The organism is Spirosoma luteum DSM 19990, assembly GCF_000374065.1.
GTDB classification, from domain to species: domain Bacteria; phylum Bacteroidota; class Bacteroidia; order Cytophagales; family Spirosomataceae; genus Spirosoma; species Spirosoma luteum.
This window is the reverse complement of sequence record NZ_KB893279.1, coordinates 173,015-230,685: the sequence shown is the minus strand read 5'-3', so window position 1 is coordinate 230,685 and position 57,671 is coordinate 173,015. Positions and strand designations below refer to the sequence as shown.

General features: G+C 50.5%; 51 protein-coding genes, 2 tRNA genes and 1 pseudogene (1 of these 54 cut by a window edge). 27 read left to right on the top strand and 27 right to left on the bottom strand.

The window, feature by feature from the left end; genetic code table 11:
• The 7 genes from B156_RS0122395 to B156_RS0122360 form a co-directional block, all read right to left on the bottom strand.
• Positions 1–797: the 5' portion of an efflux RND transporter periplasmic adaptor subunit gene (locus tag B156_RS0122395; protein WP_018622034.1), read on the bottom strand. It extends 343 nt beyond the left edge of the window; the window shows 797 of its 1,140 coding nt (coding positions 1–797); it begins with the start codon at positions 795–797; the stop codon falls past the left edge of the window.
• Positions 781–4,092, bottom strand: coding sequence for an efflux RND transporter permease subunit (locus tag B156_RS0122390; RefSeq protein WP_018622033.1), 3,312 nt, complete (start codon positions 4,090–4,092; stop codon positions 781–783). The genes B156_RS0122395 and B156_RS0122390 overlap by 17 nt, the downstream gene beginning before the upstream one ends.
• A 232-nt stretch (positions 4,093–4,324) precedes the next feature.
• On the bottom strand, positions 4,325–5,404 hold the full coding sequence (gene fbaA, locus B156_RS0122385) for a class II fructose-bisphosphate aldolase (RefSeq protein ID WP_018622032.1): 1,080 nt from the start codon (positions 5,402–5,404) through the stop codon (positions 4,325–4,327).
• Positions 5,405–5,544: 140 nt separating this feature from the next.
• Positions 5,545–6,537, bottom strand: coding sequence for a glycoside hydrolase family 43 protein (locus B156_RS0122380; protein WP_018622031.1), 993 nt, complete (start codon positions 6,535–6,537; stop codon positions 5,545–5,547).
• Positions 6,538–6,705: 168 nt separating this feature from the next.
• Entirely contained in the window at positions 6,706–7,539 is an 834-nt protein-coding gene (locus B156_RS0122370; RefSeq protein WP_018622029.1) for a ceramidase domain-containing protein, read from the bottom strand.
• Between the two features lie 145 nt (positions 7,540–7,684).
• Positions 7,685–8,542 (bottom strand): KPN_02809 family neutral zinc metallopeptidase, encoded by an 858-nt coding sequence (ypfJ, locus tag B156_RS0122365; RefSeq protein WP_018622028.1) that lies wholly within the window; start codon positions 8,540–8,542, stop codon positions 7,685–7,687.
• Positions 8,543–8,693: 151 nt separating this feature from the next.
• Positions 8,694–9,764: an NADH:flavin oxidoreductase/NADH oxidase gene (locus tag B156_RS0122360; RefSeq protein WP_026260989.1), complete on the bottom strand. Its 1,071-nt coding sequence runs from the start codon at positions 9,762–9,764 to the stop codon at positions 8,694–8,696.
• 83 nt (positions 9,765–9,847) lie between these two features.
• Between B156_RS0122360 and B156_RS0122355 the strand changes: the two genes are divergently transcribed.
• Positions 9,848–10,105, top strand: a complete 258-nt coding sequence (locus B156_RS0122355; RefSeq protein WP_018622026.1) for a DUF6582 domain-containing protein — start codon at positions 9,848–9,850, stop codon at positions 10,103–10,105.
• Between the two features lie 275 nt (positions 10,106–10,380).
• On the opposite strand, the gene B156_RS0122350 is transcribed toward B156_RS0122355, so the two are convergent.
• Positions 10,381–11,412 carry an SDR family NAD(P)-dependent oxidoreductase gene (locus B156_RS0122350; RefSeq protein ID WP_018622025.1) on the bottom strand — a complete coding sequence of 344 codons (1,032 nt, stop codon included), beginning with the start codon at positions 11,410–11,412 and terminating at the stop codon, positions 10,381–10,383.
• Positions 11,413–11,570: 158 nt separating this feature from the next.
• Between B156_RS0122350 and B156_RS0122345 the strand changes: the two genes are divergently transcribed.
• Positions 11,571–12,350, top strand: coding sequence for a cupin domain-containing protein (locus tag B156_RS0122345; RefSeq protein WP_018622024.1), 780 nt, complete (start codon positions 11,571–11,573; stop codon positions 12,348–12,350).
• A gap of 167 nt (positions 12,351–12,517) precedes the next feature.
• Positions 12,518–13,564 carry a fatty acid desaturase gene (locus B156_RS0122340; RefSeq protein WP_018622023.1) on the top strand — a complete coding sequence of 349 codons (1,047 nt, stop codon included), beginning with the start codon at positions 12,518–12,520 and terminating at the stop codon, positions 13,562–13,564.
• Positions 13,565–13,903: 339 nt separating this feature from the next.
• On the opposite strand, the gene B156_RS0122335 is transcribed toward B156_RS0122340, so the two are convergent.
• From B156_RS0122335 to B156_RS0122295, 8 genes are all read right to left on the bottom strand, one after another.
• Positions 13,904–14,122, bottom strand: a complete 219-nt coding sequence (locus B156_RS0122335) for a hypothetical protein (protein ID WP_018622022.1) — start codon at positions 14,120–14,122, stop codon at positions 13,904–13,906.
• Positions 14,119–14,436, bottom strand: coding sequence for a DUF7718 family protein (locus B156_RS0122330; RefSeq protein WP_018622021.1), 318 nt, complete (start codon positions 14,434–14,436; stop codon positions 14,119–14,121). Before B156_RS0122330 ends, B156_RS0122335 begins: the two co-directional genes overlap by 4 nt.
• 702 nt (positions 14,437–15,138) lie before the next feature.
• Complete coding sequence (locus B156_RS0122315) at positions 15,139–16,086, bottom strand: hypothetical protein (protein WP_018622018.1); 948 nt, start codon at positions 16,084–16,086, stop codon at positions 15,139–15,141.
• 77 nt (positions 16,087–16,163) lie between these two features.
• On the bottom strand, positions 16,164–16,304 hold the full coding sequence (locus B156_RS32665; RefSeq protein ID WP_084757837.1) for a tyrosine-type recombinase/integrase: 141 nt from the start codon (positions 16,302–16,304) through the stop codon (positions 16,164–16,166).
• A 351-nt stretch (positions 16,305–16,655) separates the two neighbouring features.
• Positions 16,656–16,740: transfer RNA gene (locus B156_RS0122310), tRNA-Leu, on the bottom strand.
• 59 nt (positions 16,741–16,799) lie between these two features.
• Positions 16,800–16,875: transfer RNA gene (locus B156_RS0122305), tRNA-Gly, on the bottom strand.
• A gap of 143 nt (positions 16,876–17,018) precedes the next feature.
• Positions 17,019–18,761, bottom strand: a complete 1,743-nt coding sequence (locus B156_RS0122300; RefSeq protein WP_018622017.1) for a hypothetical protein — start codon at positions 18,759–18,761, stop codon at positions 17,019–17,021.
• Between the two features lie 74 nt (positions 18,762–18,835).
• The gene (locus B156_RS0122295; protein WP_026260987.1) at positions 18,836–20,089 is read right to left on the bottom strand and encodes a hypothetical protein; all 1,254 of its coding nucleotides are present in this window, start codon (positions 20,087–20,089) and stop codon (positions 18,836–18,838) included.
• Between the two features lie 192 nt (positions 20,090–20,281).
• On the opposite strand from B156_RS0122295, the gene B156_RS0122290 reads away from it, so the two are divergent.
• From B156_RS0122290 to B156_RS0122255, 8 genes and pseudogenes are all read left to right on the top strand, one after another.
• On the top strand, positions 20,282–20,905 hold the full coding sequence (locus B156_RS0122290) for a hypothetical protein (protein ID WP_018622015.1): 624 nt from the start codon (positions 20,282–20,284) through the stop codon (positions 20,903–20,905).
• 133 nt (positions 20,906–21,038) lie between these two features.
• Complete coding sequence (locus B156_RS0122285) at positions 21,039–22,088, top strand: helix-turn-helix domain-containing protein (RefSeq protein WP_245563801.1); 1,050 nt, start codon at positions 21,039–21,041, stop codon at positions 22,086–22,088.
• Positions 22,089–22,140: 52 nt separating this feature from the next.
• The gene (locus B156_RS0122280; RefSeq protein WP_018622013.1) at positions 22,141–23,508 is read left to right on the top strand and encodes a serine hydrolase; all 1,368 of its coding nucleotides are present in this window, start codon (positions 22,141–22,143) and stop codon (positions 23,506–23,508) included.
• Positions 23,509–23,579: 71 nt separating this feature from the next.
• Positions 23,580–23,759, top strand: a pseudogene (locus B156_RS0122275) (endonuclease V); the annotation flags it as partial.
• 70 nt (positions 23,760–23,829) lie between these two features.
• Positions 23,830–24,069: a hypothetical protein gene (locus B156_RS0122270; protein WP_157627133.1), complete on the top strand. Its 240-nt coding sequence runs from the start codon at positions 23,830–23,832 to the stop codon at positions 24,067–24,069.
• Positions 24,066–24,479, top strand: a complete 414-nt coding sequence (locus B156_RS0122265) for a putative toxin-antitoxin system toxin component, PIN family (RefSeq protein ID WP_018622010.1) — start codon at positions 24,066–24,068, stop codon at positions 24,477–24,479. Before B156_RS0122270 ends, B156_RS0122265 begins: the two co-directional genes overlap by 4 nt.
• Positions 24,480–24,530: 51 nt before the next feature.
• Positions 24,531–25,238, top strand: coding sequence for a deoxyribonuclease V (gene nfi / locus B156_RS0122260; RefSeq protein WP_018622009.1), 708 nt, complete (start codon positions 24,531–24,533; stop codon positions 25,236–25,238).
• Positions 25,239–25,334: 96 nt separating this feature from the next.
• On the top strand, positions 25,335–26,990 hold the full coding sequence (locus B156_RS0122255; RefSeq protein ID WP_018622008.1) for a GMC family oxidoreductase: 1,656 nt from the start codon (positions 25,335–25,337) through the stop codon (positions 26,988–26,990).
• A 36-nt stretch (positions 26,991–27,026) separates the two neighbouring features.
• Here the strand turns inward: B156_RS0122255 and B156_RS0122250 are convergent, their stop codons facing one another.
• A complete protein-coding gene (locus tag B156_RS0122250; RefSeq protein WP_018622007.1) occupies positions 27,027–27,923 on the bottom strand; it encodes a tyrosine-type recombinase/integrase in 897 nt (298 codons plus the stop codon).
• Between the two features lie 241 nt (positions 27,924–28,164).
• Entirely contained in the window at positions 28,165–28,362 is a 198-nt protein-coding gene (gene rpsU / locus B156_RS0122240; RefSeq protein ID WP_018622005.1) for a 30S ribosomal protein S21, read from the bottom strand.
• A 58-nt stretch (positions 28,363–28,420) separates the two neighbouring features.
• Between rpsU and B156_RS0122235 the strand changes: the two genes are divergently transcribed.
• Positions 28,421–29,347 carry a Ppx/GppA phosphatase family protein gene (locus B156_RS0122235; protein ID WP_018622004.1) on the top strand — a complete coding sequence of 309 codons (927 nt, stop codon included), beginning with the start codon at positions 28,421–28,423 and terminating at the stop codon, positions 29,345–29,347.
• A 54-nt stretch (positions 29,348–29,401) separates the two neighbouring features.
• Here the strand turns inward: B156_RS0122235 and B156_RS0122230 are convergent, their stop codons facing one another.
• Positions 29,402–30,763 carry a M24 family metallopeptidase gene (locus B156_RS0122230; RefSeq protein ID WP_018622003.1) on the bottom strand — a complete coding sequence of 454 codons (1,362 nt, stop codon included), beginning with the start codon at positions 30,761–30,763 and terminating at the stop codon, positions 29,402–29,404.
• A 290-nt stretch (positions 30,764–31,053) separates the two neighbouring features.
• Between B156_RS0122230 and B156_RS0122225 the strand changes: the two genes are divergently transcribed.
• From B156_RS0122225 to B156_RS0122210, 4 genes are all read left to right on the top strand, one after another.
• Positions 31,054–33,780 carry a DUF5686 and carboxypeptidase regulatory-like domain-containing protein gene (locus tag B156_RS0122225; protein ID WP_018622002.1) on the top strand — a complete coding sequence of 909 codons (2,727 nt, stop codon included), beginning with the start codon at positions 31,054–31,056 and terminating at the stop codon, positions 33,778–33,780.
• A 295-nt stretch (positions 33,781–34,075) separates the two neighbouring features.
• Positions 34,076–34,576 carry a type II RES/Xre toxin-antitoxin system antitoxin gene (gene parS, locus B156_RS0122220; protein WP_018622001.1) on the top strand — a complete coding sequence of 167 codons (501 nt, stop codon included), beginning with the start codon at positions 34,076–34,078 and terminating at the stop codon, positions 34,574–34,576.
• 3 nt (positions 34,577–34,579) lie between these two features.
• Complete coding sequence (locus B156_RS0122215) at positions 34,580–35,053, top strand: RES family NAD+ phosphorylase (RefSeq protein ID WP_018622000.1); 474 nt, start codon at positions 34,580–34,582, stop codon at positions 35,051–35,053.
• Positions 35,054–35,097: 44 nt separating this feature from the next.
• Positions 35,098–35,589 carry an MOSC domain-containing protein gene (locus B156_RS0122210; protein ID WP_018621999.1) on the top strand — a complete coding sequence of 164 codons (492 nt, stop codon included), beginning with the start codon at positions 35,098–35,100 and terminating at the stop codon, positions 35,587–35,589.
• A gap of 9 nt (positions 35,590–35,598) precedes the next feature.
• Here B156_RS0122210 and B156_RS0122205 read toward each other — a convergent pair whose 3' ends face one another.
• The 3 genes from B156_RS0122205 to prmA form a co-directional block, all read right to left on the bottom strand.
• Complete coding sequence (locus tag B156_RS0122205) at positions 35,599–36,531, bottom strand: CPBP family intramembrane glutamic endopeptidase (RefSeq protein ID WP_018621998.1); 933 nt, start codon at positions 36,529–36,531, stop codon at positions 35,599–35,601.
• A 58-nt stretch (positions 36,532–36,589) separates the two neighbouring features.
• Positions 36,590–41,614, bottom strand: a complete 5,025-nt coding sequence (locus B156_RS0122200; protein WP_018621997.1) for a hypothetical protein — start codon at positions 41,612–41,614, stop codon at positions 36,590–36,592.
• Positions 41,615–41,709: 95 nt separating this feature from the next.
• Positions 41,710–42,537, bottom strand: coding sequence for a 50S ribosomal protein L11 methyltransferase (gene prmA / locus B156_RS0122195; protein ID WP_018621996.1), 828 nt, complete (start codon positions 42,535–42,537; stop codon positions 41,710–41,712).
• An 84-nt stretch (positions 42,538–42,621) separates the two neighbouring features.
• On the opposite strand from prmA, the gene B156_RS0122190 reads away from it, so the two are divergent.
• The 7 genes from B156_RS0122190 (at position 42,622) to B156_RS0122160 (ending at position 48,778) form a co-directional block, all read left to right on the top strand.
• On the top strand, positions 42,622–43,152 hold the full coding sequence (locus tag B156_RS0122190; RefSeq protein WP_018621995.1) for an RNA polymerase sigma factor: 531 nt from the start codon (positions 42,622–42,624) through the stop codon (positions 43,150–43,152).
• A complete protein-coding gene (locus B156_RS0122185; protein WP_018621994.1) occupies positions 43,149–43,769 on the top strand; it encodes a hypothetical protein in 621 nt (206 codons plus the stop codon). The genes B156_RS0122190 and B156_RS0122185 overlap by 4 nt, the downstream gene beginning before the upstream one ends.
• A complete protein-coding gene (locus B156_RS0122180; protein WP_018621993.1) occupies positions 43,766–44,767 on the top strand; it encodes a DUF4097 family beta strand repeat-containing protein in 1,002 nt (333 codons plus the stop codon). The genes B156_RS0122185 and B156_RS0122180 overlap by 4 nt, the downstream gene beginning before the upstream one ends.
• 12 nt (positions 44,768–44,779) lie before the next feature.
• On the top strand, positions 44,780–46,084 hold the full coding sequence (locus B156_RS0122175; protein ID WP_018621992.1) for a hypothetical protein: 1,305 nt from the start codon (positions 44,780–44,782) through the stop codon (positions 46,082–46,084).
• 6 nt (positions 46,085–46,090) lie between these two features.
• Entirely contained in the window at positions 46,091–47,272 is a 1,182-nt protein-coding gene (locus B156_RS30470) for a porin family protein (protein WP_018621991.1), read from the top strand.
• 68 nt (positions 47,273–47,340) lie between these two features.
• Complete coding sequence (locus B156_RS0122165) at positions 47,341–48,126, top strand: cysteine hydrolase family protein (RefSeq protein WP_018621990.1); 786 nt, start codon at positions 47,341–47,343, stop codon at positions 48,124–48,126.
• A 22-nt stretch (positions 48,127–48,148) separates the two neighbouring features.
• The gene (locus B156_RS0122160) at positions 48,149–48,778 is read left to right on the top strand and encodes an LON peptidase substrate-binding domain-containing protein (protein ID WP_018621989.1); all 630 of its coding nucleotides are present in this window, start codon (positions 48,149–48,151) and stop codon (positions 48,776–48,778) included.
• Between the two features lie 25 nt (positions 48,779–48,803).
• Here the strand turns inward: B156_RS0122160 and B156_RS0122155 are convergent, their stop codons facing one another.
• Positions 48,804–49,955: an AI-2E family transporter gene (locus B156_RS0122155; protein WP_018621988.1), complete on the bottom strand. Its 1,152-nt coding sequence runs from the start codon at positions 49,953–49,955 to the stop codon at positions 48,804–48,806.
• Between the two features lie 307 nt (positions 49,956–50,262).
• Between B156_RS0122155 and B156_RS0122150 the strand changes: the two genes are divergently transcribed.
• Both B156_RS0122150 and B156_RS0122145 read left to right on the top strand, forming a co-directional pair.
• A complete protein-coding gene (locus B156_RS0122150; protein ID WP_018621987.1) occupies positions 50,263–50,970 on the top strand; it encodes a response regulator transcription factor in 708 nt (235 codons plus the stop codon).
• Between the two features lie 93 nt (positions 50,971–51,063).
• Positions 51,064–52,098, top strand: a complete 1,035-nt coding sequence (locus B156_RS0122145) for a sensor histidine kinase (RefSeq protein WP_018621986.1) — start codon at positions 51,064–51,066, stop codon at positions 52,096–52,098.
• Between the two features lie 11 nt (positions 52,099–52,109).
• On the opposite strand, the gene B156_RS0122140 is transcribed toward B156_RS0122145, so the two are convergent.
• A complete protein-coding gene (locus tag B156_RS0122140; RefSeq protein ID WP_018621985.1) occupies positions 52,110–53,375 on the bottom strand; it encodes an aspartyl protease family protein in 1,266 nt (421 codons plus the stop codon).
• Between the two features lie 235 nt (positions 53,376–53,610).
• Between B156_RS0122140 and tpiA the strand changes: the two genes are divergently transcribed.
• Both tpiA and B156_RS0122130 read left to right on the top strand, forming a co-directional pair.
• Positions 53,611–54,381: a triose-phosphate isomerase gene (gene tpiA / locus B156_RS0122135; protein WP_018621984.1), complete on the top strand. Its 771-nt coding sequence runs from the start codon at positions 53,611–53,613 to the stop codon at positions 54,379–54,381.
• A 44-nt stretch (positions 54,382–54,425) separates the two neighbouring features.
• Entirely contained in the window at positions 54,426–54,938 is a 513-nt protein-coding gene (locus tag B156_RS0122130; protein WP_018621983.1) for a cupin domain-containing protein, read from the top strand.
• Here B156_RS0122130 and B156_RS0122125 read toward each other — a convergent pair.
• From B156_RS0122125 to B156_RS0122115, 3 genes are read right to left on the bottom strand one after another with little or no spacing between them, the layout of a single operon-like run.
• Complete coding sequence (locus tag B156_RS0122125; protein WP_018621982.1) at positions 54,931–55,983, bottom strand: DUF4097 family beta strand repeat-containing protein; 1,053 nt, start codon at positions 55,981–55,983, stop codon at positions 54,931–54,933. The genes B156_RS0122130 and B156_RS0122125 overlap by 8 nt on opposite strands.
• The gene (locus tag B156_RS0122120; RefSeq protein ID WP_018621981.1) at positions 55,964–56,560 is read right to left on the bottom strand and encodes a hypothetical protein; all 597 of its coding nucleotides are present in this window, start codon (positions 56,558–56,560) and stop codon (positions 55,964–55,966) included. The genes B156_RS0122125 and B156_RS0122120 overlap by 20 nt, the downstream gene beginning before the upstream one ends.
• A 58-nt stretch (positions 56,561–56,618) precedes the next feature.
• On the bottom strand, positions 56,619–57,251 hold the full coding sequence (locus B156_RS0122115) for an RNA polymerase sigma factor (RefSeq protein WP_018621980.1): 633 nt from the start codon (positions 57,249–57,251) through the stop codon (positions 56,619–56,621).
• Between the last annotated feature and the right edge of the window lie 420 nt (positions 57,252–57,671).

The following is a 57,671-nucleotide window of genomic DNA, read 5'->3' as shown; positions in this document are numbered from 1 at the left end:
TGCCCGGTGAATTTCTTATCCGGGAATGCCTTGACACTAAAACTGATGGGATCGTTCTGGTCGACGTAACCGGTGTAGGCTTCAGGAATCGAGATGACCAGCCGCAACTTTTTCTGCTCGGTCAGTACAAACAACGGAAACTCTGACCCTTTGCCCGATGGCCCGATGTACGCACCCGTACTGGCATTACGGGCGCTGATAATACCGCTGAATGGTGCCCGTATCTGCAGGTAGCGCTTCAGGTCACCTACTTCGCGATAGGCTGATTTGGCTGCTTCCAGCTGGGCATTGTCGGCGTTTCGTTTCGCCAGTGCCTGGTCTACATCGTTTTTGGATACGGCCCCGGAGAATTTACTGGCTTCCAGTATCCGCTCGTAATTAGCCTTGCTGGCAATAGAGAGTGCTTCCTGGGCTTTCAACTTCGAATCGGCGGAGGATAACTGAGAACTTAATTCGGGCGCTTCGGCCAGGGCGAGTAACTGGCCCTGCCTAACCTCTGAACCAACGTCAACGTACATGGCTTTGATAAATCCGCTTACTTTGGCGTAGATGTCCACATCCCGGAAAGCCACTAACTCGCCCGGTACCTGGAGTGAGGAAGACAGCTGCCCCCGTTTAAGCGCAAACACGTCCACCGTAGCGGGTGCCTCAACAGCCGTTTCCGTCTTGTAAACCTCCGTTTTGGAAACGTCTTTTTTGCCCTCCGTTTTCTGGCAGCTAACCAGTGAACTGGCCACGAACAGGCTACCGGAAAAGGCCAGTACAGTATAGAGTGAACGGTTAATTCGCCGATTCATACAGAGAGGGAATATAATATTTACTGTTTTTATCTTCAGGGTCAAGCGAAGCCGATTCGGTGGACGTGTTACCCTGCACCCAGGCAAAAACCAGCGGCAGAATAAACAGGGCAGCAAATGTGGAGGAAATCAACCCGCCAATAACGGCCCGGCCCAGCGGTGCCGCCTGCGAACCGCCCTCGCCCAAACCCGATGCCATCGGAATCATACCCACCACCATGGCCACACTGGTCATTAGAATGGGCCGGATACGAATGGAAGCAGCTTCCTGCGCCGATTGCAGCGCATTACCGTTCCGCATCCGGAGTTCTTCGGCGTTAGTTACCATCAGCACCGCGTTTGAGATAGACACCCCTACCGACATGATCATACCCATGTACGATTGTAAATTCAGGGTCGAACCGGTGAGCATCAGTAGGGCGAGCGAACCAACCAGTACGGCGGGAACGGTACACAAAACGACCAGCGACACTTTGAATGACTGGAAGTTGGCGGCCAGCATCAGGAAAATAACAACGATAGCAACTATCAAACCGTTTTGCAGACTTTCGAGCGTTTCGGTCAGTACGACGCTCAGCCCCTGCAAATTGACCGTCATGCCGCGTGGCAGTTCGCCCAGCGCGTTGATGGCGGCCTGCACATCGGTCGTAGCCGTGCCTAAGTCCATGTCATTCAGGTTGGCCGTTACGGAAAGGACCGGAATAGCCCCGAGGTTATCGTTTTCTCCGTAGGTCGTTCCTTTTTGCAGGGTAGCCACATCGCTCAGCACCGGGCGGTTGCTGTTAGGCAAAATTGGTATCTCGCCAATGTCATTTATACTAGCCATCTGATTTTCCGGCACCTGGACCTGAACGCTGTAGGACTGCGTTGATTTAGGGTCAATCCAGACGCTTTTGTCGGTGTAGCGCGACGAGGAAGTGGAGGCAATCAGGGAGCGGGAAATGGCCGAAATATCCGTTCCCAACTGGGCTGCCCGCGCCCGGTCGATGGTTACGTCTATGGTTGGGTAATGAGTGGCCTGCCCAATCTGCACATCCCGCAGGTACGAAATCTGGTTCAGTTTGGCAATGACCTTATTGGCGTATTCTTCGTTTTGCTTCTTGTTCTTACTCGACACTTTCACCTCGATGGGTGTCGGCGACCCCTGACTCAAAATTTTGTCGGTCAGTTCAATCGGCTCGAATGAAAGTTTCACATCGGGCAGGGCCTTTTTCATCCGTTCCCGAAACTGGTCCTTCAACCCGTCCATATCGGCGTCGTAGTCTTCAGTCAAACTAACCTGCAAAACGGCCTCCTGCGGCCCGGCCATGAACAGGTAAATGGGGCTGGTGGAGAACTGGGCGCCGTGCATACCCACCATGGCCGAGGTAATATCTACGTTTTCTTTACCGACCAGGTCATATAGCACATCGATGGTTTTCAGCATGGATGTTTCCGTTTTCTCCAGCCGGGTACCGTCGGGATTCCGGATTCGTACCTGAAACTGGCCCGCATCCCCCCTGGGCAACACATCGCGACCAATAAGGGAAATCAATAGAGCGGCCACACCCAGCGAACCAACGATGTACACCAGCACAATGGGTTTACGATACGGTAATGTCCGGCCAATGAAGCGAACGAACCGCGCCCGTATCCGCTCAAAAAAACTAACCTTCCCCGTGTTGTTAAGGTCGATACGGTGCGCCAGTTCCTGCTTTTCGTCTAGCAGCATATCGTGTTCACTCCGCCCGTTCCCGTTTTGGCTGGCCCGGCCGTTTCGTCCGAGTTTCTTTCTGAGCAGCCGTGCATACTGGCGAACCCGGCTTTTGCTGATGTGCGTATTTTCTTTCATCATCCAGTTGGCCAGCACTGGCACCAGTGTTTGTGCCATTACGTACGAGGTAATCATGGAGAATGAAATGGACAGAGCAAGCGGCAGAAACAAAGCACCAGGAATGCCCGTCATGGTGAAAGCAGGGGCAAATACGGCCAGAATACACAATAGAATCAGCAGTTTGGAGAACGCGATTTCCTTACAGGCATCCCATATGGCCAGTGCTTTGGGTTTCCCCATGTCCATATGCTGGTGGATATTCTCGATGGTTACCGTGCTTTCATCCACCAGAATGCCAATAGCCAGGGCCAGCCCGCTCAGGGTCATGATATTGATGGTCTGACCAAATAAGGACAGGAATAATACGCCGGATATGATACAGGTCGGGATGGTGATAATGACGATGAGTGCCCCGCGGGCATCGCCCAGAAACAGCAATACCATCAAGCCCGTCAGGATAGCACCAATCCCGCCTTCTACCATCAGGCTCTCCACAGAATTGATTACGTACACGGACTGGTCGAAGGTGTAGGTTAGTTTTACATCGTCGGGTAGCAACGACTGGAAGCGGGGCAGGGCAGCTTTCAGTTTCTGCACCACCTCCCAGGTTGAGGCATCGGCCGATTTGGTAATGGGCATATACACCGAGCGTTTACCGTTGACCAGTACGTACCCCTGCGTAATATCGGCCCCGTCCGTAACGGTTGCCACGTCTTTCAGCGTCAGGTTCTGTACCGTTCCGGTATACAGGGGAATGTTACCGAAGTCCTCGATATTGCGGATGGTGGTATTGGCGGGGGTAAAATAATTCAGGTCGCCTACGCGCACGTTGCCCGCCGGGGTTGCTTGGTTGTTGATACGCAGGGCGGCTACCAACTGGTCGGGGGTGAGGTTGTGCGACCGCATCAGGGCGGGGTCGGCTTTGATGACGATAGTTCTGGAGTTACCGCCAAAGGGGGCTGGTGCTACCAGACCGGGAATGGCCGTAAAGCCCGAGCGGACATATACGTTGGCCAAATCCTGTAGTTCATTGTTGGTCCGTTTGGGGCTGCTTAACACCAATTGCCCCACCGGCAGGGTAGATGCGTCGAAGCGGAGGATAAACGGCGGCTGCGAGCCGGGCGGAAACAGGGCCTGGGCACGGTTGGAGTAAGTAGCTACCTCGGCAGCCGCCTGCGCCATGTTGGTGCCTTCGTAAAAGGATAATTTGATGAGCGTTAAGCTCTGGATATTTTTGGTTTCGATACTCTTTACGCCCGATACATACAGCAGCAGATTGACGTACTGCTTGCCAAAAAACGACTCCATCTGGTTAGGCGTATAGCCACCAAAGGGTTGCGAGATATAAATAACCGGTAAGTTAAGGTTCGGAAAAATGTCAATCTTGATGGTACGAACGGCATTTATACCAAAGAAGAACAAACTGGCCACCAGTACCAGAATGGTAATGGGTTTACGTAAAGCAGCACGGATTAAATTCATGAGTAAGCCTGTATACCGGATTAAATCAGTTTCATCGCTCGTTTTACTTCATGCAGGCCTAAGTTTCTGCTAAAGTCATTCTTTTTCCCGGATAGATTATATCGTGGTGTTTTGCTTCTAAAAGTTACGCATTTATGAAGATTTCTGGTTATTCATCCGTTTGTTGGCAGCCATAAAAAAAGTGCCGGGCTCTCAAACCCGGCACTCTCGTATATAACAGACCGAAAAGCGATTATGCCAGCCGGTTGATGCAATTCAAATCTTCGAACGCAATTTTCAGGCGTTGTACCATGCTCTCTTCGCCCTTACGCAACCATACGCGGGGGTCGTAGTATTTTTTGTTTGGCGAATCAGCACCGTCAGGGCTGCCTAACTGTGTTTGCAGATACCCTTCTTTCGACTTGTAGTATTTCAGAATGCCTTCCCACATGGCCCACTGCATATCGGTATCCAAATTCATTTTTACGGCACCGTAGCGGATGGCTTCCCGAATTTCTTCACGGCTGGAACCCGAACCACCGTGGAATACAAAGTTTACGGGTAGTGGCCCCGTAGCGTACTGCTCCTGAATATACTTCTGCGAATTGTCCAGAATGATGGGCGACAGTTTCACGTTGCCCGGCTTATAGACGCCGTGTACGTTGCCAAAAGCAGCCGCAATGGTGAAGTTTGGCGATATTTTGCTTAGTTCTTCATAAGCATACGCTACTTCTGATGGTTGGGTATAGAGTTTGGAATCGTCGACGTCGGTGTTATCGACGCCATCTTCTTCGCCACCGGTTACGCCCAGTTCAATTTCCAGCGTCATGCCGATTTTGGCCATCCGCTCGAAGTAGGTGGCGCAAATTTCGATGTTCTCTTCAAGCGGCTCTTCCGACAGGTCGAGCATGTGCGATGAATACAGTGGCTTACCTGTTTGATCGAAATGTTTTTCACCAGCGTCCAGCAACCCATCAATCCAGGGTAGGAGTTTCTTGGCGCAGTGGTCGGTGTGCAGAATGACCGGAACCCCGTATAGTTCAGCTACGTGATGCACGTGCAGGGCGCCTGAAACGGAACCGGCAATGGCAGCTTGTTGCTTATCGTTAGGCAGGCTTTTGCCCGCGTAGAAAATACCGCCACCGTTGGAGAACTGAACAATGACGGGTGAGTTAACGGCTTTGGCTGTTTCGAGTACGGCATTGACCGAGTCCGTACCGACCACATTGACGGCAGGCAGGGCATAATCATTTTCGTTGGCGTGACGGAACAATTCAGTGACGCCTTCGCCGGTTACAACGCCGGGTGCAAAACGAGTGCTTACTTCGCTCATAAAATCTAGGTTTTAAACTATAATCAGAAAAACTTATATCAAAGATAGTTCAGATGGAGTGCGGGGGATTTATGCTGCAAGGTACAATTTTTGCCATGATGAATTATCATCAGGGTTTAATCAACCATTCTGGTGGCCTACTAAGGCAACGGGTGGGGTTTGACGCCCTCAACCGTTATTTTAACCGGCTTGATGGCTCCTTTCTCGTCAAAATACAGCCGGTCGATGCACGTTTCGCGGTGGTTACCATCCGTTTCGGTCAGGGGGCGACGGTGATAGATGATGTACCAATCGTCGGTATTCGGAACCTGAACAACGGAGTGATGCCCTGCACCTCTCGCCACAGCCGGGTCCTGCTGAAGAATTTTACCCACGCGCTCGAAAGGCCCAAACGGCGATGATGCAGTAGCATAGGCAACCGAATAATCAGGCCCTGTCCAGCCGCCTTCCGACCACATAAAATAATACGTCCCGTTGCGGGTGAACATGATTGGCCCCTCCACGTAGTTTTTCGGGGTTATTTCCCGGTACGTAGTGCCATCAGGGAAAGGCAGGAAGCCGGTAAAATCGTCTTTCAACCGGGCGATGTTACAATGACCCCAACCGCCATAAATCAGGTAATACTGCCCGTCTTTGTCTTTGTAAACGAACTGGTCGATGGGCTGGGCACCGTTGTGAATCTGACCAACCAGCGGCTTACCCAAGTAATCCCGGAACGGGCCGGCGGGGTTATCAGCCACGGCGACACCAATGCCGCCTACTTCTTTTTTGTCATCGTGAATGTCATTCGCACCGAAGAACAGGAAATACCGGCCATCTTTTTCGACGATAGCAGGTGCCCACATCGCCCGTTTAGCCCATTTGACGGCAGTTGAGTCGAGGATGCGGCTGTGCTTTGTCCAGTTAACCAGATCGGGTGAGGAAAAAGCATCGAAAAATACCTGCTGATTGTACGGGGCCGAATACGTAGGGTAAATCCAGTACTTGTTGCCAAAAACGGCTCCTTCGGGGTCAGCATACCAACCCGGAAATACGGGATTGCCAGACGTGGTCTTCGGCGATTGCTGAGCCGAACTGATAAATGAAAGGAGGAACAGGAAAGTAAAAACGAGCGAAAAGCGTGAGCGCAGCATAAACAATGGATAAAGTAAGGTTCAAAAATAAGCACCTTCTCGATACGAACAGTTCCCGGCTGGCCAGTACGGCTGTTTTACAAATGCCTTACTGCCTGATTTAACCTAAGTGGAGGATTATTCTTTGCCCGTATTCACGTTAAATTAGATAAGCCAATCAGCAGCGCATCAGAACCGCCGGGTAGTGCCTCCAAAGCGAAAGAAAGCATAACTACAAAAACTGCTCAGAGCCGTTAGAAAATGCCAGATGGCGTGTCCCTGAATGAACGAATGAGGGTCGCAATTCACCTTCTGCACATCCAGCGTTCGTATTTTTATGGCGGCCACGATCAAGACTAAACTCAGGACAATCAGAACCAGGGAGCGTTCTTTCCTGAATTGGACGTAGTTTATGACCATCAGCCCATTCAGCAATAGAATCAAAGCCGGTACCAGCAGGGCGCTGGATACCAGCAGTGCCAACCAGTAGAAAGCCCCGATAGCCGCTGCCAGACATACTACCCAACCGATTTTCTGTATGCCAACGAGCCTGATTTTATAAAAAACATGGTAGAGCGCAATACCCGCCAGTGTGATCATAATACCGTAGGTTCCATTCATGTCGACCCGCTGCCCCGCGTACGTCAGGGATGCGTGAAAAAACGCGCTACCGACGCTCAGATACACAAAGCAAATACCCATCAGGGCGGAAAGCTGAGGGAATTTTTCCAGCCTGTTTTGCCCGGTACTATCCCGGTTTTGATAGTCGTACCGGGCGATAAATAAAATCAGGGCACCCCAGAAGAAGTAAGCCAGGTTTGAGTAGGTGTTCATGGGTTGGTGGAAAAACCGGGTAACCCGATTGAACTCGCAGTACTCAACCGTCAGGGCCGACCGGCTTACCTGCATACCCGCCCAGAAGTCCCCTCCAATGAACATATCCATCCCAATCCAAACCAATAACATACCCAGGGTGAAGCCGGTAGCCCGAAGGAGTATTTTATAGAAACCCGGTACAGTCATACGTTAATGCGTCAGGTAAGTTGGACGAAAAAAGCCGGGCAGCACAGGTGGCTACTCTAGTGGGCAACTGGATTCAACCTGCCCGAAACGCAAAAACGGAGCCTTATCAGCTCCGTTCTACCCGTATATACTCTGAATCAGCTTGCTACAGATTAGAATCTTCGCGGCTATTGAAGGTATCTCCCTGGCTAAGGTCACCGGTTTTGAGTCCTTTCTTAAACCAGTATACCCGCTGGGCTGAGGTGCCGTGCGTAAATGCATCGGGCACTACCCGCCCCTGCGTTTCTTCCTGAATTTTATCGTCACCAATGGCATTAGCCGCCGTCAGGGCCGATTCAACGTCGCTGTCATTGAGGGCAAGACTCTGTCCCTGCGCGTGATGCGCCCAAACCCCCGCGAAGAAGTCAGCCTGGAGTTCCAGCCGAACCGATACGCGGTTGTAATCCCTCTTGCTCATCTGCTGACGTAGCTGGTCGGTTTTTTCCATAATCCCCATTTGCTTCTGCACATGGTGACCAATTTCGTGGGCTATTACATACGCCATTGCGAAGTCACCGGGAGCATTGAAGCGCCGGGCCAGTTCGTCATAAAACGATAAGTCGATGTATACTTTCTGGTCGAGGGGGCAGTAAAAAGGACCCATTGCCTGCTGGGCGGTACCACAACCCGACGACGTAGCTCCCCGGAACATCACCAGCGTTGGTTTGGGGTACTGAGAACCCTGTTCGGCAAATAGTTTGGTCCAGACATCCTCCGTGCTGGCCAGCACCCGGCTCGTAAAAAGAGCGGCATCATCGTCGGCCTGCGGACCGGCCGGAGCCTGTTGCGACGTTGCCTGGCTTGGCGCTGTCTGATTAAGAATTTCCGACGGGTCGCCACCCAGCAGCATCACGATGATGGCTACCACTACAGTGCCGATACCACCGCCAACCAACATCCCGCCACCACTGCTACCCCGGCGGTCATCGACATTGTCACTTTCACGGCCTCCTAACCAACGCATAGTATTTATCGATTAATAGATGGAATGGTTGCTTTCCGGCAGCTCATTTAACCGGATAGTAAACACCAGCTTATTCAGTAAGTGGCATAAACAATAGTACTTACTCGCTCAGTCCGGAAAATGTTTAAAATCCGACTGGCTGGTCACTCATTCATCGGGGCCTGGCCCGTTCGTACTGAACGGGCCAGGCCGTGGCGGCACCGGTTGCCTGGGCAGCATGAAGCGGGAAATAGGGGTCGCGCAGAAATTCTCTGGCCAGCAAAACGAGGTCGGCCTGCCCGCTGGACAAAATGGTGTTTGCCTGTTCGGGTGATGTAATCAAACCCACGGCAGCAGTCATAATCCCCGTTTCTTTCCTGATACGTTCGGCAAAGGGCACCTGATAGCCGGGTTTCACCGGAATTTTAGCCGTTGCCACGTTACCACCTGTTGAGCAATCTATTACATCAACGCCTTTGTCTTTCAGGATACCAGCCAGCGCCACCGAATCATCAATTGTCCAGCCGCCCTCCGTCCAGTCGGTAGCGGATATACGTACAAAGAGCGGCAGTTCCGATGGCCATACGGTTTGAACACGCGCAACAACCTCCAGCAACAACCGAACACGGTTAGCAAAAGCCCCGCCATAATCGTCCGTTCGCTGATTGCTGAGTGGCGACAGAAACTCGTGCAGCAAATAGCCATGGGCGGCATGAATTTCGACAACCTGAAAACCCGCTGTCAGGGCACGTTGTGCCGCCAGCTGGAAATCGGCAAGTACTTTTTCGATCCCTTCGGTGGTTAAGGCCATTGGTTCCGGGCCAGACCCCTGAAACGAAATAGCACTTGGCCCTACCGATTGCCAACCCCGTTCATCCGTCGGTAAAATAAGGTTACCACCCTCCCAGGGTCGGCGATGGCTGGCTTTACGACCAGCATGGGCCAGTTGGATACCCGGTACTGAGTTATTCTGCCGGATAAACCGGGTAATTCGTTGCAGGCCCTCAATATGCTCGTCTTTCCAGATGCCCAGGTCTTCGGGGGTGATACGGCCTTCGGCAGAAACAGCCGCAGCCTCGGTAAAAATCAAGCCCGCTCCGCCTACCGCCCGACTGCCTAGATGCACCAGATGCCAGTCGGTAGAAAAACCATCTTCGCTGGAATACTGGCACATGGGTGAAACAACAATACGATTTTTAAGCTGGAGAGTACGAATGGATAACGGGGAAAATAATGATGACATACGGGTAGTTCAAGGTTGTACGGCTAGTAAACATTCGGTTGCTGGTTATAGTTAACCACATCCAACAAAACAACTCAACGATCATGGCAAACGACCCTAAAATAGACCGGCGTGATGATGTCAATCCGACCGAAGGAGATCACAAATACGGCGATGTTGACTTTGCGGACCGTACCAACAAAAAGTATCCTATTGATACGCCCGAACACGTTCGTGCTGCGTGGAATTACATCAATCACAAGGATAACGCAGCGAAGTACGATGCTGATGAAGTAGCCGTAATTAAAGAACGAATCAAGAAAGCGGCCAAAAAACACGACGTAACCATCCAGGATGAATAGATGGCGATGATTCCAGGATGTGCTGTACCCCGGCCAAACAACCTGCTTTCACATGATACAATCCCGGTCATTGCCCGAATTGGGTCTATTGACCGGGATCGTGTCGTTTTGCGTATAGTTCAGTTTTACTAGATATCAACCATTGCACAGTGCGCTAAGACAGGATGCAGATGATAAAGCGTTCGTTATGCCAGCAGGAATACCATCAGGCAGACTTTATGGAGGTGATAGCCGCTAAAATTCCCCGGCGTTAGAAATTCAGTAGCCCTTATTACTCAATGGACGTTTTCGTTGTTACGTTCTGCGGCTTCGTCGGTAAGCATGGTCAGTACTGACTCCGACAGGGCAGATCTACTGTCTTTCCCCATGCGTCTCCCTTCGCCATTGCTGCCCGGCATAGGGAGCATACGCGCGACGATGGCTACTACCTCGGCCAGCAGGTTAGGAGCAACGCCCTGAATAGCAGCCCCTACTTTGGCCGGCAACGAAAGTAGCCGCTCAGCCTGTCCATGGCGACAAGCCTCTACAACCTGCCGGGCGGCATTCGCTGAACTCATCGTGAGCAGCGGAATCGAATCGCTGATTTTGAACGCGGCATATTCTTTCTCGTGCTGCCCTTTGACGAGCGCGTTACGCGGACTTCCCGTACGCATCAGGCCGGGGCAAATAGTAGTAACATAGATACCATCCTTCAGCAGTTCGGCCCGTAACCCTTCCGAATAACCCACCAGCGCAAATTTACTGGTTGAGTAAGTTGACAGGTGAGGAACGGCAACCTTACCACCGATGGACGCAATGTTGACAATACGACCCTGTTTCCGCAATCGCATCTTGGGCAGTACCGCATTGACCATGTGAAAGGCAGCCCAGAAATTTGTTTCCATCGACTCTCTGAAATCAGCTTCCGTCGCGTTTTCATAGGGAGCTACCAAAATAATACCGGCATTGTTGATAAGCACATCAATCGGCCCGAACGTTTTCTGAACGTTGGCAATGAAGTGATCAATCTGCGCTTTATCAGTCAGGTCACAGGGCTGAGTATGTACCGATACGCCATAGGCTTGCAACTCTTGACGGGCGCGGTCCAGTTCATCGGCATCACGGGCACACAGAGCCAGATTAGCCCCCTCCTGCGCCAGCAACCGGGCTATCTCAAGCCCCAGCCCCCGCGAACCACCCGTAATAACGACTGTTTTGCCCCGAAAATCAATCGTCCGTTTTTTCGCTAATTCCGATTTTAGGGTTACCCAGGCCCCCACCCCGGCCAGTCCCCACAGGATGGTCTTCGTTTGCAGTGACATACGCATCGTAGCAGTAGTTGTGATACGTTAGGATAACCGTCATTTAGCCGAAAGGTTATCGTCAGATGGGGTTGCGCTTCTGCCCATATCTGGCTACTCGTAACAACCTCTGGCAGTAACTGACTACGGCCGTTGCCTTATAGAATCACACAACTTTTGTCGTCATGCTTTCTCGTTCCATTTTCGTAATTGCCCTCTGCCTGACCGCGCATCAGCTGGTAGCCCAGCCTATTGAATCCCGAACATATGTGTGGGCTGCTACACCCGTCGTTAAAAAAGAGACTTCGGAACAGCGGGTACTGCTGGAGGGGAGCACGCGCGATTTTAGCCATCTTAAAGTTCACGCCACCACCGTTATGCCGCATCAGGCTCCGCATCCGGCTCCGCATCCGGCGCACAAACACGATGATGAGGAACTTATCATTATAAAAGAAGGCAAACTTACCGTAACTATAGCGGGCAAAACAAAAACGCTGGGCGCGGGTAGTGTTGCCCTCATGACACCGGGCGACGAACATGGCTTCACGAATGAAGGAGATACGCCCGTGACCTATTATGTGATGCGCTACCAGTCAAAAGAGCCGACCAATCTTGAACGGGGGCAAAAAGCGGGGGGCTCTTTCTGGGTCGACTGGAACGATGTGCCTTTTCAGCCGCACGATAAGGGAGGTATCCGCCGGATGTTCGACCGGCCGACGGCTATGACCAAACGGTTCGAGATGCACGTAACCACCCTTAATCAGGGATTATGGAGCCACCCACCCCACACGCATCGGGCCGCGGAATTCCTGCTTATGATCGATAAATCGTCGCAGGAAAGTATTGACGGAAAGCTGTTCTCTGCCACTGTCGGCGACCTGATTTTTCTGGAATCCAACGTTCCACACGCCCTTCAGAATACGAGTAAGGGAAGCTGCACCTATGTTGCGTTTCAGTTCGAGTAGCTTGTTCGAATAGGATAATCAGGTAAAAAAACCTATCCCCGTACAGCCAGTATACTAATGACGTATGGAGAAATACGTATGGCGTCAAGCATATCACAATTAGGTAATGTTCTTTTTATACCGTTACTTAGAAATCCACGTTTAAATACTATACGTAAATTTCCTATATGGCATTTATTGACAATGTGCTTCAAGAACCGTCTTACGGCTGGAGCAATGAGAAAGGTGAATTAATCATTCCCACGACCGGGCAGCTCTTCAAGGAAGCTTTTTCACGAATTAACATATTCGCAGACAAACGAAACTGGATCTCCGCTGTAAGCTGGATGATGGCTGTTTGCCTGGTTCCCTTTTTCATACTGGCTTTCTTCAAATACTTCACCATTCCGCTATTCCTGGTTTCCTTTCTGTATAGCATTGTGATTATGAGTACCCATGCCACCATTTGGTTTCATCGGTACAGCACGCACAAAGCCTTCACATTCAGCCATCCCATCTGGCGATTTATTACTCAGAATCTGGTGTTGAAGACGTTTCCAGAGGAGATTTACGTGGTATCGCACCATGTGCACCATTCGAAATCCGACCAGCCGGGCGACCCCTATAATGCCAGTGGTGGCCTGATGTACTGTATGCTGTCAGATGTAAATCACCAGAGTATCGCCAAGAATCTGACGGAAGAGGAATACGCCAAGGCCGCCAGTTTCATGAAACATACCGGTGTCTGGATTAACAGCTATAAACAGTATCTGACCTGGGGTTCTATTGCTTCGCCTTACTATACTATTGGCCTGTGGCTGCTGAACTGGTCGTTCTGGTTCACCATGTTTTATCTGATTGGTGGCCCCGCACTGGCCTGTGGATTGTTTACCGGGGCGCTGTTCTGGTTCGTTCTGGTCCGCTTGTTCAACTACACCGGCCACGGGAAAGGCGAAGAGAAACACGTGGATGGCGTCGACTTCGACCGTCGGAATCTGTCCATCAATCAAACAAGGCCCGGCATTTTTTCGGGTGAGTGGCACAATAACCACCACCTCTACCCTAGTAGTGCCCGTGCCGGTTTTCTTCCAATGCAGTTAGATTTTGCCTGGCTCTATATTCTTGGCCTATACAAGATGGGTATGGTATCCTCCTACCGGGATAATAAAAAAGACTTCCTGAAAAAATACGTAAATCAGCCCAAAGAAACAGCGGCCGAAAAGGTAGTCAGCTAAAACAGTCTTTTTACATGCGCAATGCCTTGCTATGTGTTGATAGCAAGGCATTGCGCATTTTGGTACCGGGAGCGGGTACAAAACAACCACATAACTATCTGTTTTTCAGTATCATAAATATAGTGAGTAACAAATAGGAAACAGATTTTACACGAGTAACAGAAAATCCCCCTCTCCCTAAATCTTGGCACCTTTCCTTTTTGCCTAGTACAACGGTTGTCAATCAGGCCAATGATAGAGAATTGATACACCCCTCCCCTGCTTCATGTTTTGGGCGTAGCCCTGCCACAAAAAAAGCTCCTGAACAGGAGCCTTATCAATCAGCAAGCCGGTACGTTGTCAACTGGCTTTCGAGAACGTGAAATCAAATCCTTTAGGCAATAGCTGAGGAGTACGTACTATAAAGGGAACGTTGCGGGTTTCATCACTATCAACTCGTACAAACCGAACGGTTGAGCCATCGGGTATAGCATCTGCCAAAGCAGGGTTATTGATAACCTCGCTCAACAAATCAAAGGCCAATCCAATGTTGCGGCTCATTTCCTCCTTGTCTTTCATTGCTTCATTCGGTTTGTGTACCGCTCTAAATACTGTTGCCAGTTAGCAATAAGGTCGTTTTTTGCATAGTCCAACGCTTGCCCCCGGTCCTGAATGTCAATAGGTGTTTTTTCCTGTTCCCCGTCTGGATTCGTCAAATCCCGATGAAAAAAGCTGTGTGCAAAATCGTACCGTACAACGGCCTGCCACTTTCCAGTTAGCCAGGTCTCATACTGAGCCACAAAGTTAACGACTTTTCCCTGTTCAGTGTCGATAGAAAACCGCAAACGGTCTGTCTGCCAAATCAGGCCAATAAAAAATTCTTTACGATTCATCAGAATTGACTTATCTAGTTAACGTAGGCGGCTGAGCGGTGGTTTGCTCAACGGCCATGTTTTTGAGATGGGTTAGCCCATCTACCTGTAGCGCACCTAAATCCTTGAGGACAAGTATCGTTTAATCTTGCTGAAGTATATCGTATTGGCTTGCATCTCCGGTCTGCCCGTTTTCTCCATCAGCCGTGATGCAAACAAGGTGTATGCGGTAAAACTACGAGCGGCTGAAAGCAGTGGCTAATCCCAAATCGTTTTGAATGAATAGTTTCTTCACGTCTGGAAATTAATCGGATAATAAGGCCCACTGATTGTGATGCCCTGATTTCAACGACTTCCCGTTGAGTAGTGACTAGACGTTTCAGCGACGACTATTGACCGTTATCTACCCGCCTTCCTTGAAAAGGAAAGTTAACTGCTGCTGTGGCGTTAACTGTTGGCCCTGATCCTGTAATTGCTGGCTGAACTCCTCAGCCTCGCTCACTGTGGTTATTCCCATTTTTAAACGGTTTTACCTGTTTGAAAAATGGGTTTGCGCAAACCCGGTTAGCCAACCTTTGCCAGAATGACAATCATTAACTAACTGGATGTAAAGAAAATAGAAAAAATCCTACAAAAATCAAATGTACCCGCCAAGGATAAACAAAAGCTTTGCAAATTCCTGATAGTCAATAACATAAATAATTATGAAGGACTGCGTTTTAGTCATTCCATGTAACCAAAAGGGCCGTTTTCCACTTTGAAGTCAGTCAACTTTCTATCTATAAGCTTGAATTCTTTTGTGGTTATCTCTTTATGTTTGATTCTATAAAGTGTCGCGTTAATGTTCCTGTTGGTAATGATGTTTCCTTGCTTACTGCAAAACACAAGTCGATTCATAATTACCATACCCCAATTCTTATTAAGTATATATTCATGTTCAACTAATCGACAGAACAAGTAAACAAGAGCCTCGGTACTACCCACCCATATTATATTTCCATCACAATTTGGATTATACAAAACATTGGTAATTATTGAAAAATCGGCACGTCTTGAGAAGTACTTTTTGAATAGCTTGAGAAGATCAGTTAACTGCCTCTTTTTGAGTACCCAGCGCAATCTGTTATTCACACGCATGAAGCTTAGGCTTTCGAGCCTGCTAATAGATGGTTCTATAGTCCATTCGTATTGGGACATATGCTCTAACTTTATAATCTCTGAGTAACGGTAATATAATTCCTCTCGCCATTGAACTAAATATATTAGTATCTGGTGCAATGTCGTATGCTTCAGCTTAAAGTCCTCTGGCACAAAATCATATTTAGTTAGAGTCAAGTAAATATCTTTATTTGATAGCTCAACTATACGTCTTGCCATGTCTTTTAAATATGGTGTAAAATACAAATCAGTCAAGGCGCTCTTCTTCATGAGAGTGAGCAGTAGTACTTTTTCTTGCCTAAGTGCTCCCATCCTCGTATTTTGATCAAGTCTGTCTAAGCGTCTAATTAATGAATCTCTAAAATTCCATGAATCGCTTATTTGCCCTTTATGATGCCAATAAAGATCGTCAAACTCATTCACTGAGTTTATCATTACAATACAGGCCAGCCCCTCACCGCTCACAAGATTATCTACCTCTTTTATCTGCTTAGCTATCTCCTCATAATTCATTTCAAGGGCTGATTAACAGGTTACAACTCAATTTCAGGTAAGCGGTTGACAGTATTTCGTTTTAGGGCCTACACTACTCATATATACTTCCGTGTATGATTTAAACTGGCATGACCTAGCAGGGAGGAAACCGTTTTTACATCGGTCTCATAGATCAGGAGGTTAGCAGCAAAGAAATGACGGGTAATGTGAAATATAACGGTTTCGCTCAGGCTCACTCAGTTTTTACGGTAGCGGATGTACGTAAAGAAAGTAATCTTATCAATTAATTCGCTCGTATTAGAGCAAAGGAGAGTTGAAGTAATTCCATAAATGCAAATAGAGGCTGAGTTTCCCACTTGCAAGCGGTTTCTTTCTGAGTTTGGTAGCCATACTCTGTATTTACTTTCGTTTGGCTGTTGTAATCCATTGTGAACATACAAGTAGGTAGCAAAAACGAGTAACAAATGGACAACGAAAAATAGCAAAATAAGGGTAAAACAACAGATAACAGGAAGGCCCTAAAACACAAAAAGCGCTGATTATCAGCGCTTTTGTTCCACTCTTGTTTACCCTTTTTGGAGGGCATGTACCAGGAGCGGGAGTCGAACCCGCACGGGCTTGTGGCCCACAGGATTTTAAGTCCGGCGTGTCTACCAATTCCACCATCCCGGCATTCATGACCGCCGAAGCAGTCGTTTACGAAAAAAGCACCGGACTCGGTGCCTTTTTCGTGGAGCGAAAGACGGGGTTCGAACCCGCGACCTCGACCTTGGCAAGGTCGCGCTCTACCAGCTGAGCTACTTTCGCGTTACAAGTCCGCCAAACTATCGGCGAATTGTGGATGCAAAATTAGGTAATTTTTGTGGCTTGTCAAGTCCTGACTAAAAAAAAGTAAGGAAGTTTTCGTCAGCATCCTCCTCAAAACTGATTCTGAACCGGTTAGGTATGAATCAAAATAATGCCTCCTTCACCTCCGTATCGAATACCCCGGTTAACACCTGCCCGTTTCGCTGCACCTGTACCCAGATGCGGTAATGCCCGGCGCGGGGAAACGCATATGGGAACTCAACCATGTTATTTATTTTCATGACGTGGTTCATCCCCGGCATGCCAGTGGCCAGCAGTGCATTCTTCTCCGCTTCGGGCAGGGCTTTCAGCTTAGCCACGTACGTGTCAATACTGTCGCTGAAACGGGCCGCATTGGGATATCGGAACGTACGGGATGTATCGGCAATTCGCCCCGAAAGGGACGTTTCTGCCGCCATTGAGTACGTACCGATAGGATGCAGGTGAATATACACCGAGCCATCGGAGCGCAGGATAGCCGCGTGCCCAGGCATACCCAGGTAAGGTTCCAGTGCGGCTGCTTTCCCCTGCGCATCAGCTACGGCAAATTTCAGCGTGTATAGTTTACCCATTTCCAGGGTTTGTCCGGGCGAATCCACGCTGGGCGAGTCCATCCAGATCATCGTTGAACCGTCCTGCAACGTCAAGCTTGCTCCCGGTTTTCCGCAGACAGCCATATCGCTATCCAGATGCGGTACACTGGCGGCATGGGGTTTTAGGCCCGGTGTGGCCAATGGTTCGGTAATGAGCCAGCTATCATCGCGATCCGAAGGTTCCGACCGGGCGGCTCCTTCAGCACCGGGAGGCCGGACCGTTGTTTCCAGCGAAGGCAGTTCGAGCGTATCCGTCAGGGTTTCGGTAAAACCACTTCGATACACCACATCAGAAAAAAGCAGGTATTTACCTCCCGGCAGTGGCGGCAGGGCAGCTTCGAAATGCAGGGTATCCCGCCGGACGGGGTGCAGATGAGCGAAAGCGTCCATCCCCGGCATACTGACCAGAAAAGCGTGCATTAGTTTACCGTGGTCGGGAAGGATGAAACTATACAACCGGCGTGACTGCTCCTTTTTACCAAAGCCCGTCGTGTCGAATTGAATAGTGAGTTGCCGCTGACCATCAACAACCTTCACCGACGTACTGATAGGCGCTGGCCGATATAACTGGACATCCCGGTATTCCGCTGCCGTACTGTTCCACCATGACCGCCAGCCGGTCAATATCAGTGTAATAACGACTAACCCTACCCCCATCCCCACCAGTCGCCGGCGACGCAACTTGTCGGGTACTCCCTGACCGGGAGCCACAACCCCATCGGCATTACTGGCACCAATAATGGTAACCAGCATCACCACCAATAACAGTCCCATTGCCGCTAGTCCCCAACCGGTTCCGGGCGGCATATCGCGCAGGGCTGTTGCTACGGCAACTACCGGTACAACCACCTGCTGTTTTCCATCGGGACCGTCGATAGTCAGTTCAATGCTTGATGAGCCGGATTCCATCAGCCATAAATCCCCCTCATACCGATTTTGGTCAACGGGTGTCAGCACATCATAGGTTGGTGCTCCTTCATCACCCGACTGGAAATAGATGGGCCGTCCACCAACACTACTGGCCCTCCCCTTCTCTACAAACACGGTCACTTTCGCCGTTCCGGGCACTACATCGGGGGGCTGTATGCTAATTAATAACTGGTAGTTGCCCGCCTGTTTTTGTACCACAACGCCCGAACTGCCAACGTGGCCTTCGGCCAGTGGCGAAAGAGCGAAAGATAGAAAGAGCGAAAGTGCCAGCACTAACCACTCCCGCAAACGCAACACTGTTTGTTCAACTGTTTTTGTACGCATTCTTTTATTGTTCTTCACTCTACTTCGGCGTTCCGATTCACTCTTTCGCTCTTTTTATCTTTCACTCTTTGAATTTACCTCGCTATTCGTTTCATCCAGTTACCCCAAAACAACCCGATACGGACGGAGATAAAGGCGTAAAGAATTGCCCGGCCAAAGCCAGCCGCGAACTGATCTACCGGTTGTATACCCCAGGGAGAGAAAGCATAACGGTATTCAAAGTCAGGCGGATTATCGAAGGTCCAGGAGTCAGAGAAGAAGAACCAGTTCCGGGCTAACGGAGACGTTTGCAGAAACTCACCAAACGGCCATTGAACAGCCAGCAGGACGACCATGAACGCCACCGCCAGCAAGCCAGCCAGTAGCCAGTCGTTCAGTTTTTTTCCGTGCCCATCCGTTTTGTCAAACCGGTGTATCAGCCAGTCGACCGCGAAAGCAGGAACCACCAACAGCAGCGGAAAAACGAAGCCCTGATAATGGGTAATGGGGTTCAATACCGGTCCAAGCCGGGGCGTGGCCGGAAATTGCTGCAACAGCCAGCTTGGCGCTGCCAGAAACAGCATATATAACCCGGCAATTGTGGTAACGGGCCAGCGCAATAACGACGCTCTACCCACAGCCACCAGGTAAAATGGCAGCACGATGGCCGCAGCGATGTAGTATGAATCCCGATGGGAGCGATACTTCATCATCGACTCCGACGCGAGCGTAAACAGCGTAGTTAGCAGCAGGCCCGCCGAAATGGCAAACAGCCACTTTAACCGGTTTAACCGTCGGGTGTCAGCATCTGCGAGTTCGGTTATTGGTTGATTTCGGTACTGATTCTGGAGGGCTAACACGCCCACTATCGCCCCAAACTGCATGGTCATAATTCCAATGGCCAAAATAGTGTGGGGTGGGGTCAATATCTCTACATCAAGGCCATACGTGTTATGCCACCAGTCATCGAAGGGGGCCGATGTCAACATGGTCAGGGCACCCCATACGCAAAACATAGCCCCGAGTGGTCCGTAGAATACGCCCCAGAACGGAACAGCCTCCAGCCGACCGGGATGGTTTTTGGTCAGCGTCAGGTTTAGAATCTGGTAAGCCGAGAACAACCCCGCTACCACCGCGCCCACATAGATGACCACGTGCGGGGGCGCAAACAAACCGTCGCGGCCAATGCTCATGTGCCACATAATGTCCCAGAGCAGACCCATCACCACACAGAACGATGAGAAGACAACGGCGTAAATGTAGGTAGGTATACCCAGCCGCCAGCTACCAGCCTGATTCACAGATCGCTCGCGACTTGACTGAGCGGGAGACGAAAGGATTGATTCCATAAGTAGGCAAAGAGATAAATCAAGTAGTGTACCAATGCTAAAGATACGAAAAGTTACATAGCCGGTAAACGATAGCAAACTCTTTTTAGCCATAGGTAACCGGCAGGAAACGGGCAGCTTCTGCACTTTGAGCCAACGGGACACCACAGAAGCCGTTTATAGCGTTATTTGCATAATCAACCGTGCCGTACTATGCGCTTTATACCTTCGTTGCCTGCTAGACTCATTTCCCTGAAAACGAGCCTGTTTCTGGGCATTATACTATCGTTCAGTGCCTGCGTTCCCGATTTTTTGCTATCCGAACCTGATTGGGTGGTGATCGAAGCGGGCGAACACGAACCGAATCCCAAGCGCAAGGTTGGCTTCCTCATCAGCCCTGCCGAAGTATCGGCTACGGTTACTTTCGACAGTTCCTGCATCTATACGGTTGACCCGACCGATGCCGACGACTGGAATAAAGTAATTGGTCTGGGATTTGTTGGTTCCAAAGATCAGGATATTTCTACCGGCATTCCTCCGCATCAGATTGATGGTGTACGGGTAGGCTGGCGGTGGAATGCCCAGCGCGGCCGCATCGACTTGGGTGCCTATATTTATGTAGAAGGAAAGCGCATCGACTTCAAAGTAGCTGAAGCCGCCATCAACACCCCCACCCGGCTAACCATTAAAATCGACTACGACCGGAAACTCTATCAGGTGTTGGGCGGCAAAACGGTCTCCTTTACGCATAATAAATCATTCGCTTATAATACCGGCCTTTACTTCGGTGGCAACCAGGTAGCCCCCCACCAGATTCGGGTGAAGATTGTGGATTAGATTATAGTTTCCAGCCCCTTCCATGGTTGTTTCTCCACTTGATTTAATCTTACTGCTAGGCTCCGTTCAGGGATTTATCCTGTCTGTTTTGTTATGGACGAATACAAGAGGCAGTCGGCTATCAAATCGACTATTGGCTACACTCATCGGTTTGTTGGCGCTGATGAGTTTTGCAGTGGGTGTTCCAGTAGCGAACCGGTACATTAGCCTGTTCCTGGACTTGGCTCCGCTCTACATGGTCATGCCCGTTGGGCCGCTTATCTTTTTCTACACGCGCTCATTGCTCAATCCTTCTTTCAAATTGGGCAAATCAGAACGATTACAATTTTTGCCGATTGTGCTGGATTGGGGCGCACCACTTATAGTCTGGGTATTTTTTGCTGGCTTTTTACTAGGCCTCTGGCCGAGACAGGATGGGCCATCGTGGGGTCACGCCATGAATGAGTACAATACGTATGTGGATATTCCCCGCTGGATTTCGATTACGGTTTATTTATTCATCACAAGAAGGCTATTACAGCACTACACAGTCGCCGGGAAATCCGCAATCGCTGAGCAGCAACAACTGAACCTGAACTGGCTTAGGCAGTTCGTCCATGTTTTTTTAATTTTTCAGGTCATCTGGTTTGTTCATCTAGTACCCTACCTTATCCCTGAGTTTCGGAATGCATTACTGGATCGATTTGGCTGGTACCCCATCTATATCCCCATCGCCTTACTGATTTACTGGCTCGGTTTTAAAGGCTATCTGCATACCCGGACCAATTCTCCGGCTAGTTCTCTGCAAAAATCAATTAGTCCGGAATTACCGGAGGAAACAGTCTCGCAGGTAGTAGCTGCCTTATCAAAAGCAATGGCAACCGATCAGGTATTTCTAGACCCAAATCTGACAACTGATAAACTGGGACAGCATCTTCAATTGAACCCAAAGCTGATTTCAGCCGTACTGAATCAACACGTTGGGAAAAACTTCAATGGCTTCGTCAACGAATACCGGGTAGAGGAAGTGAAACGGAGATTGACCAATCCGGCCTACGAACACCTGACTTTAACCGGGATTGCCTTTGACTCCGGCTTTAATTCTCAGGCTACATTCCAGCGCTCTTTTAAGCAGCAAACCGGGATGTCGCCCCGGGATTATGTAGACAGAGAACAGAAAAAGACCGCTCAAATCCCGATTTGAGCAGACAAACTACCTGTTTTTAACCTCCTTTGGGGATAAAAAACAAGCAGTCATGAAACACCTGATATTACTACTGTCGGGCCTATTTGCGGTAGCCACTTATCTGTCGGCCCAACCTATTCCTAAAAAGTTAGACGAATACCTCACCTCCGCTCACCAGGCCAATCATTTTAATGGCGTGGCATTGGTGGCACAGAAGGGTAAGATTCTGTGCCACAAGGCATATGGGTACAGCCACGTAAATAACCAAACCCCGAACGATACCGCCACCCGATTTCCTATTCTGTCAATCACCAAATCCTTTACCTCTACCCTGATTTTGATGCTTCAGGAGCAGGGTAAGCTTTCTGTGCAGGATAACCTCTCAACATATTTCCCTGACTTTCCCAATGGTGATTCCATTACTATCCACCACTTATTGACGCATACATCGGGCCTTTTTGATTACATGAGTTTAATTGATGAAGGAGACTCTGCCATTGTATGCCACCCGGTAGCCAAGCAACAGATACTGGACATTTTTCAAAATAAACCGTTGGCTTTTAAACCAGGATCAGCCTATGCCTACTGCAACTCAGGCTATTTTTTACTGGGGCTTATTATCGAAAAAGTAACAGGCCAACCGTATGAGAAAATCGTTCGGGAACTGATCTTTAACCCGCTTAATATGGCTCATTCGGGCTTCGATTACATCAACTTGCCCGCTAGCATCCGCGCCCAGGGGTACGACACTCTCACTGCTGATTACCAGTCAGCCTACCCACACTTCGATTCAACGGTAACTTATTCGGCGGGGGCTATGTATAGTACATCTGGCGACCTGTATAAGTGGTATCAGGCCGTTGCCAGTCAAAAATTATTAACGGCTAAATCCTGGAAGCAAGCCTTTACCCCCAATCTAAACGACTATGGTTATGGTTGGATGCGGGGTAGTTACCTCGGCAAATTGTACGTTCGACACGATGGTGGTTATCCGGGCTTTATGGCCAGTTCTGTGTACTATCCGAGTGAAGACATAACTCTTATAATCCTTCAAAACGCTGCTAATTATAGCGATTCACCGTCACCAGCCGTGATGGCGTTGACCGCTATTCTGTTAAAAAAACCCTACAATTCGTGGCTCCCTCATACCGAAGTGGCAGTAAAGGAGAGCCTGCTTCAGCAGTACGTGGGTAGGTACAGAGTAGACCCTTCGGTTGTACCTGACCGCATCATATCAGTATCGCTCGAAAATGGTCAACTCTGGGTTCAGGCGAATGACGAACCTAAAGTTCGACTATTTGCCGAAACAGAGCGAAACTTCTTTATGAAAGCCTACAATGGACTATGGACCTTTCAAATGGATAAAAGTGGGCAGGTCAGGCAGGCGATTGTTCATGTCAATGGGATAGATGTGATAGTTAATAAACTGTTGCCTTAATAACTATACGGGTCTTGTTGAACCGTTTCCAGTAGCATTGGTTAGCCATATACGAAATAGGTCTACTACAAATGGCCCAATACACCTCCCTCCACGACTGGCAGGTAACCCCCGCCGAAGCCGTTGCCCTGCAACAGCAGTTGCGTTCGCAGATTCGGATACAACCGCTGACGAAAACGCCTAAAACCATTGCAGGCTGCGATATTTCGTTCAACAAGTTTGAAGAGACGGTCTACGCCGGGGTTCTGATATAGTGTGAAGGCCTACGCTATTTTAGGGTGTAGAAATAATTAACTTTGTGATAAGCAACGTTGAATGACTATGACATCTGTACAGCAAAAAGGCTCCGAAACGACTAAGTTAAATGACATTCAACTTAGTCTCTTACGGTTGTTTGACCAAAAGATGGACGAAACACTCACGCTCGAGGTACGTCAAGTATTGATGAATTATTTCGACCAGAAGCTTCAGGTAGAACTAGACCAGGTAACGCATCAAAAAGGGTACACTGAAGCCGACTATCGCAAGATGCTACAGGGCGACACATTCGCTACCGAATGATTCGGGCCATTATTGACACAAACTGTCTGCGAGCGTCTATACCGCCCAATAGTCCATTCTATCAACTCTATCTCGATTTTAGGGCGGGTAAATTTATCTGGTATGTAAGCACTGAAATTTTGCTCGAATACGAAGAAATCATCACCAGAACCTATTCATCCATTACGTCACAGTTAGTACTCCATCAGTTGGCAGTTGCACCCAACGTTGTTTTTGCAGAACCTGCCTATCGTTGGCAGCTCATTGAGAGTGACCCGGAAGACAACAAGTTTGCAGACTTAGCTTTATCAGTCAATGCTGATTATGTAGTAAGCGAAGACAACGACTTCAATGTATTCAAGTCACTTCCTTTTCCCAAGTTAAATGTTGTTAGCCTTGAATCCTTCCTGTCTATCCTAGCGAATTCGTAAACCACCCAACACCATTAGTCGTTAAGTAAGGACTGACTCATTCCTGACCTAATGGCCCAATACACCTCCCTCCACGACTGGCAGGTAACCCCCGCCGAAGCCGTTGCCCTGCAACAGCAGTTGCGTTCGCAGATTCGGATACAACCGCTGACGAAAACGCCTAAAACCATTGCAGGCTGCGATATTTCGTTCAACAAGTTTGAAGAAACGGTCTACGCCGGAATTGTCGTGTTGGACTTGGAAACGCTGGAAACCATCGAAGAAGCGGGCGTTGTCAGCACGGCTACGTTCCCATATGTGCCAGGACTCCTCTCCTTCCGCGAAATCCCGTCATTACTCGAAGCGTGGGCAAAACTAAAGACCGAGCCAGACGTAGTGATGTTCGATGGCCATGGCATTGCTCACCCGCGTCGGATTGGTATTGCCTCCCACGCGGGGCTGTTTTTCAATGTGCCAACATTTGGCTGTGGCAAATCGGTGCTGGTGGGGAAGTACGATGAACCGGCACCCGAACGTGGGTCGTGGTCGCCTATGAAGCATTATGGCGAGGTGATTGGCGCGGCCCTAAGGACCAAAAATAAAGTAAATCCGGTCTATGTATCGCCCGGCCATCTGATTGACCTGGAAACGGCTATCACCCTAACGCTCCAATGTGATGGTGGCCGCCGTGGATACGGGTATCGCCTACCCGAACCTACCCGTCGGACGCATAACCTGGTGAACGCGCTCCGCCGGGGTGAGCGAATAAGTACGGGCTGAAGACTTAATCCAAGGCTGGCCTTTTACCAGAAAATAATTTTTCCGGGATTATCTTGTACCTTCATCAGGGACAGAGTAATCAATAGGCGATACTTCATGAACTACGATTTCATTATTGTTGGCGCTGGTTCGGCGGGTTGTGTGCTGGCCAATCGGCTATCTGCTGACCCCACCGTTTCGGTACTCCTGCTCGAAGCGGGTGGTCCCGATTCCAAACTGGAAATTCACATCCCGGCGGCTTACAGCAAACTGAACGGAACGGCGGTCGACTGGGGTTTCTGGACCGAACCACAGGAAGCGCTGAACGGTCGCCGGATGTACCTGCCGCGTGGAAAAACCCTCGGCGGCAGCAGTAGCACCAACGCGATGGCTTACGTACGCGGCAACCGGGAAGACTATAACGACTGGGCGCGGCTGGGCAACACGGGCTGGAGTTTCGAGGATGTGCTCCCTTATTTTATTCGCTCAGAACACAACGAGCAGGCCAACCAACTCGATGCAGGCTATCACGGCACCAGCGGCCTACTCAACGTAACTTACGCACAACAATTCCTAACGCCCCTGGCACCCGCTTTTCTGGCCGCCTGTGGCGAAGTGGGCATTCCCCGCTCCCGGGATTACAACGGGGCCAGTCAGGAAGGAGCAGGTCTGTTTCAGTTTACCATCAAAGACAGCAAACGGCATAGCGCGGCTACTGCTTTTCTGAAACCCGCCCTAAATCGCCCCAACCTGACCGTAATTACCCACGCCCTGACCAAGCGAGTACTGCTGCAACAGGGCAGGGCTACTGGGGTAGAATTTATAACCGGCAAAAACACGACCCAAACGGCCACCGCCACGCGTGAAGTAATTCTCTCGGCGGGGGCGTTTCAGTCCCCTCAACTGTTGATGCTTTCCGGCATTGGCCCCAAAGACGAACTAAAAAGGCAGGGCATCGAGGTGAAGCACGAACTGGCCGGCGTGGGCCAAAACCTACAGGACCATCTGTTTACGGGTGTTAGCGCCCTCTGCTCACAGCGCGGCACCACGACTAACTACCACCTCGCCCCTCTACAGCAGGCAATGGCCCTGGCAACGTACTTTACCAGTAAGAAAGGAGCGCTTACCAGTAGTCCACTCGAAGCCAATGCCTTCCTGAATCTGCTCGATCCTACGGGGCGGGTCGATCTGCAATTCCATTTTGCCCCCGTCCACATGGGCGACGATTACAAAACCGACCTCTACAACCTGGCGACGTACCCGCGTACGGATGGGTACACTCTCCTGCCTACACTACTACGGCCTGAAAGCCGGGGGTATGTGGGGCTCAGGTCGGATAGTGTAGTCGATGCACCTGTTATCCAGCCTAATTTTCTGACCAAGGAAAAAGACCGAAAAACGCTCATTCAGGGGCTACGACGAGCCATTGATGTAATGGAGGCAGATGCATTCGGACCCTACCGGAAGCGAATTCAGACTCCTATCGACCGGGCATCGGACGATGGACTTTGGGCACATATCCTGATGCAACTCGAAACGGTATACCACCCGGTTGGCACCTGCAAAATGGGGACGGATGGACTGGCCGTAGTCGATGCAGACCTGCGGGTACGGTACGTGGAGGGATTACGCGTGGTCGATGCGTCGATTATGCCAACGGTTATATCGGGCAACACCAATGCGGCCTGCATCATGATTGGCGAAAAAGGTTCAGATTTGATCCTGGGTAAAAAGATAAGCCGGGTCGAAAACAGCGTCAACTCCAGCGTTTGAGCGTGTAACAGCCTAATCACTCCGTTCGGGTACGCGTTACTTCTTCGCTTTCGGATGGGCCTGGTCGTAAGTTTTTTTGAGTTGCTCCAGGCTGGTATGCGTGTAAATCTGCGTGGCGGCCAGGCTACTATGGCCCAGCAAATCCTTGATGGCATTCAGGTCGGCACCCCGGTTGAGAAGGTGCGTGGCAAAGGAATGCCGGAGTACGTGCGGGCTTTTCTTCTCCAGGGTGGTCACCAGACTAAGATGCCGCTTAACGATGCGCTGAATTAGAACGGGGTAAGCCGCAACGCCCTTGTCGCCAACAAGTAGTACTGCCTGGTCGGCTTGCCCTTTAAATTCCTGTTCTTTCAAAGTCATGTACTGCTGAATCAGCTCAAACAGCGGCTGGGTAAGCGGAATGATACGATGCTTGTTGCGCTTGCCCAACACGGTAATGGTCTTGTTGTACAGGTTCACATCCACCGTTTTCAGGCCAATAAGTTCACTCAGCCGGATGCCGGTGCCGTAGAGCAATTCGAGTACCAGTTTATCCCGCAGTCCCTCAAATGTGTCAGGAAATTCGGTATCGCTGAGCAGCATCTCCATGGGTTTTTCCTCCACGTACTGCGGCAGTTTCTTACTGGCTTTTAGCGCCTGAATTTTGACCGTTGGGTCAGAGTCAATTACCTTCCGGCGAAGCAAGAAGCCGTAGAGTGCCCGCAGAGTGGCAATTTTCCGGTTTACCGATGACTTGTCCAGCCCACTCTCTACCAGACTCACAATCCACGACCGCAGGTGCCGGAAATCGGCCAGTTCGGGCTGGCTGATGGCGCACTCGGCTTTCAGAAACGCATCGAACTGTTCCAAATCACTGGCGTAAGCCGTGAGCGTATGCTGGCTAAGGCGTTTTTCGTACCGAATGTACTGGAGGAAGTCAGATTCGGGATTCATTTGTTTTTGCTGATTGACTGATTTTCTCGCGCGAAAAGCGACACACCTGTAAAGTAACAAACCACGGTACAACTCACCAGCAGTTTAACCAACAAAATCAATTTAATCCGTAAAATCACAAAATCCAGGGCACAAAAAAGCAGCAAACATTCCTGTCTGCTGCTCCTGTGACTGGATGAGCGGTGTACAATCAATGACTGCGCATTCAGTGATTTATACCCGACTCATATACCGGCAATTTCTATTGCTCGGTATGGTTGCCATACATTCTCTCCTTGTAGGCAGCCTTGATAACTTCCGTGCGACGCTTTACAGACGGCTTCTGGAAAGCTGTCCGCGACCGCAACTGCCGTAACACGCCCGTTTTCTCGAACTTCTTCTTGAAGCGTTTCAGGGCTTTGTCAATCGACTCGTTGTCTTTTACGTTAATGATAAGCATTGTGTAAATTTTGTGTTTTAGCTAAAAACCGGACGGCAAAGGTAATAGATTTGCGGGTATGAAGCAAGCAATCATTGACTTAGGAACGAATACATTTCATCTGCTTATTGCCGAAACCAACGGGCTCAGCCACACCACCCTGTTTCGCGAAAGCCGACCCGCCAAAATCGGGCAGGCCGGTATCAATAAAGGCGTTATTACGGAGGAGGGCATTGGCCGGGCCTTAGTTGTCCTTACGTATTTCAGACAAGTGCTCGATCAGTACGGCGTGTTGCCGGAGCAGGTTGTTGCTATGGGTACCAGTGCTATTCGGGTAGCCCGAAATCAGGCCGAATTTATCGACCGGGTTCGGGCCGAAACCGGCATTGCTATTCGGGTCATTTCGGGCGACAAGGAAGCCGATTATATCTACCAGGGCATTCGTGCGGCTGGGGCGCTAGATGAAAAAACCGCCCTGGTGATGGATATTGGCGGAGGTAGTGTCGAGTTTATTCTGGGCAACCAATCCCGGATTTTCTGGAAACAGAGTTTTGAGATAGGTGGTCAGCGACTGCTCGAGCGATTCATGACCATTGATCCCATCAGCACTGGCAGTATCCGGCGATTACATGATTATTTTCAGGAACAACTGCTGCCACTGGCCAATGCTATTCACCAGTACCAGCCCAGTGTTCTGGTTGGCTCTTCCGGTTCGTTCGATACACTGGTCGATATGTGGTGCATGCACGAACAGGGCCACCTGCCCGACCCGAATCAGGCGACGTTCATGCTGCCCATAGGAGAATTTTATCGGGCTTATTCGCTGCTCATTGCCAGCAACCGAGCCGAACGAATGCAGATTCCCGGCATGATTGACCTGCGCGTCGATATGATTGTAGTGGCCGTTTGCCTGATTGATTATGTAGTAAAAACGTACGACATCGCCAATATTCGAACCTCAACTTATTCGCTGAAAGAGGGTGTTCTGGCCTCCCTCAGCGAATGAGGCTAACGAATATAGCACGAATAATCCGTCCCGATAGACAACCGATATCACGCCCTATTTTACGTACTCCAACTTCCGGGGAATGGTGTAGATTTCCGTTTGTCGCCCGTCGATGTAACGGAAAGTCTGGCCGTCGAAAAAGCCGTCTTCTTCCAGCATGATACGCACTATTTTTTTCCACTCGGGAATTTCAACGGCGGCATTGAGTTCGATGGAGTAAGCCGTGTTAGGCAGCAATGGATAATCGCCGGAGCCGGGAACACCTTTCTGCTGGTCCCACATGCCAATGGTTGGCCCGGCAGCATGACCATGCACACCAATCGGGTGCGTATAAATAGTGCCGTTGATGCCTTCTTTCTTCGACTGGTTCAGTGCGGCCAGTAGCATCTGATTCCCCGTTTTACCCACTTTGAACTGCTCGGTCAAAATCTCCTGCAACCGATTTCCCTGTTTGAACGCCGTTTTGATGGCTTCGGGCACGTCCGTTTCGCCCGGGCGCAGGACGTAGGCGTGTTGCTGCTGGTCGGTATTGAGCCGAAGGTAGGTAATGCCAAAATCGACGTGAATCAGATCGCCGGGCATAATCACCTGCTTGTCGGGGCGTTTAGCGAACGTACGCAGGTGATTGAAGTCCTCTTGGTCGGCACGCTGTACATCCACGGTGGGGTGAAACCAGGTGTCTAACCCCAGGTTGGTAATCCGCTGACGGAACCACCAAACCACATCATCCGTAGTGGTCACGCCGGGCTGAATAACCTTTTCCGAGAACCCTTCCTGAATAATCTGGTGCGACAGTCGGCAGATGAGCGGGTAGATAGCCATCTCTTTCGGAGTACGGGTTTCGAGCCATCCAACAGCCAGCTTCTCCGCCGAAACGATGCGTTTCTGATACTCGGCGGGTAGCTTTTGCAGAAACTCTTCGTGTTCCGTAAAGGCCAGCCCGTCGGCATGAGCGTAGTTGGCAGAAAAATTCAAGCCTATTTTTTTGGGCTTACGGTCTTCGATAATCTTCGTCAATGCTTCCCACTGATTGGGCCGCACGTCGATGTCCCAGGCCCCTTTGAGCAGATTTCCGACATCATAACGGGCAATGGCGAGTTTCTCCAGCGCATCGGCGCCTTCTTTTCCGGTATCATAGAAAACCATAATCGTCCGCCGTCGGGCCGAGAGCCAGGTGCTGGGGAGCATGGTTTTCAGGACGGGATCTTCGTTGTATTCGCGGGATATAATCACCCACATATCGATGCCTTCCCGGCGCATCAACTGGGGCAAAAAATTGGCAAAGCGGTCTTCCAATATCTCGTCAACGACCCGCGCCCGTTCGCGCTCGGGCAGGACGGTAACGGAGCTACTGAGTTGGGCAATGGCAGGTACCGTATTAAGTAGAAACAGGAGCGGGTAAATAAGTTGGCGCATAGATATCAGGCTGTATAGTTTGGAGCAAGATACGCAACCAGCCCAAAAGACCCGCACGCAGCGTACGGGTCTTTTGTATCGTGGAACTGTCAGATACGGTTTCCCGGATACCCCTTGTCCCGATTATCCTTCTGGTGGGCAGCAACCTTTTCGCGTATTTAGGCATCCTCTGTATATTCCGTCGACTCACTCCCGGACTAACCAATTGAAATTAACCGTTCGTGGATGAAAGCAGGGTACATCTTCGTTTACCTCTTACATTCGTATTATCGACAATACGTTCTCTTCGCATGAAGTATTTACTGCTGACTTTTGGCTGTTTTCTATACGCATTAACTACCACTGCCCAAACGGGCCTGCGGGGCACCGTGAAAAACGCGAAGGGAGAAGCCCTGCCGTTTGCCGCTGTCGTCATCAAAGGAACCATAACGGCAACCCGGCCTACGGGTACCATTACCAACGCGGAGGGCCACTATGAAATCGCGCTGGCACCGGGCAACTACTCGATTACCTTCCAGTTCCTTGGTTTCCAGACCATTCAAAAATCTGCCGAAATCAGTAATGGATTCACGACGATGGATGCTACAATGGAGGAACAGGCGTACCGACTGGCCGAGGTGCAGACTAAAGCGGGCAATGAAGACCCGGCCTACACCATCATGCGCCGGGCCATTGCCAAGAGCCGCTTCCACAAGTTACAGGTGCAGCGATTTACGGCCAGGGTGTACACAAAATCGTCGTTCACGGTCACCGACCTGCCCAATCTGGCTGAAGCCATGTTTCGGAAGCAACTGAAAGAAGCGGAAAAGGAGGCCAATTTCAAAGTGGGTGTACCATTGCTGAACGAAACCGTGGCCGAAGTATCGTTCAGTCAACCCAACACCTATCGACAGCGCATCATTGCCAACCGAAATTCGCAGGGAGACTTCCTGAGTCCAAGCCGCTTTTTCAACGCCAGCTTTTACGACCCAACCATTGCGGGCGCGGTTTCGCCTTTATCACCCAAGGCTTTCGCATATTACAAATTTGAGTATAAAGGCACCTTTCGGGAAAACGGCCCGGACGGGAAAACGGTCGAAATAAGCAAGATTCAGGTTATCCCGCGTCAGTACGGTGAAGGCGTTTTTCGCGGTACTATTTTCATCATCGAAAACACCTGGGCCGTCTACAGCCTGCAACTCGAAACGGTTAATAACCTGGGAATTTCCTTCACCGTCCGGCACATGTGCAGCCCCATCCAGGGCGTATGGATGCCAACGAATCAACGCTATACGGGGAGTGGCTCCTACCTGGGTGTAAAAGCGTCCGGCTACTATATTCGAAATTTGACCTTCAGCGAATTTGTCATCAATCCGGCTTTCGTAGAGGATATCCAGGTGGCCGACGAGAAGAAATACGCGCCCGCCCAAACGCTCTCCAAAGGCGATATCAAGGGCAGCGACATGGAAGAACTGGTGAAGAAACAGAAGGAGTTCTCGACCAAAAACCTGCGCCAGATGGTGAAGGAGTACGAGAAGCAGGAGAAACTGGCCCGAAAAAACAAAAAAGAAAACGTCAACGTCGTCCGCGACGATTCAATGGTGGTAGATACTTTGGCCCGCAAACGCTCTACTGTTTTCTGGGATTCGCTGCGCTCCGTACCCCTCACGACTGCCGAAATAAAAAGCTACCGTAAGGCTGATAGCCTGGGCCTTGTACGAGAAATCAAAGCACCCGGAACGACGGATACAACTAAGCGTGACAGTACGAAAAATAAGAAGTCGATGAATAAGTTTTCGGCGGGTCAGTTACTGGGGGGGCATACGTGGCGGCTTAATAAGCAAAATTCATTGATTTATACCAGCCCTTTGTCCCGAATCGAGTATAATACGGTGGAGGGCTACACACTGGAAGGGGCATTGAATCTGCGCTATCGGCCCAAAGTCGATTCGGTGAGTCGGTTTACGCAAATTTCGCTGAGTGAGTGGAACATCGGCGGTACGGCGCGGTATCAGTTTGGCCGAAAACAGTTGGTCGGCTACGGTGAAGGGAGTTATCAGCACAAAGCAACTAAAATCGGGCTATCGGGTGGGCGTTACCTCTACCAGTTTAATCCCGATAACCCCATCAGCCCGTTTCTGAATACGCTGACAACGCTATTATTTGAGCAGAATTTCGCCAAGCTTTACCAGAAAGATTTCCTGAAACTGGATGTCAAGGCATCGCCTTTTCAGAACCGTCTTACGCTGGCAGGTAGTCTGGAATACGCCCGACGGACGGAGCTGGACAATTACCGGGAAGACCTCAAGCCCTGGATTGATTGGAAAAACCGTACGTTTTCGTCTAACCGTCCTGATAATGCGGAAGTGGTCAGCACGAGCTTCCCCACCCACAATGCCCTGGTGCTGAACCTACTGACTTCGGTCCGATTGGGGGCTACCCAGTACACCATTCGGAACGGCCGAAAAATTACCCGTCAGGATAATAACGCCCCGGTGCTGACACTCAACTACCGAAAGGGCATAAATACATCGTTCGCCGATGGCGTTGATTATGATTTTGTGCAGGCTGCCGTGGGTCATTCGTTCGAGACGGGCATTCGGAGTCGATTAAGTTATCAGTTAACAGCAGGTACGTTCCTGAACGACCGAAAACTATATTTTCCTGACTTCAAGCATTTTTACGGCAACTATTTTTTCCTGCAACAGGGTGATGTTGTATCGAGCTTTCGACTCCTGCAGTATTACCAGTACAGTACGGCAAAACGCTTTGCCGAAGCACACGTGCTGGCCGAATTCCGTAAATTCCTCCTGACACAGGTAACATTGGTACGGCTGGTCGGCCTGAAGGAAAACCTCTTTGTGCACTACCTCAGCACCCCGGCGTCTAAAAACTACACCGAGATTGGCTACGGCCTGGATGGCCTGATTCCGCAGGTATTACCGTTCTTTCGGGTAGAGATTATTTCCCAGTGGCAGGATGCCAGATACCAGGGCCTGGGTTTCCGGCTGGGCACCACGCTGAAATTTGGCCGCTGAGTGTTTGTATCGTCTGTATGAACAGGGTCGCCTGCTTTCTAAAACAATGTAAACTTCGTTTGATCAACCCATCACTAATGAACGTTTGCTTTGTGCCAATTAATGTTAAGTGCGCGTGCAGCGTCGGGACGTTGTTAGCCGAATGAGTATGGGTCTTGCGGCTCTTTCGGTATTAGGCCTGGACAGATGACAGGGCTGTACCCGACCGTAAACGAAGGGCGTCAAACTTATTCGCGATTTCCTGCGTTGCCAATCCACAAAATGTCAGTACCATTACTGACAAATTACTGACAGCATGAAAGGGAAGTCACAAAAATCAGCCGACAATGCCAAATTGGGCGGTAGTCTTCACGTTTCCGAACAAGTAGCATCATACACTACTCTCCCAACAATTGCTCCGGTGGTGCGGGTATTGCCCGAAAAAATCGACTCTTTCGAGGTGATTGCCAAGTCGCGTCTGGGGCTGGGTCATGCTGAAGTTCGGCGCGTGGCCACGTTGCTGGAGTTGACCATCCGAGAACTATCTATCCTGCTGTCCCTGAATGAACGTACCATGGCCCGCCGACTGGTTGAAGGCTCGCTGAATAAAGTAGAGTCCGAACGGCTGTTGCTACTAATGGCCCTGGCTGCGCACGGTCTGCGGGTTTTCGAAGACCAGGGAAAATTTAACCGATGGCTGCGCCGACCGCTGGAGATGCTGAGTAATCAGACCCCGCTACAAATGCTGGACACGGCTACCGGCTTTCAGGTAGTGGATCAGGTGCTGGGCCGCATCGAGTACGGGGTGTACAGTTAGGCAATGAGTTTGGTGTACCGCATTCAGAAAAGGCAGTTTGTTGACTCCGTGCTTACGGGCGAAGGAGCACGACTTAATGGTGGTCGCTGGAATCCAATGGGCGTTCCACTCCTATACACGTCCACCACGCCAGAGCTGGCGTTGCTGGAAACATTGGTTCATTTGAATGGTACGCCTATCCGCGACCTGCCTCCGTTTGTGTTGCTTACCATTGAGTTACCCGCTTCGGTGGAGGTAGTTGAGGAAGATGGCTTACCGGTGGACTGGGATCAGATTCGGTTTCCAAATACGCTTCCTTTCTTTCTGGTACCCAGATTTACTCCTACATACCCCACTTTAGCCTTTTCCGTACCATCCATTATTTTGCGTAATTCCCCTTCCCGAAATATTCTGATTAATCCGGTACATCCGCTGATGGATCAGGTGAAGGTTCTGACTGTATCAGCGCACGAATTCGACGAACGGTTGCAGAAATAAGGGGTAATCCATGAACCCGTTTATAGCCAAGGAGTTGTACTACTATGCAAAATATTAAAGACTTATTCGATGTATTTCCCCAGCCCGGTAAGGTGGAATGGATGGGCATCCGCCCTGTCCGGCGCGAACCCGTGCAGATAGTGGAGACCATTACGGTTTCCGAAAAGAAAGGCATTGTGGGCGACCACTACAGCGGGCAAAGCGGCAACCGGCATGTTACGCTCATTCAGGCCGAGCATATTCCCGCAATAGCCGCCCTCGCCAGTCGCGACACCCTCGACCCAGCCCTATTGCGACGCAACATCGTGGTGTCGGGCCTGAACTTGTTAGCCCTGAAAGATAAGCAGATTCAGTTAGGTGATGTGGTGCTGCAAATTACCGGTCAGTGCCACCCCTGTTCCAAAATGGAAACGGCTTTAGGACCGGGTGGCTACAACGCCATGCGCGGCCACGGCGGCATGACTGCTAAAGTGATAAACGGCGGGGTAATACGGGTTGGGGATGCGGTTAGCGTTACGTCAACAGAAGCTAATTAGCGTGAATCACTAGCTAGCCCCCTGCAAGAACGCGGCTATTTCCATACCCCAGGCAATGCCGATGTGAATGAGCAATCCACCCCAAATACTACGGGTGCTCAATGCCAGCGCCCCCAGCAGATAGCCACCGAACAACGAAGAAATGGCCTCGCCTAAGGGTCGGCCAAAGTGGATAGCACAATACCAAACGACCATTGGTAATACAGCCCCGTGCCCCAACACCCTGACCATACCAATGACCAGGAAACCCCGAAACATCAGTTCCGTCGGGACGAAATCCCAGCCATAACACAATTCGTAAATCAGCACCGTTACCCACTCCGGCACCCCGAAAAACTCATCGGCGTTTGTGTCCCGGTACGTTGGGTAGGCGTGTAGGAAGTCCGGCTGAAACGATGCCAGTGTAATCAGCGGAATCATCAGGGCCAGCAAAATCAGGTACAAAGCCATCCCTTTTCGCTTCGGAGCTATGCCGTAAAACTGGCTCCGGTACGGATCGGCGAATTGGTAGAACAGAAACAACGGCAAAACAATCGTCAGTACCGATTGCAGGTTACGCAGGCAGTAGTAAGCAAATTCAAAAATCTGCCCGCCAAACAGTTGGCTACTCCAGGTAGTCTGTCCCCAAAAACCGGCATACAGCGAGTAACTAATCAGGGCAACCCCACTACGAAGCCAGAATGCCCGGTTTCGCCAGATGTCGGGCCGGTTATGGAAGTACGTCCAGAGCCAGACGCTACCGTAATAGGCCGTTGCATACAAACAAAAATACAGGGCTGGCCTAAATGGCTTACCCTGATACGCGTCGATGTACTTGTTTTCTAGATTAAGGGAGAAGTTAACGGTAAGGAGCAGGGCGGCCCAAAGCGCCGTTGCTACGTATAGATCGGGCCGAAAATCAAGCCGGAGATGGTTGCGAAGGTCTTGCCAGAGTACTTGCACGGGCTGTCTGACGTTTATGAAACGGCCCGTAGCGATTGGACCGTTCCACAAAAAACGACTAAAATCCCTCCTTCTCCGCTTCCTTATCTTTTTTCTTCTCCTCCTTTTTCTCCTTCACCAGCTTCTGACCCGGTTGTGGTTTAGGCTTCGGGGCCGATTTGGCTTTGGTTTTGTACTGGTCGAGGTACCGGTCTACGAACATCGTCTTTTCGTCGACTGTTGCCGGAAAAACCTCCAGGCTTGCCTTACCCGAATTCTTCGACCCGGCCAGCAGTCGATCGTTGATGTCCTGTTCCGACGTGATTATAGCCAGTTGCCCCAGTGCGTCGGGGGTATTGCCGGGTTTATAATCGTAGAAAACCCACACATCCGGCGATGATTCCAGGTAAATACTGGCTTCGTCCCCATTCACGGTCTTTCTTATTTCGACAAAACCATCCATCTGAGCGTTAATATCCGTCGCCATGATGTTCGACACACCCAGTCGGCCGGTACTATAAAAAGCATTATACTTGGTAGACCAGCGCATGTTGGCATTCGCCAATACCAGCATAGCGTTTAGTTTGGGCGATGCCAGATTGAGGGCTACGTGCTGATTCTGCGCTTTAATCCGGTACGCGTCCACTGCCGGCTGGCCAATTAGCGGCACCAGTTTATCAGACAGGCGATTCAGGTCATCATCGGCGGCTTCGCTATTACTTTCCTCCAGATTCGTTTTTACTAGTTTATCCGCGATACTGGTGTTAAGCACATCGGGAACGGGGAACGTGAAGGCCAGAAACGTATTGAACCGATATTGGCTACTATCAATGTTTACCCGTGCCGAACCCGATGCCAGCAGGTACTCTTTGGGGGCTGCGTTCAGCAGGTTAAGCTTCCCTTTAAACGTCATCACACCACGGGCATCGTTGAAGGTGAAATCGTTTTCTACCTCTTCGGTAATGGCCACGCTCTCCGCAAAACCCGTTTTTGTACTGTCCGCCTTCGTGCTGTCGGTGGCAACCGGTATAACTACGTCGGGCTTTTCGACTGGTGCATCACCCGCTTTGGACGAAATGCGGTACACGTTACCTTTCTCATCGTACCGCATAATGCCTGTCGCGGTAAAGAGGTCATCGTCTCGGGAGTCCTCTTTTGGTGACAGGAACGTTGGATACATGCCCGCACCACCCAGGCGAAAATGAAGTCCGGCTACCAGTTGCTGATTGCCTTCGTTTTTAAGGTTCTTGTCTACTTTTATTTCGAGTCGTTCGGCTACTTTCTCTTTGAACGGAATCCAGCCCGCCACCAGATCTGGACGTTTTTTCAGGGCGGGTTTAATAAATCCATCCATCGCCAAATCGGGGGCTGGTGCCTGCATATCGATATTGCCCTTAAACAGCATTTTGGGCGCTAATTGCAGGTTATCTACTTCATCCACTTCGGCGTGGGCAACGGTAAAATACGTAGTGGCCAGCTTCGGGTCACCAGCCCGTCCGGCACGACGGTTCGTTTTCTTCGCATCGGCGGTTAACGAAGCCGATGCCACTGCCGGGGCTTCTTTCAACTCGAAACTACCCATCTTGATACTCGCCGTATCGCCCTTTGCCGTAGCAAACTGGTAGGTAGCATCCCCCGCAAAGCGCGTCCGGGATAGTATCTGAATATTGCCGTTCTTAAGCCGGTGAAACAAATTGATGGTGTCCAGTTCCAGCCGGGCATTTTTTAGCGGTGCCATCTCGCCGTTTCGTCCGATAGCCACCAAACCCTTCGCCGGGTAAATCCGGGCATCGGCGGAGGTCACGTAAGGAACCCCGCTAATGTTCAGCGTGCGCTTTTCAGCATCGTATAAAGCCGCCGACCCATTGAATGTCAGCCCCTCCTGTTCCTCGGCAGTAGCGGTAAAGGTGGATGTTTTCACATCGCCTTTCATGGCGATAGTCTTGGCATTCAGGTTCCACTGGGCCCGGTTGATGTTGGTTTTATAGGCCGCAAACGGGAAGTCCATGCTGGCCTGAACGGTATCGTCCAGGCTTTCCTTCTTATTGATGGCCAGCCCAACGATGCCTTTCGTCTGGTTGAAATCGACGTCAACGCTATTACCCACTAAGATGGGCTTCCCGGCGGGCGTTCCCGGTGCTTCTTTGTCCGAAATAATCTTAAAATCAGCATCATTGGCCAGGAAGCCCTCTTTGTTGAATTTGATGGTGTTCGAAACCGTTTCGGAGTCTTTCCGGCGGAGGGTTCCATTCCCAAACAGCCCTGAAGACCGGACGACCAGGCCGCCCTCCAGATTGGTTGTCGCGTTATAGAAGTTGAAGTTGTTCTTCTGGGTTGTAATGACCATGCTGTCCTCTTTAGGCCACCATTTCAAACTGAAGTTGTTGAGCTGTACCTGCGGGAAGTAGCTTTTCCCCACTAACCCTTCCTTTATTTCGCCCTTCTCACCCGATGCCAGCAGCGAATCGGTCATGAACAGCATACCATTTGTATTCAGACTGGCGGTTAAGTGATTGAGCGTACCCTCAGCCCGCAGTCCACTTTTATCCATAGTCAGCTCACCCGTAAATTTCACGGTGGAGGGAGTAGACCCTTTCTTACCGGCGTAAACGGGGTATCCTGCAGCGGGTGCTTTGTGTACAAAGCCCAGGGTATTATCGGGCATGGTGACGAGCTGCGCCTTAAATGGCGGAAACATGCCATCGGAATGGAACGTACCCACAAAGGCAATCTCGCCCTTGCCGAGGCTATCGTTGTCAATGGCCGGAATCTTGAAATAAACCTTCTGATTGTAGGTAATATCGCCCCGAATGGGTTGGTTGAAATAGACGGTCATCCCCTCCGGCATAACCAGTCGTTGGGTCGTTTTTTTACCTTTTATCTGGCCCGATTTATTGTCGGCCCCCGCCAGGAAAACGGTGCCTGCCTTCTCATACTTGATATCGCCCCCTATTTCGCCTTCTTTGCCCTGCGCGGCCAGTTTCTGCGACGAGAACGTGATGGAGTCGATTTTATTCAGCCCCATCGAGAATTTGTCGTAATCGAATTTGAGGTCCTGACCCGCGTACCGTAACGTTCCGGCTTTCAGTTGTCCATTGAAGGTAAAATCGCGTCCCTTACCAATTTTGAGCGTTTTGTCGGAAGGAACTCCGAAAATTTTCAGGGAATCGGACAGTACGAAGCGGTTAACACCCCGGATGGTCATTATTTTATCATCGAGGTTGATGGTCGCATTCTTGATACTGTCATTGGACGCAAACAGGGACTGAACCTGGAAGTTATCATAGTCCTGTTTCTGAACGTTGGCCAGCACATACAGGATACCTTTGCGGCTCAGGCGCATCAGTTTTGTGTTATTGTCCCGGTCGATATACCCTTCCAGCACCATACGATTCAGTGCTCCCCGCAACGAAACGGGGCTTACCTGTTTGGCAAACTGCATGATGTCGTCGTCCAGGAACGTCTGCTGTTTTTTGGTCGACACGTAATTCGCCACAATCTGGAGCGGATGAAACCCGTAATCGACTGTTAGGTCGGTGTATCGTTGCGGATGAAAATAATCGAACGATTCAAACCGCACTGGTACTTCGCGCTTAGCTCCTACCTGATAAAAATCAACCTTTCGGCGGGGCAAATCCCAGCGTACCACTTCGGGCTCTATATAAAATTTGTGGTACGAATCAGCGTAGGGAACACGGGCATAATCGGTTCGCTGCTCGCGGTCGAGCCAGGCAATGCGCTGACTTTTATCGTACCGGAACTTGACGGCCGGGTGCGTAATGGAATCACTCCCCACGTAACCGATAAACGCGGCTGAGTTAGCCGAAATCATCGGGCGTGCACCGGCAACCTTAGCTGGCTCGGTGGTGTTGAAACCACCGTTCTGGGTAGAATCGGCAGGAGCAGTTTCAACGGGCATATCGCCAATGGCGAAGTCGAACCGGCGGCTGCTGGCTTTGAGAGCTGGTTTTCCATTGTATTTTACCGTTAGCTGGGCAGGCTGACCACTGGCCGATGCGCCCACCATCTGCGTTCCCGACAGGGCCAGTCCACCCTGGTAGTCAACATCCGGCCCCAGATCAGGAAGTTTTACGTCGTTCTGCCACGACATGAATCGGGGATAGGTGATCGGCCCGGATTTCTTTTTGCTTACGTACTCGAATACACCTTTGATGGGCTTCGATTTTTCGTACGTCAGCGTCACATCATCGGCTTCCAGACGCGGACTCATGGTTGTGAGTGCGTAGTCTGTCAGCGTCACGAAAATATCGGGTCGGCCGGCGGTTTCCCAGGTAAATTTACCACCCTGCCCAACCAGTATGCCGCTTTTGAGCATCAAATCGCCACTGGTATTTGCCAGCACCGCTGAATCACCATTGGCAACCATCGCCAGCGAAACATCTTTTAACGTAATGACTGGTCCCGAAACGGATGGAATCGGCTTGCGCTGTGGAATGTACTGAACGCCCAGCGAGCGCGGCTGACTGGAATCCGAACTAGCAGGGGTATCCCAGCCATCGAACCGCGACCGTTCGGCCGATGCTTTGGCCGAAGCGGCTGAATCAAGCGTTGCCTGCGACACGCCGGGCTGACCCACCACCGGGTTATCGTCTACATACCGAAACAGAAAGGAGCCACCCAGCGCGTAGAGTTTGTTGTACGTACTGGCGTACAGTTCGTTCCGCTCCAGAAAACGACGGGTTGTTTCCAGGCTGCGGGCAAAAGTTTTGGGGTCATTGGCCTCAAATAATTTCTCGGCTATGGTCAGTAAACCGTCCACATTCGTAGCCGATTGCTGCTGCCCAGCCAGGTAAATAGACTCATAAAACGGCGCGAAGTAGGTAGCGGGGGCCAGCCGTTTCTGATTCATTTTCCGGCTCAGGACCATTACCCGCTCCTGCTGCGAAGCCGAGAGCCGGTTTTCAGACCAGGCTGTCTGCAAATCGGTACCCGCCCGAACGGCTACCGCCCCGCCCGTTGCCATTAGTTTCTGCACCTCGGCCATAAACTGGTCCGGCTTGTCCGAAATCCGTACCGCCTGCCCAAAGGACAGGGTGATGGACAAGATGGTAAGGGAGGTGCTCAGAGTAAGAAGTCGGTTCATTTTATAAGTGCTGTATGAATCCCATCAGTTTGGCACTCCGATGAAGCGGGGCGGCCCGTAAAGGAAATGATAATCCTGAAAGAATAAAGGAAAGACTACTTCTGAAACAGCAGTGAAGTCCACTCCTGATTAGTCATAGAAGTAACGAACGATAGGCCCGTTTCTGTCGCTTTTTGCTGAATATCTATCGCATCATTCTCGTAGAACCCACTGACCAGCAGATACCCATTACTTACCAGAAAATCAGTATAGGTCGGTATTTCAGCCAGTAGTACGTTTCGATTGATATTGGCAACGATGATGTCGTATTTATCAGCTGAATTAACATCCTCAATGGTACCCTGAAACACCGTGATTTGTGGGCAATCATTCAGGTCAGCATTCTCGCGGGCGTTCTCCACAGCCCATTCTTCAATGTCGAAAGCTAGTACCGCTTTCGCGCCCATTTTGGCCGCCAGAATAGCCAGAATCCCCGTTCCACTGCCCACATCCAGTACTGTTTTCCCGGCAAAATCCAGGGCTAGTTGCTGTTCCAGCATCATGGCAGTGGTTTCGTGGTGGCCCGTTCCGAACGACATCTTGGGGTTAATCACGATGTCGTAACGAAACCGGGCATCTTTCTCGTGAAAAGATGCCCGGACCCGGACTTGGCTCGCCACTTCTATCGGCTCGTAATCGCGCTCCCACTCAGCGTTCCAGTTTCGTTTTTCTAACGAACTAACTTCGTAGGCTATTGCGGTCTGATCCGCGTATTTGGCAATCAACTCGTGTACAGACTCCTCGCTGTAATCCGACTCAATGATGTACGCGTTCAGGCCATCCTCGGTCTCTACGAAGGAGTCAAAACCAAGTTCGGCCAGTTCGGCAGTGAGAATATCGCTATAATCGGGCGACAGGCGCAATTGAAGTTCCAAGTAGTTCATGCGTCAAATTTTAGTTTTTTTTCGGCTACTTTCCAACCTTTTCCTACTTCGCCCGCCCTTTAGTGCGAATCCATTACAAACCGCATGTTTCGCTTGGCAACACCGCCCTCCATATCTGAACAGGAACTCGTTCAACGTTGCCGGGCAAACGACCGGCTGGCACAGCGGACCCTGTATGAACGGTACAGCCGGGCCATGTTTTCGACGGCCTACCGCATTACCAACGATTTCGATAATGCCAATGATGCCTTGCAGGACGCATTTGTTGAGGTGTTCCGGAGCCTCGACCAGTTTGCCTTCCGGTCGACGCTGGGTGCCTGGATCAAAACGATTGTGGTACGGCAGGCTGTCCGGAAGCAGCAACTGGAAGGGCGGTTTAGTACCCTTGACGAACAAATGCACGACCAGCCCGCTCCGTTTCGGGATACGCTGACCGGCGCTGAGTTGGACGCAGCCATCCGAACCCTGCCCGACGGTGCCCGAACCATTTTTTTGCTGATTGAGGTGGAAGGCTACGCCCACAAAGAAGTGGCCCAGATGCTCGGCGTTTCGGAAGGCACCTCAAAATCGCAGGTGAGCTACGCCAAAAAACTATTGAGACAGCGACTATCATGAACGACTCCTTATCGCAACTACCCGAATTTGACCCCCGCCCCGACCTGTGGGCCCGGATTGAAGCCGACCTCAACGCCGATGAACACTTGAGTCGTGTGGTTCAGGCCCTGCCGGAGTTTGCGCCCAAAGCCGGTTTATGGGCAACCATCGAACAGACCTTACCAACAGAAACGCAGGTCAACATTCGTCCGCTCTGGCAACAGCCCCAAACCTGGCAACTTTGGGCAGGTCTGGCGGTGGCCGCTATGCTGGTATTTGTTGGCAGCTGGCTGTTTCTGCGGCCCGAATCAACGGAAAAAGTACGCGTTGAATACGCCGTTGAGCAATCCAGCATAAACCAGAAAGCAGATTCAGGCGCATTTTCTGATGAATCAAATGCCGACGAACGGGCCGAGGAGTTCATCAACCGCCAATGTGCCGAAGACCGGTACGTTTGCCAGCGGCCCGAAGTCCATGAACTCCGCAACCAGCTCACGGAACTCACCGAAGAGCAACAGCGGATTGAGGAACAGCAACAAGTTTTTGGCGATGACCCGGCCCTGATCAGGGCGCAGGTGAAAATCGAGAACCAGCGGGCCGAAGTCACGAAAGAACTGATTACCCTATTACGGTCATGAAAATCTATCAATCACCCCACCCCAGCCCTTCCACTGAAAAGCAGGGGAAGGACTTAAATAACAAGCTTTTCACGTCCCTCCCCTTTTTTCAAGGGGAGGGGTTGGGGTGGGGTATTCTCATACTCCTTCTCCTCTCCCTGCCAGCCCGTTCGCAAACGCCGGTGCAGGTGGTGACGCGGGTTATCGAGAAAGAGTTGCCTTACATCGACGGGCAGCGTGTTCGGCTGACTGCTCAGAAGGCAGACATCACGCTGAAAGGCTGGAACCGGCCAACGATATCGGTCAAATTACGCTTGGTGGCTAAACACCCTGACAAGGCCACGGCTGAGCGAGAAGTAGGGTATCACCAATACGTATTGCAGGCCGAAAAAGGGCTGATCGACTTGTCGAATCGCTTCGTGATTCCGCAACGGGGCGGTAAGTTGCAAAGCCAGCTCAAAGCCATTTATGAAATTAGTCTTCCCAACAAAGCATTGCTGACGCTGTCCAATTCCTTCGGTGACATTCACCTGAGTGACCTGGCCGGGGACGTAAACCTGACATTCGAATTTGGCAAACTTGCCTTTGAAGATGTGAGCGGTAAGGTGTCAATTTCCTCCAGCTACGGCGATATTGATGGGCGCAACATGACGGCGGTGTTGACGCTCAAAGCCGAAAAATCCGATGTTACCCTGCGCGATCTGGGCGGCACCGCCAACCTGAAAAGCCGTTACGGCAAGCTGTCCATCCTACCGGCCAGTACCCTCGATGCCCTGACCGTTGACGCTGCCCGTACCGAGATTCTGGTATCGGTCAATCGCCTGTCCGACTTTCGGTTTGACGTTATCTCCACTTTCTCCGACATCCGGGTGCCGCAGGAAGTAAGCGACCAGGTGAGCAAATACGGCGGCAAGCAGGTGTTCGGCTACCAGCCAACGGGCCGTAAACCCGACATCAGGATTCAAAACAGTTATAGCCCCATTACCATTCAAGACGGAAAATCAGTAGTCAACCGATAAACACACGACACAATGAAAACAACTTCACTAAAAACCAGCCTGCTGGTTGTACTGACAGGGTTAACCGCAGGTTCTGCCCTGGCGCAGGAATGGTCCTTTGGGCCAAAGGCCTACCTCGGCCTGAGCAAGCAGGCTACCGTTGGCAACCAAGTGCAGATTGGCGATGCCAGCTTATACGGAGTCAATTACGGCGATGCGATTGGCAATTCGGTGGGGGCTTTTGCCCGGTTCGACCGCCCCCGCTGGTACGCACAGGCAGAGGGAATGTATGGGGCTTATTCGTTGACAAATGCGTCGGTTAGCAATGCAAGCGGTGGGTCTGCCATTTACCCCGGCATCCGGCGCTCCGACGCCCGGCTTATAGCCGGTTTCAAACCACTACCCTGGCTCCGGCTGAATGCGGGTTTAACGACAGCCTTTAACCAGCCAAAACCGAATAGCTATGCCAGCCTCATCAGGACGTTTGAGGGCTACACTCCCCCAACGCCTTCAGAAAAACAGCGTGTTGACAGCCAACTGGAACAGTACCGAATTTCTGAAGCCGTGTACAACAGCTACAAAAAAACGAACCTGGAAGGGCAACTCGGCATTGGTGCAGATATTGGCGGCCTGACCCTCGACCTGACCTACGCCCGAAGCCTGACTCCGGCGGTTGATGGCATTACAGTGCAAAACCAGACCTACGCCTTCAAACAAAACTACGGTTACTGGGCGCTTGGGGTGGGTTACAAACTCTTTCCGCTGAAACGCCATTTGCTGGCTCCCCGCAAGAACAAGGCATACGCCCGCATCAAACAGGACATTCCCTTTTACCGCAATGAGTTTTACATAGGCGCTGGTCTGCTGGCCGAAGACATTGGCAGTCAGGCTGTTTATGAAAACCGGTACACCCGCTATCTGACCCGGCGGCTGGGCATTATGGGCAGTCTAACCTATTCGCACAATTTCCTGAACAGCAACGACGATTATCGGGCGGGCTTTACCAACCAGTTCGCGCTATTGACCGGTGTTCGGTTTCTTCCCCTGTACAGCCGTCGGCATACCATCGGCATTACTACCGGCCCGATGCTTACCTATACGGATGAGTTGCAGGGCACCTTTGGTCGGCAAACGATAAACGGTCAGTTAATCAACTCGCTGACGCTAACGCAACGGTCGGCGGTGAAGGAATTACAAACAGGCTGGCATAGCAGTATCGACTACAATTTCGCCCTGACTGACCGGCTCATCGTTGGTCCCTGGCTTCGGTTATCCGGTCAGTCGTTTATTATTCCCGATTACGCCAACGCCGGCATTCAGGTCGGTTATCGCTTCTAACGTTTTATGAAAACTACCCTCATTTTTCTTTTCGCAATCAGCGTGGGCGCCGTGGCCCAAACAACTGAAAATCGCCGGTTCGAGGTGGAAACCGGCGTGTCTACCCTGAATCTGCCTACACCCTACCGGGCTGGCTGGCACGTTCGGCAGCAGCTTACGGGTTACCTCCGGCCCCGGCTGGGAATTGCACTGGGCGTTGGCTGGGGTGCCTCGGCTAATAACGACCCCCTCGCCACAACTGACCCGGCTAACCCCGGCCTCTACGCGCAACCCGACCCGGCGCAGCTTCGGGATTTTTACAGCCGACAGGATCGCATGACCGATTTATCGCTGGTTTTACTGCCCGTGTTAACGAAGCGTCATCAGCTAAAAGCGCAGGTTGGCTTGTCGGTGTACCGCCAGCGGGAGATTCGTGTCGACAGTATTTTCCGGATAAACCCACGCTTTCCAAACTACCAAACAACCGGTAAACTGACCAATACGAGTCGGGTGGTACCCATGGCCGCGGTAGGCTACGATTACCGGATTTCGTCGCGCTGGGGTGTTGGCATCAATGGTGTGGCGTATTTCACCGGCAATGGTGCGCCTGCCACCACGCTGGGACTGCGTGGCACCTACCGGTTTGGTCTCTCCGCCGATTCATTGGGAATGAACCCCATTTCCTGGAACGAGTTGCAGGCGGGCGTTCGGCTGGGGGCCGGTCTTGTGGGCGAAAACGGCATGGGTCCCGGTGGTCGGTACCGAACCCGGTTTGTGGGTGGTCTGTGGGCGGAGCTGCCACTGTCGTTAACGTGGGCTGTGCGGGGCGAAATCAACTACGCGCAACGCGGCTACCGCTCGGATGAAGTCAGAACCGGCACCAGTCGGTATTTGTCAAACTTTGCCAGCCTCAACTACCTCGAAATTCCGGTACTTTTCCGCCATGAGGTAGCCTATGGCTGGCACTTGTACGCGGGGCCGTATGTCGCCTTCCTGATAAACGGCTACACCGAGACGGAAGGCGTCCTTAACCCACCCCTCAACGCAAACTCCGTTACCGGCCTGGTGGTGGGCGCTTCCTACGCCCTCACCAACCGCCTGTCGGCCGACCTGCGCTATCAGCGCGACCTGATCCAGATTTCCAGTGCGCCCTACGGCGGTTTGCACTCGGCTCAACTGGGCATAAGTTGGGCGTTTCAGAAACCGTAAAACAAACAGGTACAGTTGACCCGTTTTAGTGGTTGGACCGTTACCGCTACTAACCTGGGTCATCTCGTATGAAAAACGCCTTCCTCGTCATTGACGCTCAGTTCGACTTTTGCCATCCCGACGGTGCTCTGTTTGTGCCGGGTGCCGAACAGGATATCGACCGTATCGCTACACTTATCCAAACCTATCCTGACCAGATTGACCATATCGTTGTTACGCTGGATACGCATCACAGTCTCGACATTGCCCATCCGCTGTTCTGGCAGGATACGGGCGGTAATCATCCGGCTCCGTTTACGCAAATTACGGGTGTCGACGTAGATGCCGGTCGATGGATACCGCGTTTTTCGGCGGAAAAAGCCAGAGCCTATGTGCATCAACTCGAAGCCGACGGGCAGTTTACCCACTACATCTGGCCGGAACATTGTTTGATTGGTTCACATGGGGCGGCTTTGCATGACACGTTGTTCGATGCCCTGAAAGGATGGTCGCACCAGCGTAATCGGGATTATGTAGCGGTACAGAAAGGATTATATCATTTAACCGAACACTTCGGCATTTTTCGGGCGCAGGTGCCTGACCCGACCGTTCCGGAAACGCAACTGAATACCGCGTTGATTGACGATTTAGCCCGATTTGATACTATTTATCTGATGGGCGAGGCCAAATCGCACTGCGTGGCCAATAGCCTGAAACAACTCCTGGACTTTGCGCCGGGCATCATTCCCAAACTTACTATTGTAACGGATTGCATGTCGGACGTGACGGAACTTGGTCATCTGGCGGACCCAATTTTTGCCGAAGCACGGGCCCGAAACGTCAGTTTTGTCCAATCAGACGGGGTTTTTAGCTAAAAACCCGTACCTTTTCGGCATTATGGAAAAGACGCTGTCCCTATTCCCGCTCAACTTAATCGTGTATCCCGGTGAGGATTTGAATCTGCATATTTTCGAGCCTCGTTATCGGGAGCTTATCAACGAATGCCTGGAAGAAGAAAAGACATTTGGCATCCCGGCTTTCATCAATAACAAGTTGCCCGGCTATGGTACCGAAATGCACGTGACCACGCTGCATAAACGCTACCCCGATGGCCGGATGGATATAAAATCAAAAGGACTTGGTGTTTTCAGACTGGTTAATTTTGAGAACCCGGTGCCGGGTAAACTGTACGCAGGGGGCGAGGTGGAACTGGTAGAACAGGGCGATAATTTCAGTGCCCACGCAACCGCCCTTACCGAACGACTTGAACAACTGTACAAATTATTGCAGAGCGAAACGGATTATAATGCATCAAGTAGTAATCTCTCCTACAAGGTAGCCCACAAGGTAGGGTTATCTATTGAGCAGGAGTATGAATTACTAACCCTCGAAAGCGAGGCCGAACGCCAGTTATTCCTGATTCAGCACCTCAACAAAGTCATACCGGTAGTATCGGACATGGAGCGTACCAAGCAGCGAATCCAAATGAACGGTCACTTCAAAAATCTCGATCCGCTCAATTTCTAACCCCTTTCGGAACGCAGGATTACCGTTACCCTCGCTCCTCCACTGTTCCTATCTTTTTGGCTCGTTTGGGTAGCTGTTCAGCCAGTTCCTTGAGATTTTTTATGGGAGGGCGGGGCTTTTCGGCTTCCCCGATAACAAAACCATAGGGCTTGAGCGCATCCACCGAATCAAAAATAACTTTAACGATAGCCGTCATGGGCAGGGCCAGTATAAGGCCCGGCAGACCCCATATGTTTTCCCACAAGATGAGTACAATAATGGCGGCCAGTGGGTTAATACTTACTTTAGAACCGACAATGTAAGGGGTAATGAAGTTGCCCTCGATCATCTGTACGAACAAAAATACGCCAATAACGCCTACCGCCTTCAGTGGATCATCCTGCGTAACCAGGGTATAAGCAGCTGGAAGTAGCGAGCCCAGTGATATCCCGAAATAAGGAATGAGCACCAGACAGGCCCCGAAAAAGCCGAAAAACACAGCGTAATCAACCCCCAGAATTAACAAGCCAACCGTCATGAGGGTACCGATAATCAGAATAACCAGCACCAGACCAGCCAGATAGTCTTTTACGACATCATAGATTTTACCCATTATTTCGTCAATTTCTGACCGACGAACATCGTTGAATACCTTATAGAAGAATGAGCGAAAAAAGTCCCGGTAAAGCAGGAAGAAAAAAGCGAATAGCAGGATCAGAAAAATGTTGGTCAATATACTAGTGGTAGCCAGCAGGGTTGTTGTTAGAATAGTTCCTCCTTCAGACAGGGCTCCGCTCAAATACTTTTTGATTTCAGTCAGTTGCCGTTGCCGGTCTATATTGAGTTTCTCATCGGCAAACGTTTGAATGCTGTTTATGTATTCGTTTCCCCGTTCAACAAACTTGGGAATCACTTCAGCAAAACTGCTTATCTGGATTGAAATACCCCAAAACAGGGCCGTTATCACCCCTAGTGTCAGTATCAGACACAAAATAATTGCGACTATCCTGGGGACTTGCCAGTTTTCCAGCCGCTTTACTAACGGGAACAGGAGCACGGCAAATAGGATGGCGAATACCAGTGGTATCAGTAATCCTTCCAGCGTGTGCAGGCCATAAATAATAATGACCATCGACAGCAATACACAGACCAGTTTGGCATAGTAAGGCAGTTCAAGTGTCCGGAAGCGAATGTTCATAGTGCAAGTAATAACAATGGTGTATACGGGTTGTTATTTTTTTTGTATTTGCCTCATTTATCAACCCTCCTGTAGCATCGGGAGTAACTCCGTTTGCTACCCTTCGCCTTACACTACTGTAAATTAATCAACTAGTTTTCAGGTATTGCCGATTGATTGGGCTTCATCAAAAGCTGTTAAGTTTTTGTTAAGTATGCATTTAAGCTTGGTAACGTTGTGGATAAGTCGCGTAACTTCGGGCTGTTTACGTGCCTCCGATAGCACGTATGGTGTATAGAAACAAATCACTTTACCAACTTCACTTCACATGAGTGCTGCCAAAGCTGCTCAACCTTTACACCGTGTTTTAGTCGTCGATGACGACGCAGACATCGTAGAAATGCTCGAATACAACCTGAACAAAGAAGGCTACGATGTTCGAACGGCTACCGATGGACGCAAAGCCATTGAAACGGCTAAAACGTATCTGCCCGAACTGGTTCTGCTCGATATTATGATGCCTCATATGGATGGCATTGAAACCGGCCGACAGCTTCGTGATATTGCCGACCTGCGCCAGACGTACATCCTGTACCTGACGGCGCGTTCGGAAGAGTACTCTGAAGTGGCGGCTTTCGACGTTGGGGCCGATGATTATATTACCAAGCCCATCAAGCCCCGTGCCCTGATGAGCCGAATTAATGCCCTGTTTCGGCGGGAAGCCCAGAAAGCGGACCCCGGCGAACAGATTACCATTGCCGACCTGCTGATTAATCGCAAAAACTACTCGGTTACCCAGAATGAAAAGTCTGTCATTCTGCCAAAGAAAGAATTTGAGCTATTGTTTTTTCTGGCGCAGCACCCTAACAAAGTGTGCAGCCGGGAAGAGTTGCTGCAAAAAATATGGGGGGCCGACATTTATGTACTCGAGCGAACGGTAGATGTTCACATTCGCAAACTCCGCGAAAAAATTGGCGACACCCACATCCGGACCCTCAAAGGTGTTGGCTATATGTTTACCGACCAGAATGAATAAACGTTAAAGTGTGAAAGAGCGAAAGAATGAAAGCGCGATTCCTGATACGGCCGATCTCTCATTCTTTCGCTCTTTCACCTTTACTTTTGTGCCATGTCCCTGAGTCCCCGCTTTATTGCCCTTTTGCTGGCCTGCCTGATTTCAGCACTGACGGTTGCCTTTCTTACGTTTGTAGAAGGGGTAACCACCAGTATGCTTTTTGTTGTCGGGCTTTCGTCGTTCGCCATTTCCTTCTTTTTGGTTCTGTACGCTATTGAACTGCTGGTTTTTCGGGAGGTCAATAAGATGTACAAAACGATTCATCAGCTTAAAATCCGCGATTTCAGTATTTCCCGAAAGTCGATCATCAAGAATACAAACCCGTTTAAAAAACTGAATGACGAAATCTTCGTTTACGTTGCCAAGAAGCAACGGGAAATCGACGAGCTGAAGCGGCTGGAGCAGTTTCGGCGGGAATTTCTGGCCGACGTATCGCACGAGTTAAAAACACCCATTTTTGCCGCCCAGGGCTACATCCATACCCTCATCGACGGCGCTGTTGACGACGAAAAAGTACGGGATAAGTTCTTGTCGAAAGCCGCCAAAAGTCTCGATGGCCTCGATGCGCTGGTGAAAGACCTGATGGCGCTGTCGCAACTGGAAACCGGAGAGGTAAAAATGAACTTCAGCCGCATTGACCTGACGCATGTTATTCAGGAAATTTTTGAGCAGCTGGAAGGAATTACGCAGTCAAAGAACATAGATCTCTCGTTAAAGACCCCTTTATCAACACCTGTGTGGGTAAAGGCCGACCCGCAACGCATTACGCAGGTGATTAGTAACCTGGTTGAAAACGCGGTGAAATATGGTAATGAAAGCGGTCGGGTTATCGTCAGTCTGGAAGAGGAGAAAAAGCACATTCTTGTATCAGTGCGGGATAATGGACCGGGTATTCCTCCCGAACACCTGAGCCGGATTTTTGAGCGGTTCTACCGCGTAGAAAAAAGCCGTTCAAAAGACCGGGGTGGCACGGGACTGGGGCTGGCCATTGTGAAGCACATTTTAAATGCGCACAAAGCCAAGATTACCGTAATGAGCAAAGTTGAGAAAGGAACCACCTTTCGGTTCAAGCTTGACCGGATGGATTGATTCTACAGCGTTCAGATTAGTCTTTTCAGCAGGAAACTTGCCACAATAATTTGTCCGTTGCGTCGAACCAGCACAGATATCTCCTTGCCTTCCCCTTTTTGCAGTATTTTATATATCTCGCTGATTGTCATATCTTTAACGGTGTTATTGTTGACAAAAAGCATCTCATCCCCTTCTTCCAGACCCGCCATATCGGCTGGGGAGCCTTCTACCAGTTTGTCGATATAGTAGTTGTGAAAGCTTTCTCCTTTTGCCCGGAGTTCCATGCCACTCATATCATGCTCAAAACTCTCGTGTAGCAACCGTTTTATGGGCTTCATCACAATATATTGCTCAGGATAGTTGAACGTAACTTTAAACCGGCGTAGCAACTCGCAGCCTACATTACCCTGGCGTTCGGGCATATTAACCAGTTTCATACCAAAGGCCATGCTATCCGGAAACGATGCCAGAATATTATCCAGTTCATACCGGCCAAAACGGATTTTTTCGATGCGGCCAAGACAACCGTTGATAACGCCATTCAGCCCCCGTCCCAATTGGGCCCGTATGTTCTTTTCGGGGATCTCTATAGCTCCCAAACTGCGGGTCCGGTCGAGCAACAGCGCGTGGCCCGCCCCCGTATCCAGCACTACGCGTAATGGCATTGTTTTCTCCCCATCGAACACAGACAGGGCATCGGTATAGGCTTTCGTATCTTTAATAGTAATGGGATACCGGTCCCCTTTTTGTTTTCTGTACTTGAACTTTTCAGGTTTCATGATAATCAGTTCATGCCGCTGAAAATCAATATTGACCACAAAATTTGCGAATATTTCATACCCAAAAATTCCGTGTACTGGTGTGCCAACGTACTCGGATAGTTTGAGCAGATCTTCATCCAGGATAACGATATTGTGGTGCGCGGCTTTAAGGCCGCCCATACTCAGGCTATTATTAATGGCTATGGAAGCGGTTAGGCTCCCTCCCTCTCCTGCTCCGTTCAGTTTGATTTTTCGGGTAAGTGTCAGTGGCTTTTCACGAAAAGCCTCAGGGTCAGTAATGATGGTATTACTAACCCCTGTATCCAGAATAAAATACAGGGTATCCGACTGGTTTATCTGAACCGGAACAATAATCAGATTGGAGTGAAGCTGAAAAGGGATACGGGTGGATGTACGGTTATTAGCGATAAAAAAGCCATACTGCTCCTTGTCCGGCGTACGGTGCTGATGGTCGTCCCCCCGTACATCAAGGCAGGGTACTATAAGCCCGATTACCAGTAGAAGCGTTTTCATAATAGCTGTTATTTAACATTGAAATTACGCATTTTTTATCAGAATAACACAAGAAATAGCAACGAAGTTTAATGCACGCTGGTCTACACCCTTTTATAGTTGACCAGTAGACAAAATTTACACCACTCTGCAAATGCCCCTTTCGGTAGAAAGCCTTAATTTCGCCGGTGATTGACCTCAAACAGCAACCTATTCTGAGGTTTAGACATGCTTTTTAGCTAATTATTACCTACTTATGCGTAAGAAAATTGTTGCCGGCAACTGGAAAATGAACAAGACAGCCGATGAAGCCCAGGCGCTGCTATCGGAAGTAATCAACCTGCTACAGGAAGAAGCTTCCTCTGCTACTGAGGTAACGGTAGTATTATGCCCCCCTTCTCTTTATCTGACTATGGCTCAGCAGCAGGTAGCTGGAGCTGGAAACGTTTCGGTAGGGGCTCAAAACTGCCACGAAAAGTCGTCTGGAGCCTACACAGGCGAAATTTCAGCCCCTATGCTCAAATCCATTGGTATTGAATACGTCATTCTGGGTCATAGCGAACGGCGGCAGTATTTCGATGAAACCAACGCCCAGTTAGCCGAAAAAGTAAACAGCGTCCTCGAAAGCGGTCTTACCCCTATCTTCTGCTGTGGCGAATCCCGCGACCTGCGTGAAAACGGGGATTACATCGGCTTTGTGAAGAATCAGCTAACCAACAGCCTGTTCCACCTCTCACCCGAATCGTTCAGCAAAGTGGTCATTGCCTATGAACCAATCTGGGCCATCGGCACCGGTTTAACAGCCTCGTCGGCGCAGGCACAGGATATGCATTTTGAATTACGCCATCACATTGCGGGACAATACGGCGATGAAATAGCGCAGGGCACGTCCATTTTGTACGGTGGCAGTGCTAATGCCCAAAACGCGGCTGAGTTGTTCGCCCAACCGGATGTGGATGGCGGCCTGATTGGTGGAGCGTCGTTGAAAGCCCCCGATTTTATAACCGTTGTGAAAGCTGCTCAGTAAAAGCACCCGACGGCTGGGGTTAGCCCCAGCCGTCAGTAACTAGTATGAAGGCAGATTATTACGTCGAAACGTTTACGATGACCGCCCATCCGGAGGGCGGCTACTTTGCCGAAACGTACCGGTCTGGTGAGGTGATTGCACAGGCAGCTTTACCCCACCGGTTTCGGGGCCCCCGGTCATTTGGGACAGCCATTTATTTTTTGCTGGAAAGCCATCAATTCTCAGCTCTCCACCGGATTCAATCCGACGAAATCTGGCACTTCTACACGGGCCTGCCGCTGGAAATTTCCGTTACTTCGCCAGCGGGTGATTTGACCATCATTCGACTGGGCAACCGTCCCGACCGGGGCGAGGTGTATCAGGCAGTAGTGCAGGCCGGATGCTGGTTTGGCTCAAAGCCCGTTTCGGACGTTGAGCCAACCGACAGCACTTTCTCGTTGGTTGGCTGTACCGTAGCCCCCGGCTTCGACTTTGCCGATTTTGACCTAGCAGACCGGGCTACGCTGCTGGCCGAGTTTCCGCAGCACCAGGCCCTTATTAGCCGACTGACTACCTGAAGTTTACGTTACCAAATTTGGCTACAACCTTCACTTTTGTACCGGAGCCATTACCCACTTTACCGATATACTGCTTCGTCAGGCGTGCCCCTGGATTAGTATCTTTTTCGGAGGGCTGTCTGCTGAAATGCATGGCCGGCCCGGATGAGTAGTTAAAATTACCGTAGCTTACCGTTACGTTGAAGTCGCAGTCGGTATCATGGTCCATTGGTAGCGCAACTGACGAATAGGCGGCCTGAATGTCGACGTTATTAACCGTTTTTAGTAACTGGTCGATGCGAAACCCACCCGAGAAGTCAAGCTTTATTTTGCCTGACTCGTGTAGCGTTCCAACCTTGCCGCCCGAATAGTTGATATCGGCATCCAGTTTACCCACCTCGCCAATATTCATTTTGCCAAATTTATTGGTCAGCATCAGCACGTTGGCTTTCTCCAGTTCGAGCGAGGCATAAGCAATGGTTAGCTTTCCTTCGTCGAGCCGGTGAATGTTGGCTTTCCCGTATGCCACGTCGATATCGTTCTGGCGGCTGGTGAGTTCATCGGTACTGCTAAAGTTACCATATCGGCTATGCACGGTCAGTGGCGCATGGAAGGAAGGAATCAGGGTATTGCCGAATTTATTCCGAATAGACAGAGCATTCTGTTTGGGCATCATAATGTCGTAGTCAATCTTGACGAAATTACGGTCGCCCCCTTCTTTCCATTTGCCCATGCTCCAGTTCGAAACGTTGCTCTGGCTAAAGTTTGTACGGATCACAATCTGGTTTCCGTCCCGCTTTTCGTCGATGGAAACCGCATCCAGAAACGTCTGCACCCGTTCATCGGAGTCGGAATTAGCCGTAATCACAATCTGAACCCGAATTTCGGCTTTATCCCACAGCCTAACCGAAACCTGGCCGAACTGGTTATCAATGAGCAAATTATCTTTACTGTCTACGTCAAAAAGTTTGATAATCGTTTTCTTCTTTTCAATAGCCCCAATCCCTTCGGCCCAGGTTACAAAAGGAACCAGGCAGAGGAGAGCACTATACAGGATTCGTTTCATTGATTTGTCGTTTAATGCGCTGAATAACGCGAAACTGTTCATTAAGCAGGTTAATCTGAAGTTGTAGATTCTGAATCATGGCCTGAATCAGCACTTCCTGATTCGGGTTTTTCGGAAAATCAGCTTTCAGCGATCGGTACGATTTTTCAAGACGGTTCAGGTCTGTCGAAAATTCCTGGTACAAATCGGGGTTGTTTTCGGTCATCTGTTTTAACTCGGCCCGTTTGTCGTCAATAAGCCGGGTGTACTGGACAACTTCTTTAGCGTAACCGGGGCTGGCTGCTACCAATAGGGGCTGTTGCGCAACACCATATTGGTGATTCATGTAAAATAAGCACCCGGCCAGTAATAATACAGCAATAGAAGCAGCCACGCGCCAGTTGAGAATGGGCCAGCCAATTTGCTGCCCACCAGACTGGCGATTAGACTTATGCACCGCCCGAAATGGACTGCTTCTATCGGGCACCTGCTTATCCAGACCCGCTTCTATTTTTAGCCATAGGTCATGGGCAGGTTCCTTATCGTCAAATGCTTCGCGGTTGTCGCGGACGAAGCGTTCCAGGTTATCTTTTTTCATAGGTAGTGTCGACTTCCGCTAAGGTTATCGTTCATTATTGATTAGTTAGTTGAGTATGTTATAATAATTCCAGCAATCGTTTTTTACCCCGTAAATACTGCGTTCTCGATGTTGTTTCGCTGATACCCAGTACATTTCCTATTTCTTCGTGGTCATAGCCTTCGAACAGATACAGGGACAATACGACCCGGTACCCTTCGGGCAGTAGCTGCATAGCCCGTTTTACCCGGTCCACTTCCAGTGTAATAGCCTCTTCGTCGACCGGCTCCACATCGGCAAAATCCAGCCGTTCGGTCGAGTCGCTGTCGACCTCACCGGGTCGGTACGAATCCAGGTCGACAAATTCCAGCCGCCTGCTGCGCAACTGGTTGATAGCCCGGTTCACCACAATCTGCTTCAGCCACGCGCCAAACGTACTCTGACCCCGAAAGGACGCGATATGGCCGAATGCATCCATGAACGCTTCCTGCAACACGTCTTCGGCTTCGGCTTCATGATTCAGTATCCGCAGGCAAATGTTATACATTGCCTTCACGTAATGCTGATAAAGGTCATACTGGGCTCGTCGCTCACCCTGTTGGCAGCGTTTGACCAGGTCGGCATGGCGGTCCGGGTAAGGCGGTCCAACCGGTCGGTGAGCCGTATCTCCGCCGTCCTGTGCCGGACGGATGCGGTTTCGGTTTGATTCCAACAGTTTCAGCAGCTCGCAGTGATTTAGGGCATCAACAAAAGAAAGATGCAGGAATAATGGGAATGTTGCATACTAATTTAGAAAAAATTCTCGTTTAGGCATTCGTTCGGTTACCAGCCTGTTTTTCTGCATCTTAGAGGTGTAAATTTCAACATCCGGTATGTATAATTTCACGCTCCTCAACCCGCCACTCGTTCATTAAGACGATGAAACGAACTCTCCCCTGGGCCATCAGCATGTGATTAGTGAGCTGACGGTAGTACTTGGAATTTTCTTTTATCGGAAAGGAAGCATAGTGTTGGAGCGATTACCTGAAACACCGCTGGGCGAAGGGCCTGGTCATCCAGATTATCATCGAAGTAGCCCAGCCCCGAACGGCTTACCGGGACCTGAAGAAAATTATCCACCTTATGGAGGAAG

Excerpts from the sequence above, each read along its gene's own strand:
- B156_RS0122390 (WP_018622033.1), bottom strand. The coding sequence starts at position 4,092 with ATGAATTTAATCCGTGCTGCTTTACGTAAACCCATTACCATTCTGGTA.
- fbaA (WP_018622032.1), bottom strand. The coding sequence starts at position 5,404 with ATGAGCGAAGTAAGCACTCGTTTTGCACCCGGCGTTGTAACCGGCGAA.
- B156_RS0122380 (WP_018622031.1), bottom strand. The coding sequence starts at position 6,537 with ATGCTGCGCTCACGCTTTTCGCTCGTTTTTACTTTCCTGTTCCTCCTT.
- B156_RS0122370 (WP_018622029.1), bottom strand. The coding sequence starts at position 7,539 with ATGACTGTACCGGGTTTCTATAAAATACTCCTTCGGGCTACCGGCTTC.
- ypfJ (WP_018622028.1), bottom strand. The coding sequence starts at position 8,542 with ATGCGTTGGTTAGGAGGCCGTGAAAGTGACAATGTCGATGACCGCCGG.
- B156_RS0122360 (WP_026260989.1), bottom strand. The coding sequence starts at position 9,764 with ATGTCATCATTATTTTCCCCGTTATCCATTCGTACTCTCCAGCTTAAA.
- B156_RS0122355 (WP_018622026.1), top strand. The coding sequence starts at position 9,848 with ATGGCAAACGACCCTAAAATAGACCGGCGTGATGATGTCAATCCGACC.
- B156_RS0122350 (WP_018622025.1), bottom strand. The coding sequence starts at position 11,412 with ATGCGTATGTCACTGCAAACGAAGACCATCCTGTGGGGACTGGCCGGG.
- B156_RS0122345 (WP_018622024.1), top strand. The coding sequence starts at position 11,571 with ATGCTTTCTCGTTCCATTTTCGTAATTGCCCTCTGCCTGACCGCGCAT.
- B156_RS0122340 (WP_018622023.1), top strand. The coding sequence starts at position 12,518 with ATGGCATTTATTGACAATGTGCTTCAAGAACCGTCTTACGGCTGGAGC.
- B156_RS0122335 (WP_018622022.1), bottom strand. The coding sequence starts at position 14,122 with ATGAAAGACAAGGAGGAAATGAGCCGCAACATTGGATTGGCCTTTGAT.
- B156_RS0122330 (WP_018622021.1), bottom strand. The coding sequence starts at position 14,436 with ATGAATCGTAAAGAATTTTTTATTGGCCTGATTTGGCAGACAGACCGT.
- B156_RS0122315 (WP_018622018.1), bottom strand. The coding sequence starts at position 16,086 with ATGAATTATGAGGAGATAGCTAAGCAGATAAAAGAGGTAGATAATCTT.
- B156_RS0122300 (WP_018622017.1), bottom strand. The coding sequence starts at position 18,761 with ATGCGTACAAAAACAGTTGAACAAACAGTGTTGCGTTTGCGGGAGTGG.
- B156_RS0122295 (WP_026260987.1), bottom strand. The coding sequence starts at position 20,089 with ATGGAATCAATCCTTTCGTCTCCCGCTCAGTCAAGTCGCGAGCGATCT.
- B156_RS0122290 (WP_018622015.1), top strand. The coding sequence starts at position 20,282 with ATGCGCTTTATACCTTCGTTGCCTGCTAGACTCATTTCCCTGAAAACG.
- B156_RS0122280 (WP_018622013.1), top strand. The coding sequence starts at position 22,141 with ATGAAACACCTGATATTACTACTGTCGGGCCTATTTGCGGTAGCCACT.
- B156_RS0122270 (WP_157627133.1), top strand. The coding sequence starts at position 23,830 with ATGACATCTGTACAGCAAAAAGGCTCCGAAACGACTAAGTTAAATGAC.
- B156_RS0122265 (WP_018622010.1), top strand. The coding sequence starts at position 24,066 with ATGATTCGGGCCATTATTGACACAAACTGTCTGCGAGCGTCTATACCG.
- nfi (WP_018622009.1), top strand. The coding sequence starts at position 24,531 with ATGGCCCAATACACCTCCCTCCACGACTGGCAGGTAACCCCCGCCGAA.
- B156_RS0122255 (WP_018622008.1), top strand. The coding sequence starts at position 25,335 with ATGAACTACGATTTCATTATTGTTGGCGCTGGTTCGGCGGGTTGTGTG.
- B156_RS0122250 (WP_018622007.1), bottom strand. The coding sequence starts at position 27,923 with ATGAATCCCGAATCTGACTTCCTCCAGTACATTCGGTACGAAAAACGC.
- rpsU (WP_018622005.1), bottom strand. The coding sequence starts at position 28,362 with ATGCTTATCATTAACGTAAAAGACAACGAGTCGATTGACAAAGCCCTG.
- B156_RS0122235 (WP_018622004.1), top strand. The coding sequence starts at position 28,421 with ATGAAGCAAGCAATCATTGACTTAGGAACGAATACATTTCATCTGCTT.
- B156_RS0122230 (WP_018622003.1), bottom strand. The coding sequence starts at position 30,763 with ATGCGCCAACTTATTTACCCGCTCCTGTTTCTACTTAATACGGTACCT.
- B156_RS0122225 (WP_018622002.1), top strand. The coding sequence starts at position 31,054 with ATGAAGTATTTACTGCTGACTTTTGGCTGTTTTCTATACGCATTAACT.
- parS (WP_018622001.1), top strand. The coding sequence starts at position 34,076 with ATGAAAGGGAAGTCACAAAAATCAGCCGACAATGCCAAATTGGGCGGT.
- B156_RS0122215 (WP_018622000.1), top strand. The coding sequence starts at position 34,580 with ATGAGTTTGGTGTACCGCATTCAGAAAAGGCAGTTTGTTGACTCCGTG.
- B156_RS0122210 (WP_018621999.1), top strand. The coding sequence starts at position 35,098 with ATGCAAAATATTAAAGACTTATTCGATGTATTTCCCCAGCCCGGTAAG.
- B156_RS0122200 (WP_018621997.1), bottom strand. The coding sequence starts at position 41,614 with ATGAACCGACTTCTTACTCTGAGCACCTCCCTTACCATCTTGTCCATC.
- prmA (WP_018621996.1), bottom strand. The coding sequence starts at position 42,537 with ATGAACTACTTGGAACTTCAATTGCGCCTGTCGCCCGATTATAGCGAT.
- B156_RS0122190 (WP_018621995.1), top strand. The coding sequence starts at position 42,622 with ATGTTTCGCTTGGCAACACCGCCCTCCATATCTGAACAGGAACTCGTT.
- B156_RS0122185 (WP_018621994.1), top strand. The coding sequence starts at position 43,149 with ATGAACGACTCCTTATCGCAACTACCCGAATTTGACCCCCGCCCCGAC.
- B156_RS0122180 (WP_018621993.1), top strand. The coding sequence starts at position 43,766 with ATGAAAATCTATCAATCACCCCACCCCAGCCCTTCCACTGAAAAGCAG.
- B156_RS0122175 (WP_018621992.1), top strand. The coding sequence starts at position 44,780 with ATGAAAACAACTTCACTAAAAACCAGCCTGCTGGTTGTACTGACAGGG.
- B156_RS30470 (WP_018621991.1), top strand. The coding sequence starts at position 46,091 with ATGAAAACTACCCTCATTTTTCTTTTCGCAATCAGCGTGGGCGCCGTG.
- B156_RS0122165 (WP_018621990.1), top strand. The coding sequence starts at position 47,341 with ATGAAAAACGCCTTCCTCGTCATTGACGCTCAGTTCGACTTTTGCCAT.
- B156_RS0122160 (WP_018621989.1), top strand. The coding sequence starts at position 48,149 with ATGGAAAAGACGCTGTCCCTATTCCCGCTCAACTTAATCGTGTATCCC.
- B156_RS0122155 (WP_018621988.1), bottom strand. The coding sequence starts at position 49,955 with ATGAACATTCGCTTCCGGACACTTGAACTGCCTTACTATGCCAAACTG.
- B156_RS0122150 (WP_018621987.1), top strand. The coding sequence starts at position 50,263 with ATGAGTGCTGCCAAAGCTGCTCAACCTTTACACCGTGTTTTAGTCGTC.
- B156_RS0122145 (WP_018621986.1), top strand. The coding sequence starts at position 51,064 with ATGTCCCTGAGTCCCCGCTTTATTGCCCTTTTGCTGGCCTGCCTGATT.
- B156_RS0122140 (WP_018621985.1), bottom strand. The coding sequence starts at position 53,375 with ATGAAAACGCTTCTACTGGTAATCGGGCTTATAGTACCCTGCCTTGAT.
- tpiA (WP_018621984.1), top strand. The coding sequence starts at position 53,611 with ATGCGTAAGAAAATTGTTGCCGGCAACTGGAAAATGAACAAGACAGCC.
- B156_RS0122130 (WP_018621983.1), top strand. The coding sequence starts at position 54,426 with ATGAAGGCAGATTATTACGTCGAAACGTTTACGATGACCGCCCATCCG.
- B156_RS0122125 (WP_018621982.1), bottom strand. The coding sequence starts at position 55,983 with ATGAAACGAATCCTGTATAGTGCTCTCCTCTGCCTGGTTCCTTTTGTA.
- B156_RS0122120 (WP_018621981.1), bottom strand. The coding sequence starts at position 56,560 with ATGAAAAAAGATAACCTGGAACGCTTCGTCCGCGACAACCGCGAAGCA.